General features: G+C 72.0%; 46 protein-coding genes (1 of these 46 running past the window's edge). 24 read left to right on the top strand and 22 right to left on the bottom strand.

The features are described from left to right. Positions 1-61 precede the first annotated feature (61 nt). From ABZ806_RS18290 to ABZ806_RS18280, 3 genes are all read right to left on the bottom strand, one after another. A complete protein-coding gene (locus tag ABZ806_RS18290) occupies positions 62-592 on the bottom strand; it encodes a hypothetical protein (protein ID WP_500218479.1) in 531 nt (176 codons plus the stop codon). Positions 593-671: 79 nt separating this feature from the next. Beyond that, entirely contained in the window at positions 672-1,061 is a 390-nt protein-coding gene (locus tag ABZ806_RS18285) for a hypothetical protein (protein WP_131944560.1), read from the bottom strand. Beyond that, the gene (locus ABZ806_RS18280; protein ID WP_067634493.1) at positions 1,058-1,297 is read right to left on the bottom strand and encodes a ribbon-helix-helix domain-containing protein; all 240 of its coding nucleotides are present in this window, start codon (positions 1,295-1,297) and stop codon (positions 1,058-1,060) included. The genes ABZ806_RS18285 and ABZ806_RS18280 overlap by 4 nt, the downstream gene beginning before the upstream one ends. A 137-nt stretch (positions 1,298-1,434) precedes the next feature. Between ABZ806_RS18280 and ABZ806_RS18275 the strand changes: the two genes are divergently transcribed. Continuing rightward, a complete protein-coding gene (locus ABZ806_RS18275; RefSeq protein WP_500218478.1) occupies positions 1,435-2,349 on the top strand; it encodes an SMP-30/gluconolactonase/LRE family protein in 915 nt (304 codons plus the stop codon). A gap of 40 nt (positions 2,350-2,389) precedes the next feature. Here the strand turns inward: ABZ806_RS18275 and ABZ806_RS18270 are convergent, their stop codons facing one another. Next, positions 2,390-3,268, bottom strand: coding sequence for an aldo/keto reductase (locus ABZ806_RS18270; RefSeq protein WP_500218477.1), 879 nt, complete (start codon positions 3,266-3,268; stop codon positions 2,390-2,392). A 462-nt stretch (positions 3,269-3,730) separates the two neighbouring features. Here ABZ806_RS18270 and ABZ806_RS18265 point away from each other — a divergent pair, with 462 nt between their 5' ends. Further along, positions 3,731-4,885 carry a Cmx/CmrA family chloramphenicol efflux MFS transporter gene (locus ABZ806_RS18265; RefSeq protein ID WP_500218476.1) on the top strand — a complete coding sequence of 385 codons (1,155 nt, stop codon included), beginning with the start codon at positions 3,731-3,733 and terminating at the stop codon, positions 4,883-4,885. A 154-nt stretch (positions 4,886-5,039) separates the two neighbouring features. Next, a complete protein-coding gene (locus tag ABZ806_RS18260) occupies positions 5,040-5,798 on the top strand; it encodes a TioE family transcriptional regulator (RefSeq protein ID WP_500218475.1) in 759 nt (252 codons plus the stop codon). Between the two features lie 38 nt (positions 5,799-5,836). Here the strand turns inward: ABZ806_RS18260 and ABZ806_RS18255 are convergent, their stop codons facing one another. Then, a complete protein-coding gene (locus ABZ806_RS18255) occupies positions 5,837-6,730 on the bottom strand; it encodes a helix-turn-helix transcriptional regulator (protein ID WP_500218474.1) in 894 nt (297 codons plus the stop codon). A 118-nt stretch (positions 6,731-6,848) separates the two neighbouring features. On the opposite strand from ABZ806_RS18255, the gene ABZ806_RS18250 reads away from it, so the two are divergent. Together ABZ806_RS18250 and ABZ806_RS18245 are read left to right on the top strand one after the other, a co-directional pair. Then, positions 6,849-7,844 (top strand): aldo/keto reductase, encoded by a 996-nt coding sequence (locus ABZ806_RS18250; RefSeq protein ID WP_500218473.1) that lies wholly within the window; start codon positions 6,849-6,851, stop codon positions 7,842-7,844. 124 nt (positions 7,845-7,968) lie between these two features. Then, entirely contained in the window at positions 7,969-8,622 is a 654-nt protein-coding gene (locus ABZ806_RS18245; RefSeq protein WP_500218472.1) for a TetR/AcrR family transcriptional regulator, read from the top strand. Here ABZ806_RS18245 and ABZ806_RS18240 read toward each other — a convergent pair. Continuing rightward, positions 8,531-9,724, bottom strand: a complete 1,194-nt coding sequence (locus ABZ806_RS18240) for a glycosyltransferase 87 family protein (RefSeq protein WP_500218471.1) — start codon at positions 9,722-9,724, stop codon at positions 8,531-8,533. The two genes, ABZ806_RS18245 and ABZ806_RS18240, sit on opposite strands and share 92 nt — an antisense overlap. A 134-nt stretch (positions 9,725-9,858) precedes the next feature. On the opposite strand from ABZ806_RS18240, the gene ABZ806_RS18235 reads away from it, so the two are divergent. From ABZ806_RS18235 to ABZ806_RS18220, 4 genes are read left to right on the top strand one after another with little or no spacing between them, the layout of a single operon-like run. After that, positions 9,859-10,983, top strand: coding sequence for a sensor histidine kinase (locus ABZ806_RS18235; RefSeq protein WP_500218470.1), 1,125 nt, complete (start codon positions 9,859-9,861; stop codon positions 10,981-10,983). Beyond that, positions 10,980-11,645 carry a response regulator gene (locus ABZ806_RS18230; protein WP_500218469.1) on the top strand — a complete coding sequence of 222 codons (666 nt, stop codon included), beginning with the start codon at positions 10,980-10,982 and terminating at the stop codon, positions 11,643-11,645. The genes ABZ806_RS18235 and ABZ806_RS18230 overlap by 4 nt, the downstream gene beginning before the upstream one ends. Positions 11,646-11,683: 38 nt before the next feature. After that, complete coding sequence (locus ABZ806_RS18225) at positions 11,684-12,067, top strand: BlaI/MecI/CopY family transcriptional regulator (RefSeq protein WP_500218468.1); 384 nt, start codon at positions 11,684-11,686, stop codon at positions 12,065-12,067. Beyond that, entirely contained in the window at positions 12,064-12,969 is a 906-nt protein-coding gene (locus ABZ806_RS18220) for a M56 family metallopeptidase (RefSeq protein ID WP_500218467.1), read from the top strand. Before ABZ806_RS18225 ends, ABZ806_RS18220 begins: the two co-directional genes overlap by 4 nt. A 97-nt stretch (positions 12,970-13,066) precedes the next feature. On the opposite strand, the gene ABZ806_RS18215 is transcribed toward ABZ806_RS18220, so the two are convergent. After that, a complete protein-coding gene (locus ABZ806_RS18215; protein WP_500218466.1) occupies positions 13,067-14,575 on the bottom strand; it encodes a DHA2 family efflux MFS transporter permease subunit in 1,509 nt (502 codons plus the stop codon). A gap of 48 nt (positions 14,576-14,623) precedes the next feature. After that, the gene (locus ABZ806_RS18210; RefSeq protein ID WP_500218465.1) at positions 14,624-15,112 is read right to left on the bottom strand and encodes a MarR family winged helix-turn-helix transcriptional regulator; all 489 of its coding nucleotides are present in this window, start codon (positions 15,110-15,112) and stop codon (positions 14,624-14,626) included. Between the two features lie 233 nt (positions 15,113-15,345). Between ABZ806_RS18210 and trpS the strand changes: the two genes are divergently transcribed. Continuing rightward, positions 15,346-16,377 (top strand): tryptophan--tRNA ligase, encoded by a 1,032-nt coding sequence (gene trpS / locus ABZ806_RS18205; RefSeq protein ID WP_500218464.1) that lies wholly within the window; start codon positions 15,346-15,348, stop codon positions 16,375-16,377. A gap of 56 nt (positions 16,378-16,433) precedes the next feature. Here the strand turns inward: trpS and ABZ806_RS18200 are convergent, their stop codons facing one another. Together ABZ806_RS18200 and ABZ806_RS18195 are read right to left on the bottom strand one after the other, a co-directional pair. Beyond that, complete coding sequence (locus tag ABZ806_RS18200; protein ID WP_500218463.1) at positions 16,434-17,051, bottom strand: TetR/AcrR family transcriptional regulator; 618 nt, start codon at positions 17,049-17,051, stop codon at positions 16,434-16,436. A 55-nt stretch (positions 17,052-17,106) separates the two neighbouring features. After that, positions 17,107-17,919 (bottom strand): class I SAM-dependent methyltransferase, encoded by an 813-nt coding sequence (locus ABZ806_RS18195; RefSeq protein ID WP_500218462.1) that lies wholly within the window; start codon positions 17,917-17,919, stop codon positions 17,107-17,109. Between the two features lie 90 nt (positions 17,920-18,009). Here ABZ806_RS18195 and ABZ806_RS18190 point away from each other — a divergent pair, with 90 nt between their 5' ends. Further along, positions 18,010-19,095 carry a winged helix DNA-binding domain-containing protein gene (locus tag ABZ806_RS18190; protein WP_500218461.1) on the top strand — a complete coding sequence of 362 codons (1,086 nt, stop codon included), beginning with the start codon at positions 18,010-18,012 and terminating at the stop codon, positions 19,093-19,095. A 52-nt stretch (positions 19,096-19,147) separates the two neighbouring features. Here ABZ806_RS18190 and ABZ806_RS18185 read toward each other — a convergent pair whose 3' ends face one another. Continuing rightward, positions 19,148-19,639: a MarR family winged helix-turn-helix transcriptional regulator gene (locus tag ABZ806_RS18185; protein ID WP_500218460.1), complete on the bottom strand. Its 492-nt coding sequence runs from the start codon at positions 19,637-19,639 to the stop codon at positions 19,148-19,150. Between the two features lie 93 nt (positions 19,640-19,732). Here ABZ806_RS18185 and ABZ806_RS18180 point away from each other — a divergent pair, with 93 nt between their 5' ends. Further along, positions 19,733-20,494 carry a dioxygenase family protein gene (locus tag ABZ806_RS18180; RefSeq protein WP_500218459.1) on the top strand — a complete coding sequence of 254 codons (762 nt, stop codon included), beginning with the start codon at positions 19,733-19,735 and terminating at the stop codon, positions 20,492-20,494. Positions 20,495-20,527: 33 nt separating this feature from the next. On the opposite strand, the gene ABZ806_RS18175 is transcribed toward ABZ806_RS18180, so the two are convergent. After that, on the bottom strand, positions 20,528-21,376 hold the full coding sequence (locus ABZ806_RS18175; RefSeq protein WP_500218458.1) for an NAD-dependent epimerase/dehydratase family protein: 849 nt from the start codon (positions 21,374-21,376) through the stop codon (positions 20,528-20,530). A gap of 322 nt (positions 21,377-21,698) precedes the next feature. Here ABZ806_RS18175 and ABZ806_RS18170 point away from each other — a divergent pair, with 322 nt between their 5' ends. Beyond that, the gene (locus ABZ806_RS18170) at positions 21,699-22,211 is read left to right on the top strand and encodes an O-acetyl-ADP-ribose deacetylase (protein WP_500218457.1); all 513 of its coding nucleotides are present in this window, start codon (positions 21,699-21,701) and stop codon (positions 22,209-22,211) included. Positions 22,212-22,223: 12 nt separating this feature from the next. On the opposite strand, the gene ABZ806_RS18165 is transcribed toward ABZ806_RS18170, so the two are convergent. The 3 genes from ABZ806_RS18165 to ABZ806_RS18155 form a co-directional block, all read right to left on the bottom strand. Next, positions 22,224-22,688, bottom strand: a complete 465-nt coding sequence (locus ABZ806_RS18165) for a universal stress protein (RefSeq protein WP_500218456.1) — start codon at positions 22,686-22,688, stop codon at positions 22,224-22,226. A gap of 106 nt (positions 22,689-22,794) precedes the next feature. Then, on the bottom strand, positions 22,795-23,583 hold the full coding sequence (locus ABZ806_RS18160; RefSeq protein ID WP_500218455.1) for a TIGR03084 family metal-binding protein: 789 nt from the start codon (positions 23,581-23,583) through the stop codon (positions 22,795-22,797). Between the two features lie 68 nt (positions 23,584-23,651). Continuing rightward, on the bottom strand, positions 23,652-25,289 hold the full coding sequence (locus ABZ806_RS18155; RefSeq protein WP_500218454.1) for an AMP-binding protein: 1,638 nt from the start codon (positions 25,287-25,289) through the stop codon (positions 23,652-23,654). A gap of 165 nt (positions 25,290-25,454) precedes the next feature. Between ABZ806_RS18155 and ABZ806_RS18150 the strand changes: the two genes are divergently transcribed. Further along, on the top strand, positions 25,455-26,363 hold the full coding sequence (locus tag ABZ806_RS18150) for a class I SAM-dependent methyltransferase (RefSeq protein ID WP_500218453.1): 909 nt from the start codon (positions 25,455-25,457) through the stop codon (positions 26,361-26,363). 72 nt (positions 26,364-26,435) lie between these two features. Here ABZ806_RS18150 and ABZ806_RS18145 read toward each other — a convergent pair whose 3' ends face one another. Then, positions 26,436-27,194, bottom strand: a complete 759-nt coding sequence (locus ABZ806_RS18145; RefSeq protein ID WP_500218452.1) for an SDR family NAD(P)-dependent oxidoreductase — start codon at positions 27,192-27,194, stop codon at positions 26,436-26,438. Between the two features lie 150 nt (positions 27,195-27,344). On the opposite strand from ABZ806_RS18145, the gene mshA reads away from it, so the two are divergent. From mshA to ABZ806_RS18125, 4 genes are all read left to right on the top strand, one after another. After that, positions 27,345-28,667, top strand: a complete 1,323-nt coding sequence (gene mshA, locus ABZ806_RS18140; protein ID WP_500218451.1) for a D-inositol-3-phosphate glycosyltransferase — start codon at positions 27,345-27,347, stop codon at positions 28,665-28,667. Next, the gene (locus tag ABZ806_RS18135) at positions 28,664-29,155 is read left to right on the top strand and encodes a type III secretion system chaperone family protein (RefSeq protein ID WP_500218450.1); all 492 of its coding nucleotides are present in this window, start codon (positions 28,664-28,666) and stop codon (positions 29,153-29,155) included. The genes mshA and ABZ806_RS18135 overlap by 4 nt, the downstream gene beginning before the upstream one ends. Before the next feature lie 28 nt (positions 29,156-29,183). Further along, positions 29,184-30,029, top strand: a complete 846-nt coding sequence (locus tag ABZ806_RS18130; RefSeq protein ID WP_500218449.1) for a phosphoglyceromutase — start codon at positions 29,184-29,186, stop codon at positions 30,027-30,029. A gap of 393 nt (positions 30,030-30,422) precedes the next feature. Then, entirely contained in the window at positions 30,423-30,569 is a 147-nt protein-coding gene (locus tag ABZ806_RS18125; RefSeq protein ID WP_500218448.1) for a hypothetical protein, read from the top strand. A gap of 93 nt (positions 30,570-30,662) precedes the next feature. Here ABZ806_RS18125 and ABZ806_RS18120 read toward each other — a convergent pair whose 3' ends face one another. Further along, entirely contained in the window at positions 30,663-31,076 is a 414-nt protein-coding gene (locus tag ABZ806_RS18120; RefSeq protein WP_500218480.1) for an ATP-binding protein, read from the bottom strand. Beyond that, positions 31,076-31,336, bottom strand: a complete 261-nt coding sequence (locus ABZ806_RS18115) for a hypothetical protein (RefSeq protein ID WP_500218447.1) — start codon at positions 31,334-31,336, stop codon at positions 31,076-31,078. The genes ABZ806_RS18120 and ABZ806_RS18115 overlap by 1 nt, the downstream gene beginning before the upstream one ends. A 148-nt stretch (positions 31,337-31,484) precedes the next feature. On the opposite strand from ABZ806_RS18115, the gene ABZ806_RS18110 reads away from it, so the two are divergent. Both ABZ806_RS18110 and ABZ806_RS18105 read left to right on the top strand, forming a co-directional pair. Then, entirely contained in the window at positions 31,485-32,345 is an 861-nt protein-coding gene (locus ABZ806_RS18110; RefSeq protein WP_500218446.1) for a helix-turn-helix domain-containing protein, read from the top strand. A 26-nt stretch (positions 32,346-32,371) separates the two neighbouring features. Then, complete coding sequence (locus ABZ806_RS18105; protein WP_500218445.1) at positions 32,372-32,644, top strand: DUF397 domain-containing protein; 273 nt, start codon at positions 32,372-32,374, stop codon at positions 32,642-32,644. A gap of 25 nt (positions 32,645-32,669) precedes the next feature. On the opposite strand, the gene ABZ806_RS18100 is transcribed toward ABZ806_RS18105, so the two are convergent. After that, on the bottom strand, positions 32,670-33,743 hold the full coding sequence (locus ABZ806_RS18100; protein WP_500218444.1) for a WD40/YVTN/BNR-like repeat-containing protein: 1,074 nt from the start codon (positions 33,741-33,743) through the stop codon (positions 32,670-32,672). 187 nt (positions 33,744-33,930) lie between these two features. On the opposite strand from ABZ806_RS18100, the gene ABZ806_RS18095 reads away from it, so the two are divergent. After that, positions 33,931-35,091 carry an RNA-guided endonuclease InsQ/TnpB family protein gene (locus ABZ806_RS18095; protein WP_500218443.1) on the top strand — a complete coding sequence of 387 codons (1,161 nt, stop codon included), beginning with the start codon at positions 33,931-33,933 and terminating at the stop codon, positions 35,089-35,091. Positions 35,092-35,192: 101 nt separating this feature from the next. On the opposite strand, the gene phoU is transcribed toward ABZ806_RS18095, so the two are convergent. Then, positions 35,193-35,870 (bottom strand): phosphate signaling complex protein PhoU, encoded by a 678-nt coding sequence (gene phoU, locus ABZ806_RS18090; RefSeq protein ID WP_500218442.1) that lies wholly within the window; start codon positions 35,868-35,870, stop codon positions 35,193-35,195. Positions 35,871-36,049: 179 nt separating this feature from the next. Between phoU and ABZ806_RS18085 the strand changes: the two genes are divergently transcribed. Both ABZ806_RS18085 and ABZ806_RS18080 read left to right on the top strand, forming a co-directional pair. Then, the gene (locus ABZ806_RS18085; RefSeq protein ID WP_500218441.1) at positions 36,050-37,252 is read left to right on the top strand and encodes a sensor histidine kinase; all 1,203 of its coding nucleotides are present in this window, start codon (positions 36,050-36,052) and stop codon (positions 37,250-37,252) included. A gap of 5 nt (positions 37,253-37,257) precedes the next feature. Next, positions 37,258-37,929, top strand: coding sequence for a winged helix-turn-helix domain-containing protein (locus ABZ806_RS18080; protein WP_500218440.1), 672 nt, complete (start codon positions 37,258-37,260; stop codon positions 37,927-37,929). Positions 37,930-38,078: 149 nt separating this feature from the next. Here ABZ806_RS18080 and ABZ806_RS18075 read toward each other — a convergent pair whose 3' ends face one another. Beyond that, positions 38,079-38,999: a hypothetical protein gene (locus ABZ806_RS18075; protein WP_500218439.1), complete on the bottom strand. Its 921-nt coding sequence runs from the start codon at positions 38,997-38,999 to the stop codon at positions 38,079-38,081. Between the two features lie 195 nt (positions 39,000-39,194). Further along, complete coding sequence (locus ABZ806_RS18070) at positions 39,195-39,968, bottom strand: hypothetical protein (protein ID WP_500218438.1); 774 nt, start codon at positions 39,966-39,968, stop codon at positions 39,195-39,197. A gap of 350 nt (positions 39,969-40,318) precedes the next feature. Here ABZ806_RS18070 and ABZ806_RS18065 point away from each other — a divergent pair, with 350 nt between their 5' ends. After that, positions 40,319-40,777, top strand: the 5' portion of a protein-coding gene (locus ABZ806_RS18065) for a CarD family transcriptional regulator (RefSeq protein WP_067634555.1). Its footprint extends 24 nt past the window's final position; 459 of the gene's 483 nt are visible here — the first part of the coding sequence; it begins with the start codon at positions 40,319-40,321; its stop codon lies beyond the right edge, outside the window.

Below are 40,777 nucleotides of genomic sequence, written 5' to 3'. Positions count from 1 at the left end.
GTTGTTGTTATGAGCAGCCGCATAACAACAACACGCCGCAGGTCAACGCGACTGGGGAGCCTCAGCGGGAGTGTGCGGGGGTGGGGTGGGTCTTCTGCGGCTCCTGGAATGCCTGGTTGGCGGCCTTCGTGTGGAGTTCGTCGAGGAGTGCGATCTGGGCGGTGGCGCGTTCCAGGAGGGTGCGCAGGCGGTCGGCGTCCAGCCCCGGTTCGTGGTCGGCGGCGGTGAGCAGGGTGCGCCATCCGGCGGCCTTGCCCTCGACGGCAAGGCGGAGCGCCTCGACCTCCACCAGGTCGCTGAGCGGGGAGCGGCTGATCAGCCGGCCGTTGAGCTTCAGCCGGCCGCCCTTCTCGGCCGCCCACACCGCCATGCTCTTGTACCGGCGGGCCGGCATCCCCAGCGACCGCAGGATCGACAGCAGTGCCCCGCGGTCGGCGGCGATGTCGCCGGCGAGGCGCTTCAGCCGCTCCGCGTCGGCCGTGTCGCGGTGCGAGCGCGCGACCCGGCGGGCCAGCGCCACCCCGCCCGCGGCCGCCGCGAAGTGATCGGTCAGATAGATGTGCAGCAGACCCCGGTCGCCAGATGTCGTCATGCGGGCCCCGTACCCCGGTCGAGCACCGTAAACGGCATACCGGGCGCGACGGGGGCGACGAGGGCGCCGGGGACGGCTGTCAGGGGATCTGCTCGACCCGGACGCCGGGGACGGCCTCGTAGACGTCGGGGTCGGCGGTGATCAGCGGCCAGCGCCGCCAGCGGGCGGACCACGCGGCCTGCGCGGCGTCCATCCCGAGGTTGGGGATCGTGGTCACGAGCAGCCCGGTCTGCTGCGCGATCACGTCGTCGAGGTCGTCGACGTGGACGACCTGCATGCCGGGCAGGCGCTCCAGGACGGTGCGGCCGTGGTCCGGGACGATCTGCCACGCGCGGGCGAGCGCGGTGGCGGGGATCACGATGGTCGCGTGCTGGGCGATGGACGCGCGCAGCCGGGCGCGGACGTAGATCGTCTTGCCGGTGGCGAGGTCCAGGAGGGCGGTCGCGTCGAAGACGTGACCGGTGATCACGCGACGTCCCGGCGGTCCGGCGCGCCGCGTTCGACCAGCCGGTCCACCATGGCCTGCTCGTCCGGGCTCGGTGGGCCGAACAGGTCGTCGATGGTCGAGGAGTCCCGCAGGAAGGCCAGCTTGAGGCGCGCCCCGTCCGCGAGGAACCCGGACACCGAGGCGATCTTCTTGTCCTCGGCGAGCCCCTGCAACGTGGCGGCAAGCTCGTCGGGCAGCGTGATGTTGAGTCTCGCCATGCGGCACACGATACACACTCGGAAGCTCTCCAGTGTGTACTGGGCGGGTTCGCCGGATCGCTGCGGGGGGAGGTGTCGATCCCGGCCGAGTCCGTTCGTATAGCGGGTGGGACACCCGCGAAAAGGAGGAACGGGCGATGAGTGAGGTTCGGACACTGCTGGACGGCCGCGGGCTGGTGGAGTCGCCGCGCTGGCACGGTGATCGGCTGTACTTCTCCGACTGGTCGGCCGGCGAGGTCGTCGCCTTGGCGGGCGACGTCGAGGTGGGCGATGCCGAAGCGGGCGGTGCCGAGGTGGGGGGCGCCGGGGCCGGGGGTGCCGGGGCCGGGGGCGTCGAGGTCGTGGCGCGGGTGAAGTCGCTGCCGCTCTGCACCGCCTGGCTCCCGGACGGCCGGCTCGTGCTCGTCTCCTCCGCGGACGGCCTGCTGCTGCGCCGGGAACCGGACGGAGCCCTGGCCGTCCACGCCGGCCTCGGCCGGGCGGCCTGGAACGACGTCGTCGCCGACGGGCGCGGCAACATCTACGTCAACGAGGTCGGCTTCGACCCGATGACAGGGGAGTCGTCGAATGAGGGGTCGGTGTGGCTGGTCGCGGGGAACGGCTCCGTCCGCCAGGTCGCGGACGGCATCGCGTTCCCCAACGGGATGGCGGTGACGTCCGACAACACCACGCTGATCGTCGCGGACTCCTACGGCCACAGTCTCGTGGCGTTCGACATCGGCGCGGACGGCACGCTGTCGGGCCGCCGGATCTGGGCCGATCTGGGCGAGGGCGCCGCCCCGGACGGAATCTGCGTCGATGCGGAGGACGCCGTCTGGTACGCAGACGTCCCCAACCGGTGCTGCGTGCGCGTCGCCGAGGGAGGCCGGGTCCTGCGGACCGTCCGCCTCGACCGCGGCGGCTTCGCCTGCGCGCTGGGCGGCCCGGCCCGCAGAACCTTGTTCATCACCGCCGCAGAATGGCGCGGCATGACCGAGCCGGACCCGGTGACGCCCGGATCCGGCCGGATTCTCGCCACCGAGGTGGACGTCCCGGGCGCCGGCTGGCCATGACCGTCCAGCTCCGCCGCCGGATCGTCGGCGTCCTGTACCGCTACCGCTGTACCTTCACGGCGTCGGCCGCGGCGTCGAGGCGGCGTCGCTGGTGGTCGTTCAGGTGCAGGGCCGCCGCGGCGAGGTTCTCCTCCAGATGCTCGATCGACGAGGTCCCGGGAATGGGCAGGACGACCGGCGAGCGTTCGAGCAGCCAGGCGAGGGCCACCTGGGCCGGGGTGGCGCCGAGTTCGCCCGCGACGTCGGCGATACCGGTCACATCCGTGTTGCCGCCTGCCGTGGTCGCCGGGTGGACGGGCCGCCAGGGCAGGAACGCGATCCCCGCCTCGGTGCAGGCATCGAGGACCGGGTCGTGCTCGCGGTCGAGCACGTTGTAGCGGTTCTGCACGCTCGCGATGTCGACGATCCGCCGCGCCTGGCCGAGTTGGGCGACGGTGACCTCGGACAGCCCGATGTGGTCGATCTTGCCCTCGTCCTGGAGCTCGCCGAGCGTCCCGACCTGGTCGGCGAGCGGAACCTCCGGGTCGACGCGGTGCAGTTGGAGCAGGTCCAGCCGGTCGACGCGGAGCCGGCGCAGGGCCCGCTCGACCTGGTCCCGGAGGATCTCGGGCCGTCCGCACAGGGCCGCGTCGCGCGGTGGGTCCGGCGGGACGACGCCCACCTTCGTGGTGACCAGCACCTCGTCCGGGAACGGGTACAGCGCCTCGACCAGCAGTTCCTCGTTGGCGCCCCAGCCGTACAAGTAGGCGGTGTCGATCAGCGTCACACCCAGTTCGACGGCACGCCGGACCACCGCAATCGAGTTCTCGCGCGCATTCCCGGGATCGGTCGGCAGCTTCATGGCCCCGAATCCGAGCCGCCGAACCTCGATACTGCCGCCGATAGGGAAAGTGGTGGACGTCATAGGCGGGTCTCCCATCGAGAAACCGTAACAGCGACTCCAGACGCACGAGATCGCCAGAGCGGGACGAGGATGCCGCGGCCTTGCCGGGATACCCGACAACGGCGCGTCGGAGGCCGCCTCGTGCAAGGAAGACCCCTTCCGCGGCTGGTGGCAGGGGTCGTTGGCGCCGTACGGCACAGGCGGTCTGCGCGCGGATCATTGGTGTGCGACGACGCGGCCGGGTTGAGTATCGTGGTCTGCATGAGGAGCCCCGAAGCGTCCAGGACGGGGGCTGTCGGTCACCCGTCAGCCCCGTGAACCACTGAAGCACTTCGGCCTGCCCCGCCATTCTCCGCACCGCCCAGCTCCGCACTGAACTGCGGTGTTCTGCTGCGGTGCGCTGCTCTGCGGTGTGTGCGGCCGGGCGGTCTTCCGGGCTGCTGACCGCGGTGACGAGACGACGATCCGCCCGTTCTCGCCTCACCTCGGAGCCATTCGGTGCCTCTTCCTCTCTACCTGCTCGCCGTGGCCGTCTTCGCCATGGGCACGTCGGAATTCATGCTCGCCGGCCTGCTGCCGGACATCGCCGCGGATCTCGGCGTCTCCGTCGGGACGGCGGGCCTGCTCACCTCGGCGTTCGCGATCGGGATGGTCGCCGGCGCCCCGCCGATGGCGGCGCTCGCCCGCAACTGGCCGGGACGCTCCAGCCTCGTCGGTTTCACCTGCCTGTTCCTCGCCGCGCACGTCGCCGGGGCCGTGACCGGGAGCTTCCCGGTCCTGTTCGCGACCCGGGTCGTCGCGGCGCTCGCGAACGCTGGATTCCTCGCGGTCGCGCTGGCGGTCGCCGCCACCCTCGTCCCACCGGACCGGAAGGGACGTGCGCTGGGCGTGCTGCTGTCCGGCACGACGGCCGCCACCATCGCCGGTGTTCCGGGCGGTGCGGTCCTCGGCGAGCTGCTCGGATGGCGGGCCGCGTTCTGGGCGGTGGCCGTCCTGTGCCTGCCCGCCGCCGTCGGTGTGCTGCGGGGCCTTCCCCCGCTCACGGGACGGTCGGACGCGGCGGACGGGCCCGAACTGCGGGTCGAACTCGCCCAGCTGCGGAGGCCGCGGCTGATCCTCGTCATGCTGCTCGGTGCGCTGGTGAACGCGGCGACCTTCGGAACGTTCACCTTCCTCGCGCCCATCGTCACCGGCATCGCCGGGCTGGCTCCGCTCTGGGTGCCCGCCGTGCTGGTGCTGTTCGGACTCGGTTCGTTCGCCGGCGTCACCACCGCCGGACGTCTGTCGGACAAGCGTCCGGGCCTCGTCCTGGCGGTCGGCGGGCCGCTTCTGCTGCTCGGCTGGGCCGCCCTGGGCACCCTCGCCGCGAACCCGGTCGCGTTGCTCGTCCTCGTCTTCGTCCAGGGGGCGTTGTCGTTCGCGCTGGGGAGCACGCTGATCGCGCGCGTCCTGTACGAGGCGGCGGGGGCGCCGACCATGGGCGGCTCGTATGCGACGGCGGCGCTCAACGTGGGCGCCGTCGTGGGGCCGCTGTTCGCAGCTGCCGCCCTCGGCACCGATCTCGCCGCCCTCGGACCGGTCTGGGCGAGCGGCCTCCTCGTCGCGGCGGCCCTTCTTCTCGCCCTGTCCTTCAGACGCGTCCTGACACGTTAAGCGGCAGCTCGGCTCCGGCCGCCCGGGGTCCCGGCCGCCCTGGCCCCGGGCGCGCGGCCGGAGCCGTGGCCTGAGCTGTCGGGAGGCTCTCCGCTGAATCAGTTGATACTTTCGGAGCGGTGCACAGACGGCCATGCTTCAAAGTCTCAAACGGGTGATCACTTTGCGACCGGTCGATCTCGCGCGGGAGCACGGCATCTCGGCGCAGGCCGTCCGCAACTACGAGCGGGACGGGTTCATCCCCTCGGCGGATCGCACCGCCAGCGGTTACCGGGTCTACACCGAGACGCACGCGGCGGCGCTCCGCGCCTACCTGTCGCTCGTCCCCGCCCATGGGTACTCGGCGGCCGGCCAGGTCATGACCGCCGTCCACGGCGACCGGCTCGACGACGCTCTGGCGATCATCGATCGGGGCCACCATCAGCTGCTCCGCGACCGGGACACCCTCGGTTCGGTGCGGCAGGCGGTCGACCACCTGACGGCGGAGCCCGGCACGGCCATGGAGCATCCCGACGACCCCCGTATCCGGACCATCGGGGACCTCGCGCATCGGCTCGGCGTCACCGCGGCGACCCTGCGCAACTGGGAGGACGCCGGCATCATCGTCCCGGCAAGGGATCCCGCCACCGGGTACCGCGTCTTCCGCGCGGCCGACATCCGCGACGCCGAACTCGCGCATCTGCTCAGGCGCGGGGGATACCTGCTCGACCACATAGCCGCCGTCGTCCAGCAGATCCGAACCGCCGGAGGTACCGACGCGCTCGCCCGGTCTCTGGACGACTGGCAACGAAAACTGACCGTGCAGGGGCTGGCGATGCTCAAGGGCGCCGCCCAGCTCAGCGACTACCTGAGCTTGCTGAATCCCGCCGCACTGCAACAGACCCCGCGCCACCCCGCACCCTCACACGGCTGACACCCCCGGCCGAACCGGACGAGGCGAAGACCGACCGTCTAAGTGCTCGTGCTCGGTGCGTCTCGGGCCGGGGCGGGCGAGGCCGGGGCCGGGGCGTCCGTGGGGAATTCCTCGATGCCGAGGACGCGCAGCAGTTCGAGCCGTTCGCGGGCCTCGGCGTCCGCCGGGGTGAGCACGAGCAGCTGCTGGCGGTGGTCGGGAGTGACGAGGGTCTCGCAGTCCACCAGCAGGCCGCCCACGCGCGGATGCCGCACGGTCTTGCGGTCGGCGCGGTGGACGGCGACTTCGTGCTGGGCCCAGAGGCGGCGGAAGTCGGCGCTCGCGGCCCGCAGCCGGTCGATGAGCCCGGTGACGACCGGGTCGCCGGCGCGGCGGCCGGCGACCGCGCGCAGGTCGGCCACGAGCTGGCGGGAGTGGTCCTCCCGCTGGTCCGGCGGGCAGACCGCGCGGGCGTCGGGCTCGGTGAACCACCGGTACAGGACGTAGCGGCGGTCGCCGGAGAAGCCGGTGTGGTCGCCCAGCAGGAGGACGGCCGCGCGGTTCTGGGCGAGGACCTCGCCGAGGTCCGACACGACGAGGGCGGGGGTGTCGCCGAGCAGGTCGAGCATGCGAACCAGCCCGGCGCGGGCCAGCCGAGCCGCCCCGTCGGCGGGCGGCGGCTGGTGCCCGGCGAGATGGAACAGGTGGCCGCGCTCGTCGTCGGACAGGCGCAGCGCACGGGCCAGGGCGCCGAGCAGCTGCGGCGAGGGCTGGCTGCTGCGGCCCTGCTCCAGGCGGACGACGTAGTCCGCCGACATGCCGGCGAGCATCGCCACCTCCTCGCGCCGCAAGCCCGACGTCCGGCGGCGGGGACCGGCGGCGAGGCCCACCTCGGCCGGGCGGATCGCCTCCCGGCGGCGTCGCAGGAAGTCGGCGAGCTGGTCACGTTGCATACCCCCATGGTCGCTCGCGGACGGCCGCGTTAGCCAGGGAGCGGCTCTCCCACGATGAACGCTCCGCTTTCGCACGTCCGGACACTGGCGCAGGGTTGAAGGCGGAAGGGAGAACATGATGCGGACACGGACTTTGGGCAGCGGCGGTCCGGCGGTTTCCACGCTGGGCCTGGGCGCTATGGGCATGTCGGGCGCGTACGGCGAGGCGGACCGCGCGGAGAGCGTCGCGACCGTCCACGCCGCGCTGGACGCCGGTGTCACGCTGATCGACACCGGCGACTTCTACGGCATGGGGCACAACGAGCTGCTGCTCGCCGAGGCGCTGCGCGGCCGTCGGCGGGACGACTACAGGCTGAGCGTCAAGTTCGGGATGCTGCGCGGGCCGGGCTCCGAATTCGGCGGTGTCGACGGACGTCCCGAAGCGGTGAAGAACTTCCTGGCGTACTCGCTGGGGCGGCTCGGCACCGATCACATCGACATCTACCGTCCCGCGCGGCTGGACCCGGCGGTGCCGATCGAGGAGACGGTGGGCGCGGTCAAGGAGATGATCGACGCCGGGCACGTGCGGCACCTCGGGCTCTCGGAGGTCGACGCGGAGACGATCCGCCGGGCGCACGCCGTGCATCCGGTCGCCGACCTGCAGATCGAGTACTCGCTGATCTTCCGCGGGGTGGAGTCGGACATCCTGCCCACGCTGCGGGAACTCGGCATCGGCCTGACCGCGTACGGCGTCCTCGGCCGGGGGCTGATCTCCGGACACTGGTCCGCCGGGCACTCCTCGGGGCCCGGCGACAGCCGGGGTGCGAGCCCGAGGTTCTCCAGCGGGAACGTGGAGCACAACCTCGCGCTCGTGGACGCGCTGCGGCGGATCGCCGAGGCGAAGGGATGCACCGTCGCCCAGCTGGTCATCGCCTGGGTGGCCGCGCAGGGCGACGACATCGTGCCGCTGGTCGGCGCCCGCACCCGCGAGCGGCTGGCCGAGGCGCTGCCCGCTGCGGAACTCGACCTCACCGCGGACGACCTCGCCGAGATCGAGAAGGCGGTGCCGCCCGGCGCGGCACGCGGCGAGCGGTACCCGCGCGCCGTGCTGTCCGCCCTCAACATGCCGCTCTGACCCCGTACCGTCCGACGAGGCCCGTACACCACGGCATTCGCGCATCCGTGTCACTCGATAGCTTGTCGCTCGTTAATCGGACCATGTGGTCACCTTAGGTAGACTGAGCGCAGGAAGGAGGCCCATGACCCGGACTACGCCGCCCGTCCCGTCGCGCAGCGACGCGGTGCGCAACCGCCGGCTGCTGCTGGACGCCGCGTCCAGGGCGTTCGCCGAGCACGGTGTCGAGGTGTCCATCGGCGAGATCGCGCAGTGGGCGGGCGTGGGCAAGGGCACGGTCTTCCGGCACTTCTCCTCCAAGGCCGACCTGCTGGCGGCGATCATGCTCGGCATGCTGGACGAACTTGAGGGCACCGCCACCGCGCTGCTGGAGGCCGACGACCCCGGCGGCGCGCTGCGGGACTTCATGGCCGCCGGGGTGGAGATCTTCGTCAGGGACCGGGCGTTCTGCGAGGTCGTCGGCCGCCCGTCCCTGCAGAGCGAGCAGGTGCGCGAGGCGATCCACCGCCTGGGCGACGTCGCCGAACGGCTCACCTCCCGCGCCCGGGACCAGGGCGCCGTCCGGCCGGACGTCACCGGCACGGATGTCGTCCTGCTGCTGAGCGGTATCCAGCACACGGCGGCGCCGCTGCTGGTCACCGAGCCGCTGGCCTGGCGCCGCTACCTCGAACTGGCCCTCGACGGCATCACGGCCGGCGACCGGCGTCCCCTGCCGTACCCACCGCCGCGTCGCCTGCCCCTGACCAGCCCGGATCCCGACCCCGACCGCGACCGCTAACGTTAGGAAGAGCGGGGATGGCGCGAAGTCGGATCGCCATGTGGGCCAGGAAGAAGGCACCGGCCAGCAGATAGCAGTTCGCCACCGGTGTCAGCAGTGCGTGGAAGCCGTATTCGAGCGGATGGCCGTTGTGGGGTGTCCACCAGAGTGGCGAGAGCGCGAAGACGGCGTAGATCGCCAGGGCGGTCTTGCGGTTGTTGTCGCGGAGTAGTACTGCCAAGGCGGGGATGACCCATACCCAGTGGTGCGCCCATGAGATGGGGGATACCAGCAGGCCGGTCATTCCGGTTACCGCCGTGGCGGCCAGCCAGTCGCCCCGTCGTGCCCATAGGGCGGCGATCGTTAGGCCGAATATGCCGATGGTGATGGGAATGGCGGTGTACCAGTCGCCTACCTCCGTCGTTCGCCACAGGATTCGGGTCAGCGCGCCGTAGGGGGATTGGTTGCTGATGTACGGGACGCCCACGCGGGACGTGTCGTAGAAGGTGTGCAGCCAGTAGGTGCGGGACGCGTCCGGGTTGATCAGGTAGGCGAGTGCCGTGCAGGTGGCGAAGGTCGCGGTGGCCGTGGCGGCGTCCCGTGTCCGCCGTGTCATCAGGAGGACGACCACGAAGACGGCCGGGGTCAACTTGATCGCGGTCGCTATGCCGATGCCGATTCCGGAGGGGCGGCCGAGGGCGGCCCGGTGCATGTCCGCGAGGACGAGAGCCAGCAGGAAAAGGTTGACCTGGCCCAGGAAGAATGTGTGCCAGACCGGTTCCAGAAGGAGGCCGGCGGCCACCACCACCACGATCGGGACGCGGCGGCCGGTCAGCCGGAGCGTCGTCCGGCATGCCCAGACGAAGGCCGCCAGCGAGGCCAGTTGCCACAGCAGGCGCGCGAAGGTCAGCGGCAGTTCGGAGAAAGGTGTGAACAAGGCCGCCATGAAAGGGGTGTTGGTGAACCAGTGGTCGGCGAGCTGCTCCTGGTAGAGGGCGGCGCCATCCGTTATGGCGTGGCCTCCCAGCCAGTAGATGCGGAAGTCCAGCGAGTCGTACCCGATGGAGAAGACCACGATTGCCAGGACTTGTATCACCAGCACCAATGACGCCGAGCGCTTCATGTCAAGTAACGGTGCCGGTCGCACCTGTCGGCGGTCATCGGGCTGTCGAACACATTTGTGAATGGCGCCTGTAGCCCGTGGGATTACGCCTCTGGGCCAATGTGCCCGGGAGGGGCCGCGGTTACGATCGGCGCATGTCCGCCCTGCCGCTGCGCCGAGTCCGCCGCATCACGGGGACGGTGCTGGCCTGGTGCGGCGCCCTCCTCTACCCCGGCGTGCTGTACGTCACCGTCTCCGCCGGGAGGGCCGGCTTCGAGGACGGCTTCATCGCTGTCTCCGCCGTTCTCACCGTCCTGGTCATGGCGCTGCTGAGGCGGAACCCGCTGCCCGCCCACGCGGTCCTGCTCGCCGCCTGGATCCTCGCCGTGCTGGAGATGCCCAACGGGACGGTCGTCGGCCTGCTGGTCCTGTTCACCGACGTCTCGGTCGGCTACATCGCGGTCACCCGTCCGCGGAAGGTCTCGGTCTCCGTCGCCGCCGTGACGTTCGTGCTCCAGGGGCTGTCCATCTCCGCGTTCCTGTCCGCGAACGAAGTGCTCCCGATGACGCTCATCCTGGCGATGGCCATCACCTGGATGGCGGGCAACTCGATCCAGGTGCGCCGGGTGCATGCCGAGGCGATGCGCGTGCAGGCGACGGCTCAGGCGGTCGCGGCGGAGCGGCTCCGGATCGCGCGCGAGCTGCACGACATGGTCGCGCACAGCATCGGCATCATCGCGATCCAGGCCGGCGTGGGCGGACGGGTGATCGACACCCAGCCGGGGGAGGCCCGCAACGCGCTGGACGCCATCGAGGCCACCAGCCGCGAGACCCTGTCCGGGTTGCGGCGGATGCTCACCGCGCTCCGCCGGGACGGCGCGGGAACCGTCCCGCTCGGCCCGACTCCCGGGCTGGACGACATGGCGAGCCTCGCGGAGGCGACGGCGGACGCCGGCGTCCGGGTCGACATCCGTATGAAGGGCGAACGCAGGCCCCTCCCGCCCGATGTCGACCTTTCCGCGTACCGGATCGTCCAGGAGGCGGTCACGAACGTCGTCCGGCACGCGGGCACGGACCATTGCCGCGTGACGATCGACCACCGCGACGGCGAGCTGGCCATCGAGGTGGCGGACGACGGGCACGGCGGCATGGTCGGCACCGGGTACGGGCTCGTCGGGATGCGGGAGCGCGTCTCCCTCCTGCGCGGGGAGTTCGCCGCCGGGCCGCGCCCCGGGGGCGGGTTCCGGGTGGCGGCGCGGATACCGCTGGAGGGCCGGTGACGATCCGTGTCGTCCTCGCCGATGACCAGCCGCTGATCCGCGCGGGGCTGCGCGTCCTCATCGCCGACACCCCCGACCTGGAGATCGTCGGCGAGGCCGGGACGGGGGCCGAGGCGGTCGCGCTGGTGGAGGACGTCCAGCCCGATGTCGTCGTCATGGACATCCGCATGCCCGGCATGGACGGCATCGAGGCCACGCGCCGCATCACGACCGCCCACGTCATCATGCTGACCACGTTCGACGACGACGAGTACGTCTACGGTTCGCTGAGGGCGGGCGCCAGCGGGTTCCTCGTCAAGGACATGGCGCTGGAGGAGATCCTCGCGGCGATCCGCGTCGTCGCCCGGGGCGACGGGCTCATCGCGCCCGGCGTCACCAAGCGGCTGATCGAGGAGTTCGCCGCTCGTCCCGAACCGGCGGGACGCCGGGGGCCCGAGCGGATCGACGGGGTCACCGGGCGCGAGCGCGAAGTCCTGACCCTGGTCGGACGCGGCATGTCCAACCAGGAGATCGCCGAGGAGCTTTACATCAGCGTGGCGACCGCCAAGGCGCACGTCGCCCGCCTGCTCGCCAAACTCGACGCCCGCGACCGCGTCCAGCTCGTCATCATCGCCTACGAGCTGGGGCTCGTCGCGCCCCCTACGGGCGGTAGTACTACCTGACGTGGTGACCTCGGTCTCGGTCGGATAACCTTAAAGGCGTGAAGGGTCTGGGAGAGCTTGAACGCACGGTCATGGAGGTCCTGTGGGCGCGGGAGGACGCCGGCCACCAGGCGGCGACGGCGCGTGACGTGAGCCGCGCGCTCGCTAGCGACCGGGACCTCGCGCACACTACGGTCATGACCGTGCTGGACAGGCTTGCCAAGAAGAACTTCCTCGAGCGCGAGCGCGACGGCCGCGCGTGGCGCTACCACCCGGTCGCGAGCCGCGAGATGTACGTGACCGAGCTGATGCTGGGCGCCCTGAACGAGACCGGTGACCGGGACGCGGCGCTCGCGCACTTCGTCCGGTCCGTCTCGCGGGACGAGGTCGACGTGATCCGGCAGACCCTCGCCGGTCTCATGAGCAAGGAACCACCCGCATGACCGGCGCCGCCCTGCTCGCATTGATCTCACTGGGGACCGTCGGCGGGGCGCACTTCCTGTCCCGTGCCCGGTGGACGTGGCGGGCTCCCCGCATCGGGATCGCGCTCTGGCAGGCCCTCGGGCTGTGCTGGGGCGTCGCCACGATCGGCGCGCTCCTCGGCCTCGCCCTCCTCCCATACCGCAAGGGCGTCCTCGGCGGGCTGCCCGGCCTCTACGACGACCAGGCCGCCCGGCTCGGCGCCGTCCAGGTCGCCGCGCTGCTCGGCGCGATCAGCCTGACCGGCGTGCTGCTGGTCATGCTGATGTTCGCGGTGCTGCGGGTCGTGCGGGCCCGGCGCCGACACCGGGCGCTGCTCGCGCTGGTGTCGCGCCGCGACTCGTCGGTGCCCGGCACCCTCGTCCTCGACCATCCCGGCGCCGCCGCGTACTGCGTGCCGGGCGTCCGCTCGCACAAGGTCGTCGTCAGCGCCGGGACGCTGGAGTTGCTCGACCGCGGCGAGCTGGCCGCGGTCCTCGCGCACGAGCGCGCGCACGCGCGCGAGCGGCACGACCTGGTGCTGCTGCCGTTCACGTCGCTGCGCCAGGTGTTCCCCCAGTTCCGGCTGGTCGGACGGTGCCTGGACGCGGTGGAGCTGCTGATCGAGATGGCCGCCGACGACCGCGCCCGGCACGGCCGCCCGGCCCGCGAGCTGGCGACCGCGCTGCTGCGCTTCGCCGCCGCCCGCCCCGCCGCCGCCCCGTCCGGGACCCTCGGGGTCGCGCACGGCGACATCCCGGTGATGGTGCGGGTGAACCGGCTGCTGGAGCCGCAGCCGGCGTCCCGGAAGGTCCGCGTCGCCGCGTCCGTCGCCGTCCCGGTCATCGCGGGGCTGCCGCTGCTCCTGCTGGTCCTGCCCCACTAACCCGCCCCCTGCCCGCGGTCCCGCTGTCCGCCGTCCCGCTGCCCGCCGTGCCGCTGCCCGGCCGGGACGGTGCCGTACTCGGTCATCCGCGCCTCCTTCAGATGTTGGTGTGCACGGGGTCGGTGGCGGACGTGCCGGACGCGGTGGCCGCCGGGGGGTTCGGGCGCCGCAGGACGAAGAGCGCGACGGCGAGTGCGGCGGTCAGGAGGCCGGCGGAGATCCCGAACGCCAGGTGGTAGCCGCCGGTGAGCGCGGTGGCGGTGTCGTGCCCGTCCGCGCGGAGGGCGCCGGTGCGGGACGCGGCGAGCGTGGTCAGGACCGCGACGCCGAGCGCCATCCCGACCTGCTGGACGGTGTTGAACAGGCCCGATGCGAGACCCGCGTCCTCGGGGCGTGCGCTCGACATGCCGAGGCCCGTCAGGGAGGGCAGGACGAGGCCCGCGCCCGCGGCCAGGACGAAGACGGGGAGCAGGTCGGTGACGTAGTCGGCGTCCACCGGGACGGTCGTGAGCCACGCCATCGCGCCGATCAGCAGCACCAGCCCGATCATCAGCACGGACCGCTCACCGATGCGGTTCGACAGGCGCGCCGACACGAACAGCGACACCGTGCCGATCGCCAGCGCCGCAGGCAGCATCGCCAGGCCGGTGTCGAGCGCGCTGTACCCGAGGACCTGCTGCATGTAGAGGGCGACGATCACCTGGAACGAGAACATCGCCGACAGGGTGAGCAACTGGACCGCGTACGCGCCCGACACGTTGCGGGAGCGCAGGATCCGCAGCGGCATCAGCGGGGTCGCGGCCCGCGCCTGCCGGACGGCGAAGCCCGCGAGGAGGAGCAGGGACACCGCGCCGAGGCCCAGCGTGTGCGGGGAGACCCAGCCGTGGCCCTCGACCTTGACGACGGTGTAGATGCCGAGCATCAGCCCGGACGTGACGAGCAGCGCGCCGGCGAGGTCGGCGCCGGCGGCGAGGCCGATGCCGCGGTCGCGGGGGAGCGCCGGGAGGGCGAGCAGCATGGTGGCGAGGCCGATCGGCAGGTTGATCAGGAAGATCCAGTGCCAGCTCAGCGCGTCGGTGAGGACGCCGCCGAGCACCTGCCCGATGGACGCGCCCGCCGCGCCGGTGAAGCTGAAGATCCCGATGGCCTTGGCCCGCTCGCGGGCGCCGGTGAACAGCGTCACCAGGATGCCGAGCACGACCGCCGAGGCCAGCGCGCTGCCGACGCCCTGCAGCAGGCGCGCCGCGATCAGCAGGCCGGACGTGGTGGCCGCGCCCGCCAGCAGGGACGCCGCCGTGAAGACGGCGTTCCCGACGAGGAACAGCGTGCGGCGGCCGATGAGGTCGCCGAGCCGTCCGGCGAGGAGCAGCAGGCCGCCGAGCGGGATCAGGTAGGCGTTCATGATCCAGCTGAGCCCGGCGGGGGAGAAGCCGAGATCGTCCTGGATGGCGGGGGCCGCGACGGTCACGATGCTGCCGTCCAGGATCGTCATCAGCATCGTCGCCGACAGCACGCCAAGCGCCGCCCAGCGGGAGCGGAGCGGGGCGGCGAGCCGCGAGGGGAGCAGGGCGGCGAGCCGCGAGGGGAAGGTCGTCTCCGTGGTCATAGGAGAGACCGTAACAGATAGTTTTGTTAGAGACGATCCTTCACGGACTTATTTTGTGTGCTGCCGGACCCGGCGGGCCGGCAGCGGGCTCTCGACCGGGGTGCCCAGATGGCCCTCGACCAGGGTGTTCAGCGCGCGGACGAACACCTCGCGCTCGTCCGCCGGAAGCGAGCCCAGCGCCGCCTCGTGGACGCCGTCCGCGATCTCCCGGCTGCGGGCGGCGACCCGCGCGCCCTCCTCGGTGACCGCGATGATCCGGGCCCGCCGGTCCCTGGACGACGGGCGGCGCTCGGCGAGGCCCGCCTTCTCCAGGGCGTCCACCGTGACGACCATCGTGGTCTTGTCCATGTCGCCGATCTCCGCGAGCTGGATCTGGGTGCGCTCCTCCTCCAGTGCGTGGACGAGGACGCAGTGCATGCGCGGCGTCAACCCGATCTCGGCGAGCGCCGCCGTCATCCGGGTGCGCAGCACATGGCTGGTGCGGTCGAGCAGGAACGACAGGTCCGGTTTCGTCCGGCCGGGGGCCATCGAGGTCATGCGCCCAGCCTACCCAACTGGTTCCGTTCTGGATTATCTGTGAGCACCTGCTTCTCGTCGTCTATGCTGGTGCCGTGCACCGCACCGCGTGTCAGAGCTGGTGGCCGTCCTAGGACGGCCGACACTCGCGCATGCCATCGGGCCGTCCGCTGGACGGCCCTTCTCTCTTCCTCCGCGGGGTCTGCCGGTGGCCGGCCGACTGGAAACAGCCGACCGGAGACAGAGGAGAGACCATGGAGACCACCCCCGAAGCCCGGACCCGCGAACTGGAGACGCGCATCGCCGCGGACCCCGGCGCGTTCCGCGTCCTGACCGGCGACCGCCCGACCGGGCCGCTGCACCTCGGCCACTACTTCGGCACCCTCGCCAACCGCGTCCGGCTCCAGCGGGCGGGCGTCGAGCTGTTCGTCGTCGTCCCCGACTACCAGGTGCTCACCGACCGGGACGTCGCCGACCGCCTGTCCGAGCACGTCGAGGGACTCGTCGCCGACTACCTGGCCGCCGGGATCGACCCGGCCGCGGCGACGATCTTCCGGCACAGCGCCGTCCCCGCCCTGAACCAGCTCATGCTGCCGTTCCTGTCGCTGGTGTCGGTCGCCGAACTCGGCCGCAACCCGACCGTGAAGGACGAGATCGCGTCGTCGCGGCAGGCGTCGGTCAGCGGGCTGATGTTCACCTACCCCGTCCACCAGGCCGCCGACATCCTGTTCTGCAAGGCGAACCTCGTCCCCGTCGGCCGGGACCAGCTCCCGCACCAGGAGATCACCCGGACGGTCGCGCGCCGCTTCAACGAGCGCTACGCGCCGGTCTTCCCCGTACCGGACGCGCTGCTGTCCGCCGCGCCGCTCCTGCTCGGGACGGACGGCCAGAAGATGAGCAAGAGCCGCGGCAACGCGATCGCGCTGTCCGCCGGGCCGGACGAGACCGCCCGGCTGATCAGGCGCGCGGTGACCGACACCGACCGGCACATCACCTACGAGCCCGGGACCCGCCCGCAGGTGGCGAACCTCGTCCTGCTCGCCGCGCTCTGCCAGGACCGCGACCCGCACGCGGTCGCCGCCGAGATCGGGGACGGCGGCGGCGCCGCGCTGAAGAAGGTCGTCGCGGACTCGGTCAACGAGTTCCTCCGCCCGATGCGCGCCCGCCGCGCCGACCTCATCGCCGACCGCGCGTACCTGCGCGGCGTCCTCGCCGAAGGCGGCGCCCGCGCCAACGCCGTCGCCGACCACACCCTCCAGGAGGTACGCACGGCCATGGAGTCCTAGGGCGCGGAGTCCTAAGGCCGGAAGAGCCTCAGGACGGGAGTTCTCCGCATCGGACCTCAGCGCGGGGCGATGCCGCGCAGGACGATGGCCACCAGGTCGTCCGCCGTGTCCGCGAGGACGCGGCGGGCGATGTTCTCGCCCTGGAAGAGGGCCGACAGCACCGGCTCGTGGCATGCGCCGACGATCATGGACGTGGCCGCGTCCACCGGTGCGTCCGGGGCGAGGCGGCCGAGGTCGCGCTCGGCCCGCAGGTAGCCGGCGAGCCGGGACCGCCAGTCCGCGTCGCCGCCGCTCAGCGCCGAGAACCGGGCGAGGACCTCGGGCCGCGCGACCAGGCCGGCCAGCGCGGGCACCAGCGCGTTGTGCGCGACCAGCCCGTGCCGGACATAGGCCCGCAGGTTCTCCTCGATCGTCCCGCTGCCGGCCTCGGGCAGCGGGTCGAGCGTGCGCCCGGCCGACTCCGCGTGGGCGCGCAGGGCGTGCGCGAGCAGGTCCTCCTTGTCGGCGAAGTGGTTGTAGAGGACGCCGTCGGCGACGCCGGCCTCCCGCGCGATCGCCCGGACGGTCAGCCCCGCCGTCCCGCGCTCGGCCATCATCCGCGCGGCCGTGGCGATCAGGTGCTCGCGCAGGGACCGGTCGCCGGCGCGCAGCGCGGCCGCTCTTCGAGGAGACATCACCGCGCATCGTATTCGCCGGGATCGGCCCCGTGGGCGGCCGGTCCGGGGAGGTTCATCGCCGCGCCGTGACCAGTAGCGCCGTGCTGCGCAGCCGGACGGCGCCGTCGCGTTCGAACGGGCGCATCGCGTCCGTGAGCGCGTCGACCAGGTCGCCGCCGGCGCCGTAGTTGTAGCGGATCGGGCCCCAGGCGGCGAAGAACTCCGCCGCGTCCCGGGCATCCCGTCCCCAGATCTGCTCGGCCGCCGTCCTGCGGCAGCCGACGTCGCGGAACCCGGCCGCGCCGAGCAGCTCCCGGACACGGTCCGGGTCGGACAGCGACAGGGGGCCGTCGTGCCCGATCGGCGCCTCCTCGCGCGGTGGCAGCGCGGCGAAGACCGCCGGGAGGTCGGTCTCGCCGAGCGGCGCCATCGACACGAACGCCAGGCGCCCGCCCTCCCGCAGCGCCCGCCGGATGTTCCCGAACGCGGCGACGGGGTCGGCGAAGAACATGACCCCGACCCGGCTGACCGCGACGTCGAAGCCGCCGTCCGGGAACGGGTGCACCTGCGCGTCGCCCTGCTCGAACGCCGCGTTGGCGACGCCCTCCTCCCGCGCGAGTGAGCGGGCGCGAGCGAGCATCGGGCCGGACAGGTCCACGCCCGTCGCGCGGCCGAGTCGGGCCCGCCGCGCCGCGAGCCGCGTGACCTGCCCGTTCCCGCAGCCGATGTCGAGGACGCGGTCGCGCGGCCCGATCGCCGCCGCGTCCAGCAGGGCGTCGTTGAACCCGCCGTTGACCGCGTCGTACCGGTCGTGGTGCCCGGCCCAGTGCTCGCCCTCGTACCCGTTCCACGCCTCGGCCTGATGCGTGTTGACGATGTCCGCCATGTTGCCTCCCCGACGTGAACGCTTGTTCATGAACGTACGTTCATTTCCCTCGTCCGTCAAGTCGGTGACATATCGGTCATCCTGGGTCCTGTGACCACTGACAAGAGGGCGCTGAACCGGGCTCTGCTGGCACGGCAGATGCTGCTGGAGCGGCATGACCTACCCGTCCTGGACGCGATCGAGCATCTGGTCGGCATGCAGTCGCAGGCGCCGAACCCGCCGCACGTCGGGCTGTGGAGCCGGCTCACGGACTTCGCGTTCGACGAGGTCGGCGCGCTGATGACCGAGCGCAGCGCGCTGCGGATCGTGCTGATGCGCGGCACCCTCCACCTGGTCAGCGCCCGCGACGCCCGCGCGCTGCGCCCGCTGACCCAGGCGCTGCTCGACAACCACCTGAGGTCGCGGGCCCGCGACCTCGACGGCGTCGACCTCGCCGCGGTCACCGCGCACGCGCGCGGGCTGCTGGAGGAGGAGCCGCGCACCGACAAGGAACTCCGCGGCCTGCTGAGCGAGCGGTGGCCGGGGCACGACGCCGAACTGCTCAACTGGGCCGTCCGGTGCAGCCTGCCGCTGGTGCAGGTCCCGCCGCGCGGCATCTGGGGCGCCTCGGGGGCCGCGCGGCACACGACGCTCGACACCTGGCTGGACGGCCGCCCGGCGGCCGAGACCTCGCTGGACGACGTGGTGCTGCGCTACCTGGCGGCGTTCGGGCCGGCGAGCGTCCGGGACGTCCAGCAGTGGTCGGGGCTGACGCGGCTCGGCGAGGTCGTCGAGCGGCTGCGGCCGGGGCTGCTGGAGTTCCGCGACGACGGCGGCCGGACGCTCTACGACGTGCCGGACGCGCCGCGCCCCGACCCGGACACGCCCGTGCCCGTCCGGTTCGTCCCGGACTTCGACAACCTGCTGCTCTCGCACGCCGACCGGTCCCGGATCATCAGCGAGGAGCACCGCAAGCGCGTCTTCACGATCAACGGCATCATCCGCGCGACGTTCCTCGTGGACGGCTTCGTCCACGGCATGTGGAAGATCGAGAAGAAGCGCCGTGAGGCGGTGCTGCGCATCGACGCGTTCGCCCCGGTCCCGAAACGGGAGCGCGCAGCCCTGGAGGAGGAGGGAATGCGCCTCCTCGCCGCCGCCCACCCGCAGGCCGAGTCGCACACCGTCGACTTCCGTTGACCTGCGGCGTGTTGTTGTTATGGCGGGCCGGATAACAACAACACGCCGCAGGTCAACTTTTGGGGTCGGGGGCGCAGGGGGCCTTTTGGTCCGGGTCCAGGGAGGACAGGAGGGCGTGGAGCGTCTCGCGGAACTGGAGCATTTGCTCGCGGGTCAGCGGGTCGAACAGGTGGCGCCTGACCTCGCCGACATGGCCGGGCGCCGCCTCGCGCAGGACGGCGTAGCCCTCGTCGGTGAGTCGCGCGATCGTGGTGCGGCGGTCGCCGTCGTGCTTGCAGCGGCTCACCCAGCCGGCCTCCTCCAGCCGGTTCACGGCGTGCGAGAGGCGGCTCGGGGACGAGTGGACGATCTCGGCGAGCGCGGTCATCGTCAGCGCGCGGCCGGGCGCCTCCGACAGCATCGCCAGGATCATGTAGTAGGCGTGCGGCATGCCGGAGTCGCGCTGCAGCTGCCGGTCGAGGGCCTCGTTGAGCAGCCGCGACGTCCACAGGAAGGCGCGCCAGGTCTCCTGCTCCTCGTCGTCCAGCCAGGGCGTCTCGGTCATGCGTCCAGTCTATCCGAACACTTGAACCCTCAAGGCTTGAAAGTTAAATTATTTTCGGGTTATGGTTGAGCCTTCAAGTAAAAGGAGACTGACATGACCCGGATGCCCGTGCTCTACCTCAGCCACGGCGCGCCGCCGCTCGCCGACGACGCCCGGTGGACCGGTCAGCTCGCCCGCTGGGCGGCCGAACTGCCGAAGCCGGAGGCGATCCTCATGGTGTCGGCGCACTGGGAGGAGGCGCCGGTGAGCATCGGCGCCACCCGGCGGGTGCCGCTCGTCTACGACTTCTGGGGCTTCCCCGAGCACTACTACAGCGTCCGCTATGACGCGCCCGGTGCTCCCGAGCTGGCCGCTGACCTGCGCAAGCTCGTTCCCGGCGTGCACCAGGACGAGGAGCGCGGGCTCGACCACGGCGCCTACGTCCCGCTCGTGGAGATGTATCCGGACGCCGACGTCCCGGTGCTGCAGATGTCGATGCCGACGCTGGAGCCGGAGCGGCTCTTCGACCTCGGGCGGAGCCTCGCGCCGCTGCGCGACCAGGGCGTGCTGATCGTCGGGAGCGGTTTCACCACGCACAACCTGCGGGAACTGCGCCCCGACCCGGACGCCGCGCCGCCCGCCTGGTCGGCGGAGTTCGACGAGTGGACCGACCGCGCCGTCAAGGGCGGCGACATCGACGCCCTGCTCGACTTCCGCGCCAAGGCGCCCGCGGCGCGCATCGCGCACCCGCGGACCGAGCACTTCGCGCCGCTGTTCGTGTCGCTCGGCGCCGACGCGGGGGACGCGTCCGACCGCCGGGCGGTGATCGACGGCTACTGGCTCGGGCTGGCGAAGCGCTCGTTCCAGTTCGGGTGACTTGTCACGTTCCGTCCGATTGGCGGGCGGCGGTCAGGAGGCCGCGTCGCCCATCCGGGCGAAACCGGTGCGCCAGGACGTGACCTGCGGCTTCCAGCCGAGGTCCAGCGCCTTGGCGTTGGACGCCGGACGGCCCGTCGCCGCGGCGTGCTTCCCGGCGCTGCCCGGGTGCGGGGCGCCGATGGCCGCGCTGTAGACGGGCAGCCAGTCCGCGGTGGTCACGGGCTCGTCGTCCACGATGTTCACGGCGCCGGCCGGCCAGTCGAGGGCCGCGAGCGCCGCCGACGCGGCGTCCTCGGTGTGCACGAACGACGTCCACGAGGGCGCCTGGCGCAGCGTGCCCGCGCGCACCCGCTCGGCGATCGCGCCGTCCGGGGCGTACCAGGTGCCGGGGCCGTAGAGCGCGCCGTAGCGCAGCACGACGCCGCGCGGCATCTCGCCGACCGCGTCCTCCAGCGCCGCGACGCCCTTGTACGGCGGGACGGACGAGTCGAGCGGGTCGGTCTCGACGGCCGGCGCGGCGCCCGGCACGTACAGCCACGCGATGCTCTGCGCGATCATCGTCTCGACGCCGGCGGCCAGCGCGGCGTCCACCAGGTTGCGGGTGCCGGTGATGCGCAGCTGCGAGTTGGCGTCGAAGTCCTCCGCGCCGAGGTCGGTGAGCTGGTGGATCACGGCGTCCGGGCGCTGCGCGGCGACGGCGTCGTGCACCGCCGCGGCGTCGAACATGTCCACGATGACCGGCTCGGCGCCGAGATCGCGGAGCAGGCCGGCGCGTTCGGTGCGGCGCGTCGTCCCCGCGACCTCGTGGCCCGCCTGGACGAGCAGCGGGATCAGCCGGCGACCGACCACTCCGGTCGCTCCGGCGAGGAGAATCTTCAAGGGGGTACCTCCGCGACTGTCACGCCATTGATCGGATCGGGCGTGCGAGGTCTCTGCCTGCACTGCCCCTCTGCCTGCACTCTGGATGTTGCCTGCACTGCGCATGTTGCCCGCACTGCGCCTGTCACCTGCACCGCGCCCGGCGTTCGGCATGGTAGTCCCCCTGCGTCCGGCCGGACGAAGTCGGACGAGCCGCGCCGCCCCCCGGAGCGTCGTCCGTCAATGAGCGTACCGCCGGGAACCGCCCGAACGCGTTTCACACTTGGCGCGGATGAGAATTGATGTCCTGCGACGGGTCCGGCCAAAGCGGAGGAATGCGTACATGAGGATCACACTTGTCCGGGGCGACATCACCGAGCAGGAGGTCGACGCGGTCGTGAACGCGGCCAACTCGTCGCTGTTAGGCGGTGGCGGGGTGGACGGAGCCATCCACCGCAGGGGCGGCGCGGAGATCCTGGACGAGTGCCGCAGGCTGCGCGCCTCCCACTACGGCGGCGGGCTGCCGACCGGGCAGGCCGTCGCGACGACGGCCGGGCGGCTGCCCGCCCGCTGGGTGATCCACACGGTGGGGCCGGTGTACTCCCGGTCCGAGGACCGGTCCGCGCAGCTGGTCTCCTGCTACCGGGAGTCGCTGCGCGTCGCCGACGAGCTGGGCGCCCGCTCGGTCGCCTTCCCGGCCGTGTCGGCGGGCATCTACGGCTGGCCGATGGAGGACGCAGCCCGTATCGCCGTCGGCACCGTCCGCGCGACCGCGTCCCAGGTCGTCGACGCCCGCTTCGTCCTGTTCACGTCGGACGTCTACGCGGCCTTCGAGAAGGCCGTGGCGATGCCCTAGCCGTGTTCCTCCTTAATCGTCCTTCTTCGCCGGGGGGACGACCAGGACCGGGCGGCGCGCGTGGTGCAGGACACGGGTCGAGACGCTGCCGAGGATGACCGACCGGGCACCCGCGAGACCGCGCGAACCGGTGACGATCAGGGACGCGTCCAGCTCGTCGGCGACGTCCACGATGGCGGCCCACACGGGTCCGCCGCCGCGCTCCGCCCGGATCGTCACGTCGGTCAGCCCGGCGGCGATCGCGAGGTCGGCGCCCTTGCGCGCGAGCTGCTCGGCCTGCTTCTCCTCCTCGTACTTGTCACCGGGGGCCTCGGCGGTGACCGGCACCGCGGCGGCCAGCGGCGCCCAGCTGAGCTGGGTCAGCAGCGGCTCCCACACCGTCATCACCACGGCCGGCTCCGCCTTGAGGTGGCGGGCGGCGTACTGGACCGCGGCCTGGGAGTCGTCAGAACCGTCAAAGGCGATCAGAACTGTCATACCCCCACCATGTCCAAGATCGTTCGACCTGGAACCCGTACGGGGCGGGTAGTGGCCGATCTCTCAGCCCGGACGCGCTCGACCGGCGGTGCTCGACCGGCGGTGCTCAGCCGGCCGCGGGGGCGCTGCCGGGGCCGGGCGGGCCGGCGAACGCCTGCGCGACGTCCAGCCAGCGGTCGGCGTCCGGGCCGGTCGCGACGAGGGCGGCGTCCGCGCGGTGGCGGCGCTGGGCGACCACGTGGCAGAAGTCGAGGGCCGGGCCGGTCACGGACTGGCGCGCGTCCGCCGGCCCCCACGTCCACTCCTCGCCGCCGGGGCCCGCCAGCACGACGCGGAACTCCTCGGCCGGCGGCTCCAGGCCCCGGTTGCGGAACGCGAAGTCGCGGGTCCGGACGCCGATGTGCGCGACGTGGCGGAGCCGGTGGGTGGGTTCGCGCCGCGCGCCGAGCGCGTCGGCGACGTCCTCGCCGTGCGCCCAGCTCTCCATCAGCCGCGCGGTCGCCAGCGTCGCGGCGCCCATCGGCGGGCCGAACCAGGGGAGCCGCGTGCCCGGCGGGACGGCGGCGAGGGCCGCCACCATCCGGCGGCGCCCGTCGCGCCAGCGGGCGAGAAGGTCCGCCGGGCTGTCCCGCGCGCCCTCCCGCGCGCCCGTCTCGACATAGCCGCCGGGGTCGGCGAGCGCCGCCTCGACGAGCTTCGCGAACGCGCCGGCGTCGGTCGCCGCGACGACGGCCTGGTCATCGGTCCAGGCGAGGTGGGCGATCTGGTGCGCGATCGTCCAGCCCTCGGCCGGGGTCGGGTCCGCCCACCGGGCGGCGGGCAGCGGCGCGACCAGGGCGTCGACGGAGTCGCCCTCGGCGGCGAGATCGGTGAGCAGAGAGTGCAGATCCGGCATTTCGCCAGGATCGCCGGTCGCGCCGCCGCCGGTACAGGACCGGCCCCTACAAACCCGAACGTGATTCTTTAGCCGAGGAGCGCGCGGGCGGCGGCGTAGTCGGCCTTGCCGTTGGGCAGCCGCAGGCCCTGGTCCGTGCGGACGAACGCCTTCGGGATCTTGTAGCGGGCCAGGTGGGCGGCGCAGCCCTCGCGCAGTTCGTCGTCGGCCGGGGCTCCGGCGGGGCTCAGCACCGCGACGATCTCCGTCCCCCAGCGCTCGCTCGGCCGGCCGACGACCAGCGCGTCCGCGACGCCCGGCAGCGCGCACAGCACCGACTCGACCTCCTCCGCGAACACCTTCTCCCCGCCGGTGTTGATCGTGGTCGCCTCCCGTCCGTGGACTTCGACGGTGCCGTCCGCGAGCAGCCGCGCCCGGTCGCCCGGCACGACGAGGCGATCGCCGTCCACCGTGAGGAACGTGGACGCCGTCTTCACCGGGTCGCCGAGGTAGCCGAGCGGGATCGAACCGCCGCCCTTGGCCAGCCAGCCCATCTCGTCCTCGCCGGGCGCGAGGCGCCGGGACCGGTCGGCCGACAGCACGGCCGTCCCCGGCGCCACCGCGAACGTCTTCGCCGACGAGCCGCTGCGCGTCACCTGGAAACCGGACTCCGACGACCCGAGGACGTCCACGATCCGGGAATGGGGGAGCAGTTCCAGCATCCGCGCCTTCACGCCGGGGCTGATCGCGGCGGCCGAGTTCACGAACGAGCGGAGCGTGCCCAGGTCGTGCGGGCGGGCCTCCAGCGCCTCGACGATCGGCCGGGCGAACGCGTCGCCGACGAGGGGCATCCGGGTGACGCGCTCGCGTTCGGCGGTGGCCATCAGGCCGGCGGCGTCCAGGCCGTCCACCCGGTCGGGGAACACCACGCATCCGCCGCCGCACCACGCGCCGAGCGCCGACCACGTGCCCGCACCGTGCATCATCGGCGGGCCGACCAGGACCCGGACGTCGCTGCGGACCGCCCGCGCGACCGCCTCGCCGAGATCGGTGACCGGTGCGCCGTCGCGGCGCCGCAGGCCGAGCGGGCCGAGCATCAGGTCGCCGATCCGCCACAGCACGCCCTTCGGCATGCCCGTCGTGCCGCCCGTGTAGAGGATGTGCAGGTCGTGCGCGTCGGGCCGGACCGGCAGCGGGTCGGACGACGCCTTGGCGAGGGCGTCCTCGTAGTCGAGCGCGCCGGGCAGGAGCGGAGCGCCGGACTCGTCCGCCACCTGGAGGAGCAGCGGACGGCCGCCGGACTGGTCGCCGAGTTGCCCGCCGAGCCGTCCGGCGAGCCGCTCCGTGACGCGTCCGATCGCGTCCGCGAACCGCGCGTGGTAGATCACGGCGGCCGGCCGGGCGTCGCCGAACAGGTGGGCGAGCTCGTCGTCCACGTACCGGTAGTTGACGTTGAACGGCGCCACGCGGGCCTTGTGCGCGCCGAGCAGGCCCTCCAGGTACTCGGGGCCATTGTGCAGGTAGAGGGCCAGATGGTCGTGCGGCGACTCCCACGGCTCGGACGCCGTGCCGCGCAGGCCGAGACCGTGCCCGTGCAGGACGTTCGCCAGCCGCCGCGTCCGGTCGGTGAGCTCCCGCCAGGTCGTCCGGCGGTCGCGCCACACCAGGCATTCGCGGTCGGGGATCGCGGCGGCGATGGCCTCGTGCAGGGTCGCCAGGTCGAGCATCGGCATTCTCCTCGGGGGACGGCGTGGGCAGCACCGTAACCGATAACTTACCGAATCGCGTTCGGTGGGGTGGGGGGACATATCCAGAGCGGCCCGGCGTACAGGGCATAGGGGGCGAGACGGAACAATTACCGGGTGCCCCCAGCCCGCAAGCCGCGAGGAGAGGTGACTCGCGGCACCACCGCCCCGAACCGCCTGCGCCGCGTCGACCGCTGGATCACCGCCACCCAGGCGGGCCCGCTGCGCATCGGCGGCCGCCCGCTGGTCGTCGACCTCGGGTACGGCGCCTCCCCGGTCACCACGTTCGAGCTCTACTCGCGCCTGCGCGCCGTCTCCCCGCGGCTGGAGGTCGTGGGGATCGAGATAGAGCCCGAGCGGGTCACGGCCGGCCTCACCCTCCTCGCCGCCCTCCGCGAACCCCCCGAACCGCCGGACCCGCCGCCGCCGAAGCAGGCCGAGGGGGCGAAAGGAGCCAAGGGCCCCAAAGGAGTCAAAGGGCGCGAAGAGCACGGAGGGCCGGGCGCCTACGAGGGGCTGTCGTTCCGGCGCGGCGGGTTCGAGTTGCCGGTTCCGCGTCCGCCCGCGCTGGTCAGGGCCTTCAACGTGCTGCGGCAGTACGACGAGCCGGCGGCCTGGCACGCATGGGACGATCTGCGCGAGCGCCTCGCGCCCTCCGGCGTCCTCGTGGAAGGGACGTGCGACGAGATCGGGCGCCGCGCGGTCTGGGTGACCGTCACCAAAGACGGCCCCCAGACCATCACGTTCGCGGCCCATCTGCCCTCGCTGGAGCGTCCGTCCGTGCTGGCGGAACGGCTGCCGAAGACGCTCATCCACCGGAACGTGCCCGGAGAACCCGTGCACGCTCTGCTGACCGCGTTCGACCGCTGCTGGGCGACCGCCGCACCGCATTCGGCGTTCGGCCCCCGCGCGCGCTGGGTCGAGGCCGTGTCGCTGCTGGCGCGGACCCATCCGGTCCTTACGCGCCCGCCCTACGGCGGACGACACCGGTGGCGCCTCGGTGAGGTCACCTTCCCCTGGAAAGCGGTCGCACCGCCGACGCACGACGTCCGGTGAAGCGTTGCCCGCCGCGCGGTCTTACTCGCCGCGCGGTCTTACTCGCCGTGCGGTCTTACTCGCCGTGCGGTCTTACTCGCGGTGGAGCTTGTAGGGGGCGGCCTGCACGCGCGGCTGGACGTCGATCCGGTCGATGTTGACGTGCGGCGGACGGGTAACGGCCCAGGCGACGCAGTCGGCGACGTCCTCGGCGACCAGCGGCTCCGAGACGCCCTGGTACGGCTTGGCGGCCCGCTCCTCGTCCCCGCGGAACCGGACCAGCGAGAACTCCTCCGTCTTCACCATCCCCGGCGCGATCTCGGTGATCCGGACCGGCTCGGCGCACAGCTCCAGCCGCATCACGTCGTTGACCGCGTAGGCGGCGTGCTTGGCCGCGTTGTACCCGCCGCCGCCCTCGTACGGGACGTGCGCGGCGAGCGAGGTGACGTTCACCACATGGCCGACGCCGCTCTCGATCAGCTTCGGCAGGATCGCCTTGGTCACCCGCACGAGGCCGAGGACGTTCGTGTCGTACATCGCCTGCCAGTCGGCGAGGTCGGCGGTCGCGACGCTGTCCAGGCCGAGGGCGCCGCCCGCGTTGTTGACCAGCACGTGGCAGGTGTCGACCGCCGCCGCGAGCGCGTCCACCGACTCCTGCGAGGTCACGTCCAGGGTGACGGGCGCGACCCGGCCGGCGCCCGGCACGGACTCGGCGATCTCCTTGGCGAGGGCGTCGAGGCGGTCGCGGCGCCGCGCCGCGAGCACGACGTTGAACCCCTCCGCCGCCAGGCGCTTCGCCGTGGCGGCCCCGATCCCGCTGCTTGCTCCGGTCACTATCGCGGTCTTACGCATGCGTCCAGGGTCCCAGACGCAGGCCGCGGCACCCCCGGGCGGGCGGGCGACCGGTGGGGTCGATCACTGTGGCGTTAAGTCACGGTTGTCCCCCTTGCTGAGGGAACACCTGACACGGTCGATAGGTTGCACTACCGGAGGTGGTGTGCAGTGTCGCGTCGTATCAACCGGGTTGCGACGGTCAGTGTCCATACTTCCCCCCTTGACCAACCTGGTACGGGCGACGCGGGCGGCATGAACGTCTACATCGTCGAGGTCGCCAAGCGGCTGGCCGCGAGGGGCGTGGAAGTCGACATCTTCACCCGGGCGACCTCGCGGGCACTGCCCCCGGTCGTCGAGCTCGCCCCGGGTGTCCTGGTCCGCAACGTGGTCGCCGGGCCGTTCGAGGAACTGGACAAGACCGAGCTGCCCCGCCATCTCTGCGGCTTCACCTCCGGTGTGCTGCGCGTCGAGGCGGCGCACGACCCGGGCCACTACGACCTCCTGCACACGCACTACTGGCTGTCCGGACAGGCCGGGTGGGCGGTCAAGCAGCGGTGGGGCGTACCGCTCGTCCACTCCATGCACACGATGGCGAAGGTCAAGAACGCCGCCCTCGCGGACGACGACAAGCCGGAACCCGCCGAACGCCTCCTCGGTGAGGAGCAGGTCGTGGCGTCGTCCGACCACCTCGTCGCGAACACCGCCAAAGAGGCCCACGAACTCGTCGGCCTCTACGGCGCCGACCCGTCCCGCGTGGCGACCGTCAGCCCCGGCGTCGACCTGTCGATGTTCCGTCCCGAGTCGCCGATCCTCGCCCGCGGCGCCGGACTCCTGCCGCACCGCACCGGCCCCGCCCGGCGCCGGCTCGGCCTGCCCCGGGACGCGTACGTGCTGCTGTTCGTCGGCCGGATCCAGCCGCTCAAAGCGCCGGACGTCCTGCTGCGCGCCGTCGCCCGCATGCTCGCGGACGACCCGGCGCTGCGCTCCAAGCTCGTCGTCGCGGTGGTCGGCGGCCCGTCCGGTTCCGGCCGCTGCCGCCCCGAGGGGCTCCAGTCCCTCGCCGCCCGGCTCGGGATCTCCGACGTCATGCGCTTCGAGCCGCCGAGCCCGCAGCACGAGCTGGCCGACTGGTACCGGGCGGCGGACGTCACCGTCGTCCCGTCCCACAGCGAGTCGTTCGGGCTCGTCGCCGTCGAGTCCCAGGCGTGCGGGACGCCCGTCGTCGCGTCCCGCGTCGGCGGCCTGTGCACGGCCGTCGCGGACGGCGAGTCCGGCGTGCTGATCCCCGGCCACGACCCGGCCGACTACGCCGCCGTCCTGCGCCGCCTGCACGCCGAACCCGGCCGGCACGCCCGCCTCTCGCGGGGGGCCGTCCGACACGCGGCCGGCTTCGGCTGGGACGCCACCGTCGACCGCCTCCTCGACGTGTATACCGGTGCCATGTCCATTCCGGCCGTTCCCGTCCCCGTCGCTGCGGAGGTCACAGCTTGAGCCGCGTCGAAACGATCCGGGAGACGCTGAAGGCGGCCGAGCTGGAGTTCGACGAGCCGCGCGAGAACGCGTTCTTCGTCAAGCTCCCCGGCCAGCACAAGCTCGCCACCATGACGTGGCTGATCGTCGGCGACCACTCCCTGCACGTCGAGGCGTTCTTCTGCCGCCGCCCCGACGAGAACCACGCCGAGTTCTACCGGTTCCTGCTGGAGAAGAACGGCCGCATGTACGGGGTCGCCTTCGCCCTGGACGACGTCGGCGACGTCCACCTCGTCGGCAAGCTGCCCCTGGAGGGCATCTCGCCGGAAGAGATCGACCGCATCCTCGGCTGCGTCCTCACCTACTCGGACGAGAACTTCGACAAGGCCCTGGAACGCGGGTTCAAGTCGTCCATCCAGCGCGAGTGGGACTGGCGCGTCAAGCGCGGCGAGAGCCTCGCCAACCTCCAGGCGTTCGCCTCCTTCGCGGACCCGGCCAACCGCGAGTGACCCGCCCAGGGCCGATAGGCTCTGGAGCATGGCGACCTTGGTATTGCTGCGGCATGGCGAAAGCGTCTGGAACGCGGAAGGGCTGTTCACCGGCTGGGTGGATGTCGACCTTTCCACGAAGGGCGAAAGCGAGGCGACCCGCGGCGGCGACCTGCTGCTCGACGCCGACATCACCCCCGACGTGGTGCACACCTCCCTGCTGAAGCGGGCCATCCGCACCGCCAACATCGCCCTCGACGTGGCCGACCTTCTCTGGATCCCGGTCGAGCGCTCCTGGCGCCTGAACGAGCGCCACTACGGCGCCCTCCAGGGCAAGAACAAGGCGCAGACGCGCGAGGAGTTCGGCGAAGAGCAGTTCATGACCTGGCGCCGCTCCTACGACACCCCGCCGCCGCCGATCAAGGACGACGACCCGCTGTCGCAGGTCAACGACCTGCGGTACGCCGAGCTGCCGTCCGAGCTGATCCCGCGCACGGAATGCCTCGCCGACGTCGTCGACCGCCTGCTGCCGTACTGGTACGATTCGGTCGTCCCGGACCTGGCCGCGGGCAAGACCGTCCTGGTCGCCGCGCACGGCAACTCGCTCCGCGCCATGGTCAAGCACCTGGACGACATCTCCGACGAGCAGATCGTCGGCCTCAACATCCCGACCGGCATCCCGCTCGTCTACGAGCTGGACGACGACTTCACCCCGCTCAAGCGCGGCGGCGAGTACCTCGACCCGGCCGCCGCCAAGGCCGCGATCGAGGCCGTCAAGAAGCAGGGCGCCGCCAAGAAGGACGACCCCAAGCCCCCCACCCCGCCCGTCCCGCCCTCCAAGGACGCCAAGGACGCCAAGCCCAAGGGCCGGACGAGGCGCGGCCGCAAGAAGTAGCCCGGCACGAGGGGCCGCCCCGGTGGCGGCCCCTCAACCGCCGAACGCCGAGAAGAATCCGCTGGCGACCACCGGGAGCCCGGCGAAGGCCGCGGCCCGGTCGCCCACGCGCACGCCCGCGCCTGCTTTTCCGTCGCCCCGGCCTTCATCAGGTAGTCCCGAACCTCCCCGTAGGGGCGTTGGCTGCGGTCGGGCATCGGCATGAACGCCACCGGCGCGTACAGCAGGCTCAGCACGAGGGCCGGCGCCCGCGCGAGCAGCCCGTCGAAGGCCCAGTGCACCCCCAGCAGCACCAGGCCGAATGCGACCAGGCCGCCGATGTACAGGACCACCGACAGCACGGCGGCCAACGCGACGTCCCCACCCGCGGACCGCACGACCGGCCCCCAGATCATGCTGATCATCGAGGGGCGCAGAAAGATCATCCAGATCGTCACCGCGATGACGCCGATCAGTATGAGCGCCGTCACAACACCCCACTCCAAGCCGGATCGCGACACGCGTCGCCGACGACGCGCCACGATCAAGAATCACTGCTGAGCGCAGCGAGCGCCATACCGTCCTCGCGCGTCCAGGGGACGAGGGTGGCCATACTGAGCGGCACGGCGGTCGGCCGGGTAGTCGCGGCTGAGGTCAGGCGTGAGCGGGCCGGGCGATGGTGAACCAGGTGAGGGTGCCGGGGCCGTAGGGCATGCTGCCCCACTCCTTCGCGAGGGCCTCGATCAGGTGCAGGCCGCGGCCGCTCTCGGCCTCCGCGGAGTCGGGCGCGCCGCGCGGGGCCGGGACGGACGAGGCGCCGCCCTCGTCCAGGATCTCGACACGGAGGGCGTCGTCCAGCCCCAGCAGCTTGACCGCGACCCGGCCGCCCGCGGCACCGCTGCGGGTGAACCGGATCGCGTTGCTGACGCACTCGCAGGCCAGCAGTTCCGCGTCGCCGGCGATGGCGGGCGACCCGTTGCGGGCGAGCAGGCTGCGGACGTAGTGCCGGGCGTCCGGCACCTCCTCGACGGCCCCGGGGAAGACGATGAGCCCGAGGAACCGCCCCATCACGGCGCCGCCACCGTCGCGGCGATCCCGCGCGCCGCCCGTCCGTCCACCGGAATCCGGTTCGAGGGACTCCGCCCCCACGCGTAGAACCATCGTTCGCCTCGCAGTTCCGCTTTGATCTTCAGTGTCGCCGTGCCCCTCGGCACGTACAGGACCGGCATGTCGTAACGGCTGAGCGCGATCGTGCAGGACCGCCCGAGGACGTCCAACTCGACGGCGAGCACCACCAGGTGAAGCAACTGCACCTCGCGCCCCGTCATCGGACATTCTCCTCATTGTGACCACTTTGGGTAATTTAACAATCACGCTGCGCGTTCGATCTGCCGTCGTTAGGATGCACGCCGAGGAACATGAACGCAAGAGCGTATTTGTAGGTCGCTAAATAGCTCGATGGATTGAGGGACTCAGATGGCGCCAGGCAGGCACGTTCCGACCGTGGCCAGCACCCGTCTCGCCCGGGAACTCCGGAGTCTCCGCGGCCAGGCCGGTCTGAGTCAGGAGGCCGTGGCCGAGGAGATGGGCTGGAACGAGAGCAAGCTGACCCGTATCGAGAACGACAAGAGCCGCGTGCTGGTCCGGGACGTCAAACGCCTGCTGGGCCTGTACAAGGTCGAGGGCGATGCGGCGGACGCGATGCTCGAACTCGCCCGGCTGGCCCGCGAACCCGACTGGTGGCACCAGTACTCGGGCGCCATCCCGGAGTGGTTCCAGGTCTACGTCGTCCTGGAGGCATCCGCCTCACAGGTCTTCCAGTACGAGGCTGAGTTCGTGCCGGGTGTCATGCAGACCGAGGGCTACACGCGGGCGATCATGTCCACTGCTCCGTCCGCAGATACGGATGATGAGATCGCCGACAAGGTCCAGGTGAGAGCCGCTCGACAAGCGCGCCTGGGAGGCGAGGACGCGCTTGAATTCTGGGCCGTTCTCAACGAGTCGGTGATCCGGCGTCTTGTGGGTGGTCGTGAGGTCATGCGGGAGCAGGTCAAGCACCTGATCAAGCTTGCCCGGTTCCGTAACGTGACCCTCCAGGTCCTGCCGTTCTCGGCTGGGGAGCACGGCGCCATGCATGGCACGTTCACGCTTCTGAAGTTCCGTGAACCCGGCGACCCCGACAAGGTGTACATGGAACAGCAGACCAGTTGCTTGTACATCCAGAAAGCAGAGGAGGTTGACACATATAGGCTGATATCCGACCATTTGCGTGCTCGTGCGCTCGACCCGAACCAGACGATCGAGATGCTTCGTGCGGTGGCTGCAGAGCTGGCATAGGCAGGACTGAGCAAGGAGTGCCCATCATGGACCTGACCGCTGTCAACTGGCGCAAGAGTTCCTTGAGCGGCAACAACGGCGGCCAGTGCGTTGAGGTCGCCGTAGTCCGGGGCCGTGACTGTGGTGTGGCGAACAAGGTGGACGAGGAGTTCGTCGTGCTCGTCCGGGACAGCAAGAATCCGGACCGGGAGCCGCAGGTGTTCACGGTGGCCGAGTGGGATGCCTTCCTGGACGGTGTGAGCAAGCGCGAGTTCGACTCGGCGCGCTTGATCGAGGACTTCGCCGCTCCCGTCCGCTGATGCCACGTGCGGTGAAGCGCGGGGGTTACCGGAGTGTGAGGCGGGCGGCGCGGCCCTGCTCGCCGGCGGCCCAGCAGGCGAGGTCGGGTGTGCAGTCGACCGTGTCGTAGCTGCCGGTGTCGAACCGGGTCCATGTGCGGCCGCCCGTGAACGTGGCGTCGCTGCCCGTGGGGCCCACGGCGAGTGCGACCGGGCCCGAGGACGCCGGCCACGCGACCCCCGACCGGTACTCGGATGGGGGGCGGCGCGCGGGCTGCCAGGTGCGGCCGCCGTCGCTGGTCGTCGCCGCGGCCGACGGGGACGGCTCGCCGGGCCGGTAGTCGCCGCCGACCGCGACGCCGTGCCGGGAGTCGCGGAACGCGACCGCGAACACGCCCTGGGACGGGCTGCTCGGCAGCGGCGTGTCGGCGACCGTCCAGGTGCGGCCGCGGTCGCCGGAGTGGAAGACCCGGGAACGGGAGCCGCCTCCCGTCGCCAGCCATACGTCCCGGGAGCCGTGGCTCACCAGGCACTGGCCGCTCGCCGCGAAGCCCGCTTCGCCTTCCAGGGCGGGCGGCATCCCCGATGACGGCAGGACGCGCCAGCTGCGTCCGCCGTCGCGGGTGGAGATGATCCGGAACTTGCCGTCCACGGGATCGCTCATGGCGAGCCCGTGCCGGGAGTCGAAGAATGTGACGCAGTCGTAGAACGCCGCGGGGTCGTCGTTCTGGAAGCCGAGCGTCCAGGTGCGGCCGCCGTCCGACGTCCGGTAGACGCGGGAGGCGTCGCCCTCGCCGATGGCCAGCACGACGGCCCGGCGCGCGTCGAACGCCTCGATGTCGCGGAACTCCAGGCCCGCCGCGCCGGGCGGGGCGACGTCCTGCCAGGACCGGCCGCCGTCGGTCGTCCGGAGGACTGTCCCGCCGCTGCCCGCCAGCCAGGCGACGTCCGGGCCGACCGCGGCCAGCCCGCGGAACCGCGCGTCGGTGCCGGTCGGCGTGAGCCGCCACCCCGGCCCCGCCGCGCTCGCCGTGGCAGGCGCGGTGAGGGACGCCGCGACCACGGCGCCGCAGACTCCGGCGAACGACAGCTTCCGGACGAGCGCTCTCATCGGCCCCATGAGGCGCAAGCTAACCCATGTTGATCAAGCCGTCCAGGGCCGCCGGACGGTCCGTTCAGCGGGCTTCTAGCGAGGAACCCCGGTCCTTCAGGGCCGGGAGGAATCGCTTCCCTCGTATGCGGAGCCTCGGCGGCGCCCCGTTTCGGCCCCGGACACCCCAGAGTTTGTAATGGTATAGTCACAGACTGTGAAATTGGTGGTGCAGGTCAAGCTCCTGCCGACGCCCGAGCAGGCGTCGGCACTGGCTGACACTCTGCATCGGGTCAACACCGCCGCCGACCAGGTCGCGGCCGTGGCCTTCGAGGAGTTCGGGCTGCGCTGCCGTGAACTGCCCCTGCGGAGGCTGTGCTACGGCGATCTCAAAGCCGGCGGGCTGGGCGCCCAGGCCGCCCAGCACGTGATCAAACGGGTCGTGGACGCCTACACCACCCTGCGCGGCACCATCCGCAACGGCCGTCTCGGCGGCCCGGCATCCACGCGGCGCCGCAAAGCCGAGTCCAAACCCATCGCCTTCCGCCCTGACGCCGCGCACACCTTCGACGACCGCAACCTGTCGTGGCAGTTGGACGCGGGCACCGTCAGCATCTGGACCACGGCGGGGCGGTGCAAGAACCTGCGGTTCGCCTGCTCACCCGACCAGGCCAAGATGCTGACCGACCACCGCAAGGGCGAATCGGACCTGATGTACCGGGACGGGAAATGGCTCCTGATCGCCACCTGCGACGTTCCTGAACCCGAGCCGTTCGAGCCGGTCGACTGGGTGGGGGTGGATCGCGGCATCGTCAACCTGGCCACCACCTCCGACGGCGACAACCACCAGGGCCGCCGCCTTTCCCGGTACCGGCGGTGGCAGGCCCGCAAACGCGCCGAACTCCAGGCCAAACGCACCCGGTCGGCCACCAGATTGCTGAAGAAGCGGGCCCGCCGCGAGGCGCGGCACGCCCGGCACGTCAACCACACGATCGCGAAACAGGTCGTCGCCGTCGCGGCACGCACCGGACGCGGCATCGCACTCGAACAGCTGAGTGGGATCCGCGGACGGGTCACGGTTCCACGCGACCAGCGGGCACGCCTGTCGTCCTGGCCCTTCCACCAACTCGGGCAGTTCATCGCCTACAAGGCCCGCCGCCACGGCGTGCCCTACATCGAGGTGGATCCGGCCTACACCTCGCAACGCTGCCCGCGCTGCGGACACACCGCCAGGAACAACCGTCCCACGCGGGACCACTTCACATGTCGCCGGTGCGGCCTCGCTGGGCCCGCCGACGTCGTCGCCGGGGTCAACGTGCGCGACCGCGCACGCTCGGCGTGGGTATTCGTCAACATGCCCCAACCCGCCCCCGGATAGCCCGGGAGCGGGTGGATGCGACCCGTGACCGCCCCGCCGTAACGGGCAGTCGGGAGCGCGAACAAAGCCCCCCAAGGACCGAACGAGCAAGCCCGGTCCCCTCAGGGCCGAGTAGTTGACGAGAGGTCGGTGATCTCCTCGGGGCGCTGCCCGGTCACCAGGTAGACGACGTTCTCGGCGACGTGGACGGCGTGGTCGGCGAAGCGCTCGAAGTAGCGGCCGGCGAGGGTGATGTCGACGGCGGGCTCGACGCCGTACTTCCACTTCGGGGACAGCAGGATGTCGAACAGGCGGCGGTGGAGGCGGTCCATCTGGTCGTCGTCGGCGTCCAGTTCGAGGCCCATCTCCACGTCCTGGGACGCGATCACGCTGCCCGTCTTGGCGATCATCCGCTCGGCGATCTGCCCCATCTCCAGGACGGTGGCCTGCAGCTCCGGCGGGACGGCCGACTCGGGGTGGCGGCGGCGGGCGGTCTTGGCGATGTGCACGGCGAGGTCGCCCATGCGCTCCAGGTCGCCGCTCATCCGCAGCGCGGTGATCAGGGTGCGCAGGTCGCCGGCGACGGGCTGCTGCCGCGCCATCAGGTCGAACACCGTCGCCTCGATGTCGGCGTCGATCTTGTTGACGTGCTCGTCGCCGCTGATGACCTCCTCCGACAGCCGCAGGTCGGCGTCCAGGAGGGCGGTCAGCGCGCGGGCCATCGCGGACCGGACGAGGCGGGTCATCTCCACCAGGCTGTCGGTGAGGGAGTCGAGTTCCTCGTGATAGGCGTCGCGCACGTGAAGTCCTTTGCGGAGAACGGGGGCCGGGAGAACGGGGGAGGGCGGAGTCGCCCACGCAACAGCCTGCCCTGCCGCTGTGAACGATCCCGGATGGGAAGGTGAACTTTCGGCTAACGGAGTGCTGTGACCTGGGCTGCGGGGAAGGGTGGTTCGGAAAGCCGCTTACGATCCGAGGTGTGGAGGTCGAGATTGTGGCGAGCCTCGTGGGGCTCGCCGGGCTCGCGATCGGGCTCACGACTGGATTGGCGGTGCGCGTGAGCGAGCGATCCCAGCGGATACCGGCGCCCGCGGCCCCGGCGGGGACACTGCCCCCGGGCGTCGCGTCGGTGCTGAGCGTCCTGCGGTCGTCGGCCGTCGTCGTGGACGGCGAGGACCGGGTGCTGCGCGCCAGTTCGGCGGCGCGGGCCTACGGCCTCGTCAGCGGGGACCGGCTCGTCGTGAACGAGGTCCTCGCCATGACCCGGCTCGTCCGCCGGGACGGGGAGATCCGGGAGACCGAGATCCAGGTCGGGCCAACGACGGTGCGGAGCCGGCTGGACGGCCGCTGGTTCGCGGTGCGGGTCGCGCCGCTCGGGTCGCACGGGCTCGTCCTCGTGCTGGCCGAGGACCTGACCGACATGCACCGCACCGAGGCGATCCGCCGCGACTTCGTGGCGAACGTCAGCCATGAGCTGAAGACCCCGGTCGGCGCGCTGTCGCTGCTCGCCGAGACCGTCGAGGGCGCCGCCGACGACCCCGAGGCCGTCCGGCGGTTCGCCGGACGCATGCAGTACGAGTCGGTGCGGCTCAACAACCTCGTCCAGGACCTGATGACGCTGTCGCGGGTCCAGGGCGACGAGCCGCTGCCCGACCTGCAGCCGGTCGACCTCGGCGAGGTGATGGCGGAGGCGTTCGAACGCTGCCAGTTCAAGGCGTCCGCGAAGGACATCGAGCTGGCGTCCGGCGGCGAGGAGGACCTGCGGGTCCACGCCGACCAGGAACTGCTCGTCACCGCGCTGCGCAACCTCGTCGACAACGCCGTCGCCTACAGCCCCGAGCACACCCGGGTCGTGGTGACGACCCGGCGCTGCGACGACCGGCAGGTCGAGATCAACGTGTCCGACCAGGGCATCGGCATCCCGGAAGGCGAGATCGGCCGGATCTTCGAGCGCTTCTACCGGGTCGACCCGGCGCGCTCCCGGCGGACCGGCGGCACCGGCCTCGGCCTCGCCATCGTCAAGCACGTCACCGGCAAGCACGGCGGCGACGTGACGGTGTGGAGCAAGGAGGGGCACGGGTCGACGTTCACGATCCGGCTCCCGCTGCTCGACGCCCCGTCCCGTCGCGCCGCAGGTGCGGAACAACCCCCACAGAACACCGCCCGGGAGGCAGAAACGTGACCCGCGTGCTCGTCGTGGAAGACGAGGAGTCGTTCAGCGACGCACTGTCGTACAACCTGCGCAAGGAGGGCTTCGAGGTGGCGGTCGCCGCCACCGGCCCCGACGCGCTGGACATCTTCGAGCGCAACGGTGCCGACCTCGTGCTGCTCGACCTGATGCTGCCCGGCCTGCCGGGCACCGAGGTGTGCCGGGAGCTGCGCGCCAGGTCCAACGTGCCCGTGATCATGCTGACCGCGAAGGACAGCGAGGTCGACAAGGTCGTCGGGCTGGAACTCGGCGCCGACGACTACGTCACCAAGCCGTTCTCCACCCGGGAGCTGATCGCCCGGATGCGGGCCGTCCTGCGCCGCCAGGGCGAGGTGGACGAGCCGGCGCCCGCGACGCTGGAGGCCGGGCCCGTCCGGATGGACGTGGAGCGGCACATCGTCAGCGTCGGCGGCGAGCCCGTCCAGCTGCCGCTGAAGGAGTTCGAGCTGCTGGAGGTGCTGCTGCGCAACGCCGGCCGCGTCCTGACCCGGATGCAGCTGATCGACCGCGTCTGGGGAGCCGACTACGTGGGCGACACCAAGACGCTGGACGTGCACGTCAAGCGCCTGCGGGCGAAGATCGAGGAGACCCCGTCCGCGCCGAAGTACATCGTGACCGTGCGGGGCCTGGGCTACAAGTTCGAGCCCTGACGGACAGCGAAGAACGGCCCGCCCGAGGCTCGGGCGGGCCGTTCTTCGCTGTGCTGGACCGGTCGGCTGGGCCGGGGGTTGGTCGGCTGTGCCGGGGCCGGGGCCGGGGCCGGGGCCGGGACCGGGGTCAGTCGGCTGTGCTAGGCCGGTCAGTGGCCGGCGGCGGCCGGGGTCTCGGAACCGCCCGGGGTCTCGGAACCGCCCGGGCTCGCCGGCGCGCCCGGGGTCTCGGACGTGCCGGGCGTCGGCTCACCGGAGGCGCCGGGGCTCGGGCTGCCCGCCGGACCCGTCGCACCCGGGCCGGGGGTGCCGGCCGGCTGCTCGGACGGGGTGGCCAGCGGGTAGGTCGCGTAGTCCTGCTGGTGCGGCGCGATGGGCACCTGGAACTCGACGCTGCCCGCCTTCTCGAACTGCATCCGCACCGGGACGGTCGACCCGGCGACCAGGTCGCTCGCGGTCAGGCCGGTGAGCACCACCAGCGGCTGGTCGCCCGGACGCGGGGTCGTCGGCAGGCCGCTCTCCTGCGGTCCGGCGGTGTCCTGCGGCGCCGGGGTGCCGGTCGTGCCCGGCGTGGCGCCGGCGCCGGCCGTCGGCTGCGCGGTCGTGCCGGCCGTCGGCTGCCCGGTGTTCTGGCCGGACGGGGTGGCGGACGGGCTCTCCTTCGCCGGCTTGCCGAGCAGCGGGACCATGCTGCCCGTCCCGTCCGGCGCGGCGCCCGGCAGTGCGATGGTGCCGCCCGCGATCTTCGCGCCGCTGAACGCGGGCGAGCTGACCGAGACCAGCCGGTCCTGGCGGCCCTGCACCTGGTTGATCATCACGCCGTAGAGCGGCAGCGCGTCGCCGGGCTTGAGGGAGCCGCCGGGGCCCGCGCCCAGCAGGAACATGTTGCGCAGGTCGATCTGCGACGAGTTCGGCTTGTCCAGCGGCACCGACACGTTGACGCCCTCGGTGAGGCGGGTCGGGTAGGCGGACTGGGGAGTGTCGCCGGCGCCGCAGCCGGAGATCACCGGCGCGAATGCGACGGCGCCCGCGACGGCGAGCACGATCACTCGACGGCTGTTTCGGATCACGGCGTCGGTCTCCTCGTGAAGTGTGATCACAAGATGTGACTGCGAAAAGTTGTGGTGAGTGGCGTGAGATACGCCAGAGGCAGCGTAGCGAGGCCCTGCCGCGTATCCGTCTTCGGGGTCGCCGACACGCGCGCACATGGCCTGAACAATGCTCGCGAACGCCCGGACCATGCGTCCCGCGCCCCCCGAATCCGGTCAGCCGGTGCCGAGGGACTCGACGCGGGCGGTGAGGTCGGGGCCGGGCCTCGGCGCGTGGACGATCTCGGTGACGACGCCGTCCGGCTGCACGAACACGGCGGTGAGGCCGGTGCCGGTCGGGCCGGGCGTGCCGGGCTCGGGGGCGTAGGCCGCAGCGAGGACGCCGTCCCGGTCCTCCATGATCATCGGCATCCCGTCATGGGCGGTGCCCGCGCACGCCCGCAGGTCCTTCAGCGACGTCGCCTTCCGGTCGCCGGCCGGGCGCGGATCGGCGACGAGCCAGAAGTTGAGCCGGTACTGCCGCGCCTTGCCCGCGAGCTCGGCCACCACGTCCGCGCACTCGTAGGCGGGCGGGACGATGCCGATCACGCTGGGCCGCAGGTTGCGCAGCGGGGTGGGCTTGCGGCCGTCCGCCATGACGTCGACCTCCCCGTCCGGCAGCAGGCCGCCGATCCTGCCGGGGTCGGCGGAGGGGCGGGGCGCGAGCTGCGCGCCCGTCGGGCGGGGCACCGGACGCGGCCCGAACGCGGTCATGAGCACCCCGCTGAGCAGCGCGACCAGCAGCGCGCCCGCGATGATCGGGATCGCGACGCCGAACCGGGTCACCGGGCGGGTCAGCCGCCGCAGCCGCCGCCTGCGCCGCCGGCGCCGCTCCTCGCGGTGGTAGGCGGCCATGTCCCGCTCGAGTTCGCGGGCGTCGTCGGGCACGACGACGTCGATGTGCGGGAGCCCGTAGTCGTCGGGCTCCGGGTCGCCGCCGTCCGGCCTCACGCCGCACCTCCCCTCGGGGTCGCGTCCGCACGGGCCGCCGTCCTATTCGGGGCCTTCCGGGCGCTTCGTACCCGCGCCGCCCGGCATGCTCACCTCCAGTATGGAACGCATCCGCACGGTGGGCGGGACGGATGCTTGTAACGGGGCTCCCCTTACCGGTAATGACGTTTCGAGGGGACCCCGGTGATCTCTCGGCTACGCTGAGCACGGGGAACTGGACGCCGATGCACCATTAAAGGGCTTTGTCAATACCCCAATATGCGGTTTGACCTGCGCATATGCCTGGAAGGCCGGTTCGGCCACGCTCGTTTCCGTGGTACCCTGGTGCTAGCGGAAGGGGTACTTGTCACATGACTTTCCAGGTCGGCGACACCGTCGTCTACCCCCACCATGGGGCTGCTCGGATCGAGGCCATCGAGACTCGCACCATCAAGGGTGAGGACAGGACCTATCTGGTTCTGAAGGTTGACAAGGGTGACCTGACGGTGCGGGTCCCGGTCGAGAACGTCGAGGACGTGGGCGTCCGGGACGTCGTCGGCCAAGAGGGGCTGGAGAAGGTGTTCGAGGTGCTGCGCGCACCCTACACCGAAGAGCCCACCAACTGGTCGCGCCGGTACAAGGCGAACCTTGAGAAACTCGCGTCCGGCGACGTCAACAAGGTCGCCGAGGTCGTCCGCGACCTCTGGAGGCGCGACAGGGAGCGCGGTCTGTCCGCCGGTGAGAAGCGGATGCTCGCGAAGGCACGCCAGATCCTCGTCAGTGAGCTGGCGCTCGCCGAGAAGACCAACGAGGACAAGGCAGAGGCCCTG

This window comes from Spirillospora sp. NPDC047418 (assembly GCF_040643275.1).
In the GTDB taxonomy this organism is placed as follows: domain Bacteria; phylum Actinomycetota; class Actinomycetes; order Streptosporangiales; family Streptosporangiaceae; genus Spirillospora.
This window is presented reverse-complemented; position numbering and strand designations above follow the sequence as displayed.

Excerpts from the sequence above, each read along its gene's own strand:
- ABZ806_RS18155 (WP_500218454.1), bottom strand. The coding sequence starts at position 25,289 with ATGCTCGACCTGGCGACCCTGCACGAGGCCATCGCCGCCGCGATCCCC.
- ABZ806_RS18145 (WP_500218452.1), bottom strand. The coding sequence starts at position 27,194 with ATGCGTAAGACCGCGATAGTGACCGGAGCAAGCAGCGGGATCGGGGCC.
- ABZ806_RS18125 (WP_500218448.1), top strand. The coding sequence starts at position 30,423 with ATGCTGATCATCGAGGGGCGCAGAAAGATCATCCAGATCGTCACCGCG.
- ABZ806_RS18160 (WP_500218455.1), bottom strand. The coding sequence starts at position 23,583 with ATGCCGGATCTGCACTCTCTGCTCACCGATCTCGCCGCCGAGGGCGAC.
- ABZ806_RS18270 (WP_500218477.1), bottom strand. The coding sequence starts at position 3,268 with ATGGGAGACCCGCCTATGACGTCCACCACTTTCCCTATCGGCGGCAGT.
- ABZ806_RS18210 (WP_500218465.1), bottom strand. The coding sequence starts at position 15,112 with ATGACCTCGATGGCCCCCGGCCGGACGAAACCGGACCTGTCGTTCCTG.
- ABZ806_RS18130 (WP_500218449.1), top strand. The coding sequence starts at position 29,184 with ATGGCGACCTTGGTATTGCTGCGGCATGGCGAAAGCGTCTGGAACGCG.
- ABZ806_RS18255 (WP_500218474.1), bottom strand. The coding sequence starts at position 6,730 with ATGCAACGTGACCAGCTCGCCGACTTCCTGCGACGCCGCCGGGAGGCG.
- ABZ806_RS18120 (WP_500218480.1), bottom strand. The coding sequence starts at position 31,076 with ATGGGGCGGTTCCTCGGGCTCATCGTCTTCCCCGGGGCCGTCGAGGAG.
- ABZ806_RS18245 (WP_500218472.1), top strand. The coding sequence starts at position 7,969 with ATGACCCGGACTACGCCGCCCGTCCCGTCGCGCAGCGACGCGGTGCGC.
- ABZ806_RS18100 (WP_500218444.1), bottom strand. The coding sequence starts at position 33,743 with ATGGGGCCGATGAGAGCGCTCGTCCGGAAGCTGTCGTTCGCCGGAGTC.
- ABZ806_RS18165 (WP_500218456.1), bottom strand. The coding sequence starts at position 22,688 with ATGACAGTTCTGATCGCCTTTGACGGTTCTGACGACTCCCAGGCCGCG.
- ABZ806_RS18195 (WP_500218462.1), bottom strand. The coding sequence starts at position 17,919 with ATGGCGGACATCGTCAACACGCATCAGGCCGAGGCGTGGAACGGGTAC.
- ABZ806_RS18215 (WP_500218466.1), bottom strand. The coding sequence starts at position 14,575 with ATGACCACGGAGACGACCTTCCCCTCGCGGCTCGCCGCCCTGCTCCCC.
- ABZ806_RS18115 (WP_500218447.1), bottom strand. The coding sequence starts at position 31,336 with ATGACGGGGCGCGAGGTGCAGTTGCTTCACCTGGTGGTGCTCGCCGTC.
- ABZ806_RS18170 (WP_500218457.1), top strand. The coding sequence starts at position 21,699 with ATGAGGATCACACTTGTCCGGGGCGACATCACCGAGCAGGAGGTCGAC.
- ABZ806_RS18290 (WP_500218479.1), bottom strand. The coding sequence starts at position 592 with ATGACGACATCTGGCGACCGGGGTCTGCTGCACATCTATCTGACCGAT.
- ABZ806_RS18185 (WP_500218460.1), bottom strand. The coding sequence starts at position 19,639 with ATGACCGAGACGCCCTGGCTGGACGACGAGGAGCAGGAGACCTGGCGC.
- ABZ806_RS18110 (WP_500218446.1), top strand. The coding sequence starts at position 31,485 with ATGGCGCCAGGCAGGCACGTTCCGACCGTGGCCAGCACCCGTCTCGCC.
- trpS (WP_500218464.1), top strand. The coding sequence starts at position 15,346 with ATGGAGACCACCCCCGAAGCCCGGACCCGCGAACTGGAGACGCGCATC.
- ABZ806_RS18235 (WP_500218470.1), top strand. The coding sequence starts at position 9,859 with ATGTCCGCCCTGCCGCTGCGCCGAGTCCGCCGCATCACGGGGACGGTG.
- ABZ806_RS18200 (WP_500218463.1), bottom strand. The coding sequence starts at position 17,051 with ATGTCTCCTCGAAGAGCGGCCGCGCTGCGCGCCGGCGACCGGTCCCTG.
- ABZ806_RS18180 (WP_500218459.1), top strand. The coding sequence starts at position 19,733 with ATGACCCGGATGCCCGTGCTCTACCTCAGCCACGGCGCGCCGCCGCTC.
- ABZ806_RS18240 (WP_500218471.1), bottom strand. The coding sequence starts at position 9,724 with ATGAAGCGCTCGGCGTCATTGGTGCTGGTGATACAAGTCCTGGCAATC.
- ABZ806_RS18105 (WP_500218445.1), top strand. The coding sequence starts at position 32,372 with ATGGACCTGACCGCTGTCAACTGGCGCAAGAGTTCCTTGAGCGGCAAC.
- ABZ806_RS18220 (WP_500218467.1), top strand. The coding sequence starts at position 12,064 with ATGACCGGCGCCGCCCTGCTCGCATTGATCTCACTGGGGACCGTCGGC.
- ABZ806_RS18280 (WP_067634493.1), bottom strand. The coding sequence starts at position 1,297 with ATGGCGAGACTCAACATCACGCTGCCCGACGAGCTTGCCGCCACGTTG.
- ABZ806_RS18275 (WP_500218478.1), top strand. The coding sequence starts at position 1,435 with ATGAGTGAGGTTCGGACACTGCTGGACGGCCGCGGGCTGGTGGAGTCG.
- ABZ806_RS18250 (WP_500218473.1), top strand. The coding sequence starts at position 6,849 with ATGCGGACACGGACTTTGGGCAGCGGCGGTCCGGCGGTTTCCACGCTG.